Source organism: Chromobacterium sp. (assembly GCF_041912965.1).
GTDB lineage: Bacteria > Pseudomonadota > Gammaproteobacteria > Burkholderiales > Chromobacteriaceae > Chromobacterium > Chromobacterium aquaticum.
The window spans coordinates 55936-96846 of the sequence record NZ_JAYSGF010000016.1 but is presented as its reverse complement, the minus strand read 5'-3'; the positions used below and the strand labels follow the sequence as shown (position 1 = coordinate 96846).

39 protein-coding genes (1 of these 39 only partly in view) are annotated in these 40911 nt (G+C 63.2%); 18 read left to right on the top strand and 21 right to left on the bottom strand.

Translation table 11 applies throughout. The annotated features are described in order from the left end of the window. The 8 genes from ettA to gpmI all read right to left on the bottom strand — a co-directional run. Positions 1–1284: energy-dependent translational throttle protein EttA (gene ettA / locus ACE3QM_RS11050; RefSeq protein ID WP_374421832.1), on the bottom strand; the 1284-nt coding region annotated here is incomplete at its 3' end. An 88-nt stretch (positions 1285–1372) separates the two neighbouring features. Continuing rightward, on the bottom strand, positions 1373–1852 hold the full coding sequence (locus ACE3QM_RS11045) for a DUF456 domain-containing protein (protein WP_374421829.1): 480 nt from the start codon (positions 1850–1852) through the stop codon (positions 1373–1375). 49 nt (positions 1853–1901) lie between these two features. Beyond that, positions 1902–3959, bottom strand: a complete 2058-nt coding sequence (ppk1, locus tag ACE3QM_RS11040) for a polyphosphate kinase 1 (RefSeq protein ID WP_048409109.1) — start codon at positions 3957–3959, stop codon at positions 1902–1904. Between the two features lie 71 nt (positions 3960–4030). Next, complete coding sequence (locus ACE3QM_RS11035) at positions 4031–4303, bottom strand: oxidative damage protection protein (RefSeq protein WP_048409108.1); 273 nt, start codon at positions 4301–4303, stop codon at positions 4031–4033. An 87-nt stretch (positions 4304–4390) separates the two neighbouring features. Further along, the gene (argA, locus tag ACE3QM_RS11030; RefSeq protein ID WP_048409107.1) at positions 4391–5695 is read right to left on the bottom strand and encodes an amino-acid N-acetyltransferase; all 1305 of its coding nucleotides are present in this window, start codon (positions 5693–5695) and stop codon (positions 4391–4393) included. A 144-nt stretch (positions 5696–5839) separates the two neighbouring features. Beyond that, positions 5840–7267, bottom strand: coding sequence for a S41 family peptidase (locus ACE3QM_RS11025; protein WP_374421843.1), 1428 nt, complete (start codon positions 7265–7267; stop codon positions 5840–5842). Positions 7268–7309: 42 nt separating this feature from the next. Continuing rightward, positions 7310–8638 (bottom strand): murein hydrolase activator EnvC, encoded by a 1329-nt coding sequence (locus tag ACE3QM_RS11020; RefSeq protein WP_231463395.1) that lies wholly within the window; start codon positions 8636–8638, stop codon positions 7310–7312. A gap of 246 nt (positions 8639–8884) precedes the next feature. Beyond that, on the bottom strand, positions 8885–10408 hold the full coding sequence (gpmI, locus tag ACE3QM_RS11015; RefSeq protein ID WP_374421825.1) for a 2,3-bisphosphoglycerate-independent phosphoglycerate mutase: 1524 nt from the start codon (positions 10406–10408) through the stop codon (positions 8885–8887). A 103-nt stretch (positions 10409–10511) separates the two neighbouring features. On the opposite strand from gpmI, the gene ACE3QM_RS11010 reads away from it, so the two are divergent. Beyond that, positions 10512–10808, top strand: a complete 297-nt coding sequence (locus ACE3QM_RS11010) for a helix-turn-helix transcriptional regulator (protein ID WP_019100570.1) — start codon at positions 10512–10514, stop codon at positions 10806–10808. A 126-nt stretch (positions 10809–10934) separates the two neighbouring features. On the opposite strand, the gene ACE3QM_RS11005 is transcribed toward ACE3QM_RS11010, so the two are convergent. From ACE3QM_RS11005 to ACE3QM_RS10995, 3 genes are all read right to left on the bottom strand, one after another. Next, entirely contained in the window at positions 10935–11156 is a 222-nt protein-coding gene (locus tag ACE3QM_RS11005; protein WP_231463399.1) for a hypothetical protein, read from the bottom strand. Between the two features lie 155 nt (positions 11157–11311). Then, positions 11312–12145: a 4-hydroxybenzoate octaprenyltransferase gene (gene ubiA, locus ACE3QM_RS11000; RefSeq protein ID WP_374421840.1), complete on the bottom strand. Its 834-nt coding sequence runs from the start codon at positions 12143–12145 to the stop codon at positions 11312–11314. A gap of 38 nt (positions 12146–12183) precedes the next feature. Next, on the bottom strand, positions 12184–12708 hold the full coding sequence (locus ACE3QM_RS10995) for a chorismate lyase (RefSeq protein ID WP_231463401.1): 525 nt from the start codon (positions 12706–12708) through the stop codon (positions 12184–12186). Between the two features lie 131 nt (positions 12709–12839). Here ACE3QM_RS10995 and ACE3QM_RS10990 point away from each other — a divergent pair, with 131 nt between their 5' ends. The 3 genes from ACE3QM_RS10990 to ACE3QM_RS10980 all read left to right on the top strand — a co-directional run bounded on the left by ACE3QM_RS10990 (position 12840) and on the right by ACE3QM_RS10980 (position 14481). After that, a complete protein-coding gene (locus ACE3QM_RS10990) occupies positions 12840–13205 on the top strand; it encodes a CidA/LrgA family protein (protein ID WP_374421822.1) in 366 nt (121 codons plus the stop codon). Further along, entirely contained in the window at positions 13192–13908 is a 717-nt protein-coding gene (locus ACE3QM_RS10985) for an LrgB family protein (protein ID WP_231463406.1), read from the top strand. Before ACE3QM_RS10990 ends, ACE3QM_RS10985 begins: the two co-directional genes overlap by 14 nt. Positions 13909–14022: 114 nt before the next feature. Then, complete coding sequence (locus ACE3QM_RS10980; protein WP_048409099.1) at positions 14023–14481, top strand: histidine phosphatase family protein; 459 nt, start codon at positions 14023–14025, stop codon at positions 14479–14481. A gap of 59 nt (positions 14482–14540) precedes the next feature. On the opposite strand, the gene metE is transcribed toward ACE3QM_RS10980, so the two are convergent. Continuing rightward, entirely contained in the window at positions 14541–16832 is a 2292-nt protein-coding gene (metE, locus tag ACE3QM_RS10975; RefSeq protein WP_374421819.1) for a 5-methyltetrahydropteroyltriglutamate--homocysteine S-methyltransferase, read from the bottom strand. Positions 16833–16925: 93 nt separating this feature from the next. On the opposite strand from metE, the gene ACE3QM_RS10970 reads away from it, so the two are divergent. Next, the gene (locus ACE3QM_RS10970; protein ID WP_374421817.1) at positions 16926–17858 is read left to right on the top strand and encodes a LysR family transcriptional regulator; all 933 of its coding nucleotides are present in this window, start codon (positions 16926–16928) and stop codon (positions 17856–17858) included. A 1-nt stretch (position 17859) separates the two neighbouring features. Here ACE3QM_RS10970 and ACE3QM_RS10965 read toward each other — a convergent pair whose 3' ends face one another. From ACE3QM_RS10965 to glnA, 5 genes are all read right to left on the bottom strand, one after another. Continuing rightward, positions 17860–18600, bottom strand: coding sequence for a substrate-binding periplasmic protein (locus ACE3QM_RS10965; protein WP_374421815.1), 741 nt, complete (start codon positions 18598–18600; stop codon positions 17860–17862). Between the two features lie 30 nt (positions 18601–18630). Beyond that, positions 18631–20082: a nitrogen regulation protein NR(I) gene (ntrC, locus tag ACE3QM_RS10960; protein WP_374421812.1), complete on the bottom strand. Its 1452-nt coding sequence runs from the start codon at positions 20080–20082 to the stop codon at positions 18631–18633. A 69-nt stretch (positions 20083–20151) separates the two neighbouring features. Next, positions 20152–21204: a nitrogen regulation protein NR(II) gene (gene glnL / locus ACE3QM_RS10955; RefSeq protein ID WP_048409094.1), complete on the bottom strand. Its 1053-nt coding sequence runs from the start codon at positions 21202–21204 to the stop codon at positions 20152–20154. 124 nt (positions 21205–21328) lie between these two features. Beyond that, the gene (locus tag ACE3QM_RS10950) at positions 21329–21802 is read right to left on the bottom strand and encodes a DUF4124 domain-containing protein (RefSeq protein WP_374421809.1); all 474 of its coding nucleotides are present in this window, start codon (positions 21800–21802) and stop codon (positions 21329–21331) included. A gap of 123 nt (positions 21803–21925) precedes the next feature. After that, the gene (gene glnA, locus ACE3QM_RS10945; protein WP_048409093.1) at positions 21926–23344 is read right to left on the bottom strand and encodes a glutamate--ammonia ligase; all 1419 of its coding nucleotides are present in this window, start codon (positions 23342–23344) and stop codon (positions 21926–21928) included. Between the two features lie 268 nt (positions 23345–23612). Between glnA and ACE3QM_RS10940 the strand changes: the two genes are divergently transcribed. The 6 genes from ACE3QM_RS10940 to ACE3QM_RS10915 all read left to right on the top strand — a co-directional run bounded on the left by ACE3QM_RS10940 (position 23613) and on the right by ACE3QM_RS10915 (position 29109). Beyond that, a complete protein-coding gene (locus ACE3QM_RS10940) occupies positions 23613–24065 on the top strand; it encodes a rhodanese-like domain-containing protein (RefSeq protein WP_048409092.1) in 453 nt (150 codons plus the stop codon). 197 nt (positions 24066–24262) lie between these two features. Then, on the top strand, positions 24263–25084 hold the full coding sequence (gene aroE / locus ACE3QM_RS10935; RefSeq protein ID WP_048409091.1) for a shikimate dehydrogenase: 822 nt from the start codon (positions 24263–24265) through the stop codon (positions 25082–25084). A gap of 116 nt (positions 25085–25200) precedes the next feature. After that, positions 25201–25884, top strand: a complete 684-nt coding sequence (mtgA, locus tag ACE3QM_RS10930) for a monofunctional biosynthetic peptidoglycan transglycosylase (protein WP_048409116.1) — start codon at positions 25201–25203, stop codon at positions 25882–25884. Between the two features lie 197 nt (positions 25885–26081). After that, a complete protein-coding gene (gene mgtE / locus ACE3QM_RS10925) occupies positions 26082–27521 on the top strand; it encodes a magnesium transporter (RefSeq protein ID WP_374421806.1) in 1440 nt (479 codons plus the stop codon). Positions 27522–27529: 8 nt separating this feature from the next. After that, positions 27530–28348, top strand: coding sequence for a peptide chain release factor N(5)-glutamine methyltransferase (gene prmC, locus ACE3QM_RS10920; protein ID WP_374421837.1), 819 nt, complete (start codon positions 27530–27532; stop codon positions 28346–28348). Next, positions 28348–29109, top strand: coding sequence for a phosphatase PAP2 family protein (locus ACE3QM_RS10915; RefSeq protein ID WP_374421803.1), 762 nt, complete (start codon positions 28348–28350; stop codon positions 29107–29109). The genes prmC and ACE3QM_RS10915 overlap by 1 nt, the downstream gene beginning before the upstream one ends. 117 nt (positions 29110–29226) lie before the next feature. Here the strand turns inward: ACE3QM_RS10915 and ACE3QM_RS10910 are convergent, their stop codons facing one another. After that, positions 29227–29706, bottom strand: coding sequence for a peptidylprolyl isomerase (locus ACE3QM_RS10910; RefSeq protein ID WP_048409087.1), 480 nt, complete (start codon positions 29704–29706; stop codon positions 29227–29229). Positions 29707–29843: 137 nt separating this feature from the next. Here ACE3QM_RS10910 and ACE3QM_RS10905 point away from each other — a divergent pair, with 137 nt between their 5' ends. Further along, the gene (locus ACE3QM_RS10905; RefSeq protein WP_048409086.1) at positions 29844–30977 is read left to right on the top strand and encodes a cupin domain-containing protein; all 1134 of its coding nucleotides are present in this window, start codon (positions 29844–29846) and stop codon (positions 30975–30977) included. Positions 30978–31664: 687 nt separating this feature from the next. Here ACE3QM_RS10905 and bamC read toward each other — a convergent pair. Continuing rightward, positions 31665–32798, bottom strand: coding sequence for an outer membrane protein assembly factor BamC (bamC, locus tag ACE3QM_RS10900; RefSeq protein WP_048409085.1), 1134 nt, complete (start codon positions 32796–32798; stop codon positions 31665–31667). Positions 32799–32830: 32 nt separating this feature from the next. Beyond that, a complete protein-coding gene (gene dapA, locus ACE3QM_RS10895; protein WP_374421799.1) occupies positions 32831–33706 on the bottom strand; it encodes a 4-hydroxy-tetrahydrodipicolinate synthase in 876 nt (291 codons plus the stop codon). 175 nt (positions 33707–33881) lie between these two features. On the opposite strand from dapA, the gene ACE3QM_RS10890 reads away from it, so the two are divergent. Together ACE3QM_RS10890 and fabG are read left to right on the top strand one after the other, a co-directional pair. Then, a complete protein-coding gene (locus ACE3QM_RS10890) occupies positions 33882–35513 on the top strand; it encodes an ABC-F family ATPase (RefSeq protein WP_231463428.1) in 1632 nt (543 codons plus the stop codon). A 255-nt stretch (positions 35514–35768) separates the two neighbouring features. Beyond that, positions 35769–36509, top strand: a complete 741-nt coding sequence (gene fabG, locus ACE3QM_RS10885) for a 3-oxoacyl-ACP reductase FabG (protein WP_048409082.1) — start codon at positions 35769–35771, stop codon at positions 36507–36509. A 67-nt stretch (positions 36510–36576) separates the two neighbouring features. Here fabG and cysB read toward each other — a convergent pair whose 3' ends face one another. Then, positions 36577–37521, bottom strand: coding sequence for an HTH-type transcriptional regulator CysB (gene cysB, locus ACE3QM_RS10880; RefSeq protein WP_048409081.1), 945 nt, complete (start codon positions 37519–37521; stop codon positions 36577–36579). 111 nt (positions 37522–37632) lie between these two features. Between cysB and ACE3QM_RS10875 the strand changes: the two genes are divergently transcribed. From ACE3QM_RS10875 to ACE3QM_RS10860, 4 genes are all read left to right on the top strand, one after another. Next, positions 37633–38334, top strand: a complete 702-nt coding sequence (locus ACE3QM_RS10875; RefSeq protein ID WP_374421795.1) for a phosphoadenylyl-sulfate reductase — start codon at positions 37633–37635, stop codon at positions 38332–38334. Between the two features lie 18 nt (positions 38335–38352). Next, the gene (locus tag ACE3QM_RS10870) at positions 38353–40008 is read left to right on the top strand and encodes a nitrite/sulfite reductase (RefSeq protein ID WP_374421793.1); all 1656 of its coding nucleotides are present in this window, start codon (positions 38353–38355) and stop codon (positions 40006–40008) included. Next, positions 39992–40498, top strand: coding sequence for a DUF934 domain-containing protein (locus ACE3QM_RS10865; RefSeq protein ID WP_048409078.1), 507 nt, complete (start codon positions 39992–39994; stop codon positions 40496–40498). The genes ACE3QM_RS10870 and ACE3QM_RS10865 overlap by 17 nt, the downstream gene beginning before the upstream one ends. 244 nt (positions 40499–40742) lie before the next feature. Then, positions 40743–40911, top strand: the 5' portion of a protein-coding gene (locus tag ACE3QM_RS10860; RefSeq protein WP_048409077.1) for an OmpA family protein. The gene runs 509 nt beyond the window's last position; the window shows 169 of its 678 coding nt (coding positions 1–169); the start codon lies at positions 40743–40745; the stop codon falls past the right edge of the window.

Genomic DNA, 40911 nt, shown 5'->3' with positions numbered 1-40911 from the left:
GAGATAGGCGCGGCTGGACATCTCGAACTTGCCCACGGTGAGGATGTCGGCGCCGGCGGCCACGTCCTCGAACACGGTCTTGTCGCCGTCCAGGCCCTCGCGGGTCTGCTCGACAAAGGCCATCTGCACGGTCTGGCCAATCTTGACCTCGCCGCTGTCCGGCTGTTCCTTGCCGGCAATCATCTTGAACAGCGTCGATTTACCGGCGCCGTTGGGGCCGATGATGCCGACGATGGCGCCCGGCGGGGCCTTGAAGCTGAGATTGTCGATCAGCAGGCGGTCGCCGAAGCCCTTGGACACGCCGTTGAACTCGATCACCTCATTGCCCAGGCGCTCGGCCACCGGAATGAAGATTTCCTGGGTTTCGTTGCGCTTCTGGGTTTCGTAGCTGGACAGTTCCTCGAAGCGGGCCAGACGCGCCTTGGACTTGGCCTGGCGGCCTTTCGGGTTCTGGCGCACCCATTCCAGTTCCTGTTTCATCGCCTTCATGCGCGCGCCTTCGCTCTTGGCTTCCTGCGCCAGGCGGGCTTCCTTCTGTTCCAGCCAGCTGGAGTAATTGCCTTTCCACGGGATGCCTTCGCCGCGGTCCAGTTCCAGAATCCATTCGGCGGCGTTGTCCAGGAAGTAGCGGTCGTGGGTGACGGCCACCACGGTGCCGGGGAAGCGCACCAGGAATTGCTCCAGCCATTCCACCGATTCCGCGTCCAGGTGGTTGGTGGGTTCGTCCAGCAGCAGCATGTCGGGCTTGGACAGCAGCAGCTTGCACAGCGCCACGCGGCGCTTCTCGCCGCCGGACAGCGGGCCGATCTTGGCATCCCACGGCGGCAGGCGCAGCGCGTCGGCGGCGATTTCCAGCTGGTGTTCTACGTTGTCGTTGGCGCCGGCGGCGATGATGGCTTCCAGCTTGGCCTGTTCTTCGGCCAGCGCGTCGAAGTCGGCGTCCGGGTCGGCGTAGGCGGCGTACACCTCTTCCAGGCGCTTCTGCGCGCCCATCACGTCGCCCATGCCGCTTTCCACTTCCTCGCGCACGGTTTTTTCCGGGTCCAGCTGCGGTTCCTGCGGCAGGTAGCCGATCTTGACTCCGGCCAGGTGCTGCACCTCGCCTTCGTATTCCTTGTCCGCGCCGGCCATGATGCGCAGCACGGTGGATTTACCGGCGCCGTTCAGGCCCAGCAGGCCGATCTTGGCGCCGGGGAAGAAGGACAGGGAGATGTCCTTGATGATCTGGCGCTTGGGCGGAACGATCTTGCTCACGCGGAGCATGGACATTACATATTGTGCCATCGGTATTCACGCTGGATTGAAAGGGGATAAACCGGGATTCTACCAAATCCCCCGGTTTAGGCCAGCCACGCGGCCGCGTAGCCGGCCGCTAGAACAGTAGCGCCAGCGCCGCGGTCGCCAGCATGGCGAAGGCGCAGGCCACCTTGGCCACCGCGCCGACGATGAAGCCGATGAAGGTGCCGATGCCGACCTTGCCGGCCTGGAAGGCGTCCTTGCGGGCGATGAACTCGCCGATGACGGCGCCGACCAGCGGGCCGAGCAGCACGCCGGCCAGGCCGAAGAACATGCCGACGATGCCGCCGATGAAGGCGCCCCACAGCGCCTGGCTGCTGGCGCCGCTGGCCTTGGCGCCGAGCAGGCCGGCGAAGAAATCAATCACCAGACCCAGCGCGGTGAGCAGGGCCATGATGATCAGGCTGATGGCGCCCAGGTGGTTGAAGTTGTCCAGCCAGGCGGCCAGCAGCAGCCCGCCGAACATCAGCGGCAGGCCGGGAATGATGGGCAGCATGGTGCCGGCCAGGCCGGCGATGACGAGCAGGGCGGCGAGACTGTAGCCGGCGATTTCCATGGTTGTCCTTGCGGGGGAGGGCGCCCGCGGCGTGGCCGCGGGCCGGGTGTCAGCGGGTGTACTCTTCCAGCAGCTGCAATTGCGCGCAATGCGGCTTGCCGCGGGAGGTGCGGCGTTTGTAGCTGCCGTCCGGCAGCATGTCCCAGGCGTTGACGTTGTCGTCCAGGTACAGACGCAGCGCTTCCTTGATCACCCGACGCTTGAGCTTGGCGTCGACGATGGGCACGCAGGTTTCGATGCGGCGGAAGAAGTTGCGGCCCATCCAGTCGGCGCTGGCGATCAGCAGGTCTTCCTTGCGGTCGTTGTGGAAATAGAACACGCGCGGGTGTTCCAGGAAGCGGCCGACAATGGAGCGCACGCTGATGTTGTCGGACAAGCCCGGCACGCCGGGCCGCAGCGCGCACACGCCGCGCACGATCAACTGGATCTTGACCCCGGCCTGGCTGGCGCGGTACAGCGCGTGAATCACCTGGCTTTCCAGCAGGGCGTTCATCTTGGCGATGATCTGCGCCGGTTTGCCGGCCTGGGCGTGGGCGATTTCGCGGTCTATCGCCTCCATCACCATGCTGTGCAGCGTGAACGGGCTCTGGAACAGCAGCTTGAGCTGGCTGGCGCGGCCCAGGCCGGTCAGCTGCACGAAGATGTCGTTGACGTCGCTGGCGATCTGCTCATTGCAGGTCAGCAGGCCGAAGTCGGTGTAGAGGCGGGCGGTGCGCGGGTGGTAGTTGCCGGTGCCCAGATGCACGTAGCGGCGCAGGCCGTGTTCTTCGCGGCGCACCACCATCAGCATCTTGGCGTGCACCTTGTAGCCGATCACGCCGTAGACCACGTGGGCGCCGGCATCCTCCAGCCGGCTGGCCCAGCCGATATTGGCTTCTTCGTCGAAGCGCGCCATCAGCTCCACCACCACGGTCACCTGTTTGCCGGCGCGGGCGGCGGCGATCAGCGATTCCATCAGCACCGAGTCGGTGCCGGTGCGGTACACCGTCATCTTGATGGCCACCACGTGCGGATCGGAGGCGGCCAGCGTCAGCATGTCTATCACCGGCTGAAAGCTCTGGAACGGGTGGTGCAGCAGGATGTCGCCCTTGCGGATGGCGTCGAACAGCGGTGTCTTCTTGCGCAACATCTCCGGCAGCGTGGGGATGAAGGGGGTGAATTTCAGGTCGGGCCGATCCACCAGGTCCGGCACCTGCATCAGCCGCACCAGATTGACCGGGCCGTTGACGCGGTAGACGTCGCGCGGCTTGAGGTTGAACTGGGTCAGCAGGAATTCTTCCATGTGCGCCGGGCAGGTGTCGGCGATTTCCAGCCGCACCGCGTCGCCGAACTGGCGCTGGCGCAATTCCCCCTGCAGCGCGGTACGCAGGTTTTTCACATCCTCGTCTTCCACCGTCAGCTCGCTGTCGCGGGTGACGCGGAACTGGTAGCAGCCCTTGACCGCCATGCCGCTGAACAGCTCGTGCACGTGGGAGTGCAGGATGGAGGACAGGAACACGAAGGTGTGGCGATGGCCGTCGCTGACTTCGGCCGGCAGCTTGATCACGCGCGGCAGGATGCGCGGCGCTTGCACGATGGCGATGCCGGAGGCGCGGCCGAAGGCGTCGCGGCCCTCCAGTTCCACCGCGAAGTTAAGCGATTTGTTCAGCACCTTGGGGAAGGGATGGGACGGGTCCAGACCAATCGGGGTCAGGATGGGCATCAGCTCGCGGAAGAAAAAGTCCTGCACCCATTGCTGCTGCGCCTGGCTCCACTCGCTGCGGCGCAGGAAGATGATGTTTTCCTCGCGCAGCGCCGGGAACAGCACTTCGCTCATCACCGCGTACTGGTCGCGCACCAGCTGGTGCGCGGCGGTGGCCACCTTGGCCAGCGCCTGTTCCGGCGTGGAGCCGTCGGCCAGGATGCGCTCCGGCGTGGCCACGGCGGTTTCTTGCAGCCAGGCCACGCGCACTTCGAAGAACTCGTCCATGTTGGAGGACACGATGCACAGGAATTTCAGCCGTTCCAGCAGCGGCAGGTTGGCGTCTTCGGCCTGGGCCAGCACGCGGCGGTTGAATTCGAGCAGGCCCAGTTCGCGGTTGATCAGCAAGTCTTGCGTGTGTGACATACGGGGTTCAAGCCAACAGTGGAGAGTTCAGGGAAAAACAAAGCCCTCGCTTGGAGGGCTGGGCATGGAGATTAGTTCTGCGGCGGGGTATAGCCCGCCGGGGCGTCGGCGCCGTCGCCGAAGAAGTAGGCTTCCAGCTGCGCGGCCAGGTACTGGCGGGCGCGGGCGTCGGCCAGGCTCAGGCGGTTTTCGTTGATCAGCATGGTTTGATAGCGCAGCCAGCCTTGCCAGGCTTCCTTGGATACATTCTCAAACACACGCTTGCCCAGTTCGCCCGGCAGCGGCGGGAAGTCGAGGGCTTCGGCTTCGCGGCCCAGCTTGACGCAATTGACGGTTCTGCTCATGGCGCAATCCTTAAAATATCGGAAAAAGGTTAATTCAACATTGTGTCACAGAGATGAAACGCTTCCAACCACGGCGCGGCCCTAGTCTTACAAGACCTTGACGAAAACCTTGGAGCGGCGTTGATAGTTGTAGAACTGCTGCCGCGCCAGCGGCAGCGCGCTCTTGTCCGCCTCGGCGAAGCCGCGTTCGACGAACCAGTGCGCGGTCTGGGTAGTGAGCACGAACAGCGATTGCAGGCCCTGGGTGCGCGCCTGGTATTCCACGTGTTTGAGCAGCATCTCGCCGAAGCCGCCGTCGCGCTTGTCCTGCGCCACCGCTAGGCAGGCCAGTTCGGCGGTGCCGGCGTCGGTGAACGGGTGCATGGCCACGCAGCCGTAGATCTTGCCGTCGTGCTCCAGCACCGAGTACTCGCCGATTTCCACTTCCAGGTGTTCGCGGCTGCGCTTGACCAGCACGCCCTGTTCTTCCAGCGGTTGAATCAGGCCGATGATGTCGCCGATGTCTTCGATGCTGGCGTTGCGCACCCGCACCAGCGGATCGCGCGCGATCATGGTGCCATTGCCGCCGCGGGTGAAGTGTTCCACCAGCAAGGCGCCGTCCGCATGGCGGCTGATCAAGTGAGCGCGCGGAATGCCTTCGCGGGTGGCGCGGATGGCGTAAGGGAGATAGGCGCTGACGTCGTCCTGCAGCTGGCCGGAGGCCAGCAGGTCTTCGGCCTGCTGCGCGGTCAGCGTGCTGATCAGCTCCTCGTTCAGCATCACGCCGCGCTGCTCGATCACGAAGATCAGCTTTTCCGCCTTCAGGGTGATGGCGACGTGGGTGGCCAGCTCTTCCATGGTCAGGTTGAAGGCCTCGCCGGTCAGCGAGTAGCCGATGGGCGACAGCAGCACCAGCTCGCCATGGTCGAGGCGGGCGCGGATGGCGGCGCCGTCTGCGCGGCGTACCTGGCCGGTGTATTGCATGTCCACGCCGTCCAGCACCCCCAGCGGCTGGGCGGTGACGAAGTTGCCGCCGGCCACGCGTAGATGGGCGCCGTGCATCGGCGAATCGGGCATGCCCATGGACAGCAGCGCCTCGATATCGCAGCGGGTGGCGCCGGCCGCCTGCTTGACCACGTCCATGGTCGCGGCGTCGGTGACGCGGCGGTCGCGGTGGAACAGGCGGGCGATGCCGTGGCGTTTCAGCAGGCCTTCGATCTGCGGGCGGATGCCGTGCACCAGCACGATGCGCACGCCCAGGCTGACCAGGAGGTTGATGTCTTGCGCCAGGCTGGCGAATTCGCCGTCCTGCAGAGTTTCGCCGCTGACGGCCAGCACGAAGGTCTTGCCGCGGTAGGCGTTGATATAGGGGGCGGCTTCGCGAAAGGAAAGCACGAATTCGCGGGTAAGCATGAGGGCTGCGGCTCCGGCCGGGAAACTAGGGTTCAGCCGGACAGCGTAGCAGGAATGACGATGTTTTGCAGAAGGACGATGACGGACGCGCATGAAAAACGCCCCTGGAAAAACCAGGGGCGTGCGTGGGTGGCCGCGAGCGGCTCAGCTGCCTTTTTTCTGCAGGATCTGCTGGACCTTGAGAATGTTCAGCGCCTGCGACAGCTGGTTGTCGTTCTTCGGATTGGGATCGCGCGGGCCGAACTGGCTCTTCTCTTCCGGCTTAGCCTTGTCCTGGCCGTCGTCCGGCTTGACCGGCGCGGGGGCCGGCTTGGGCGCGGCCGCGGGCTTGGCGCTGCTCTTGGCCGGCGCCTTGTCCTCGCCGTTGGGATTGGCCAGGTGGTTTTCCAGGTCCACCTCGCGCAGGCGCAGCGCCTGTTCGGCCGCGGTCAGCGTGCCGTCTTCCACCACCACGTCGGGCACGATGCCCTTGGCTTGGATCGAGCGGCCGTTGGGCGTGAAGTAGCGCGCGGTGGTCAGCTTGATGCCGCCGGCGTTGCCCAGCGGCATGATGGATTGCACCGAGCCCTTGCCGAAGGTCTGGGTGCCCACCAGCACCGCGCGCTTGTGGTCCTGCAGCGCGCCGGCGACGATTTCCGACGCCGAGGCCGAACCGCCGTTGACCAGCACCACCAGCGGCACGTTGCGGGCATCCTGCGGCAGCTTGGACAGTGGGTCGCTGCCGTTGGGGCGCGCGTAGTTCTGCAGATTGGCGGTCAGCCGCATCTTGGCGTCAGGAGTACGGCCCTCGGTGTACACCACCAGCTGGTTCTTGGCCAGGAAGGCGGCGGAAACGCCGACCGCGCCGTTGAGCAGGCCGCCCGGGTCGTCGCGCAGGTCCAGCACCAGGCCCTTCAGGCCCTGCTTGTTCTCCTTGTACAGCGCCTGGATGCCGGCGGCCAGATCCTCGGAGGTGTGCTCCTGGAACTGGGTGATGCGCACATAGCCGTAATCCGGTTCCAGCAGCTTGTACTTGACGCTCTTGGTTTTGATCACCGCGCGCGCCAGCGTGAATACCAGCGGTTTGGTCTCGGTCTTGCGGGCGATGGTCAGCGTGACCTTGGTGCCCGGCTTGCCGCGCATCTTTTTCACCGCGTCGGTCAGGGACAGGCCGCGCACCGGGGTGTCGTCGATCTTGATGATCAGGTCGCCGCTCTTGATGCCGGCCTTTTGCGCCGGGGTGTCTTCGATAGGGGACACCACCTTGACCAGGCCGTCCTCGGCGCCGATTTCGATGCCGAGGCCGCCGAATTCGCCCTGGGTGCCTTCCTTCAGCTCCTTGAACGCATCCGGGTCCATGTAGTCGGAGTGCGGGTCCAGCCCGGTCAGCATGCCCTTGATCGCCGCGGTGATCAGCTTCTTGTCTTCCACCGGATCGACATAGTCCTGCTTGATGCGGCCAAACACTTCGGCGAAGGTGCGCAACTCGCTCAGCGGCAGCGGGGATTCACCCTTGTCGGCAAAGGCTTGCATGCTCAGCGTCAGCACGCCGCCGGCCATGGCGCCGGCCACTAGCCAGGCAATCTTCTTCATTCTTTGGCTGCTCATGTTTGTTATCTGTCTCCGTTGCCCGGTTCAGCGCGCCCAGGCTTGCGGGTTTAGGGGGCGTCCCATGTGTCGGATTTCAAAGTACAGGCCGGATTCGCCGCTGTCCAGTGTTCCGGTGTTGCCGATTGTGTCACCGGCCTTGACGCCGCTGCCCACGGATTTACCTATTACCGATAGTCCGGTATAGACCGTCATGTAGTTGCCGCCATGGTCGATCAGGATGGCGTTGCCGAAGCCGCGCAGTTGATCGGCGAACACCACGGTGCCGTCGGCCACGCTGCGCACCGGGGTGCCGTTGGCGGTCTGGATGAACAGGCCTTTCCAGCTGACGCCTTGCTGGCGCGGCTTGCCGAAGCGGCCGACCAATTGCCCGGCCACCGGCATCTTCATTTTGCCCTGCAGGCTGACGAAGGCGCGGCCGGCGGCGCTGTCGTCGGCCACGTCGGTGATCGCTTCCTCTTTCACCGTGACCGTCCGCTTGGCTTCCTCCGGCACCGGCTTGCCCTGTTTCTTGGCGTTTTCCGCCAGCTTGCGACGGCGCTCGTTCTCTTTGCGCGCGGCTTCGCGGGCGGCGGCCAGCTTGGCCTTGCGTTCCTCCGCCGCCTTGCGCGCGGCTTCGGCGCGGCGGCGCTGGATTTCCCGGTTGATCTGGGCGATCAGGCCGGTCAGGCGCTTTTCGTTTTCCTGCAGTTGGCTGAGTTTGCTTTGGCCGGACTTGATCTCGCCGGTGACCTTGCTCAGCTCCTGCTGCTGGCTGGCCTTGTCCTGCTGCAGCGAGCTCTTTTCCTGGCTCTTGCGGTCCGACAGCGAGTTGAGGCGGGCCAGTTCCTGCTCCAGCTGGAAGGACAGCGCTTCCAGTTCATGCTGGTGGGTGATCAACTGGGCGACCAACTGCTGTTGGGCGCGGGCGATATGCTGATAGTAGGCGAGGTCGCGCGCGCTCTGATTGGGATCGTTCGCGTTCATCATCAGCTTCATCGCATCGTGCTGGCCGTTCTTGTACTGGCGCGCCAGCATCTGGCCGACGCGCTGGCGCACCGCGGCCAGGTTGTTGCGGCTGGCGTTGATCTGGGCGCGCAGCGCTTCGAGCTGCTGCTCGGAGCTGCTTTGTTTCTTTTCCAGCTTTACCAGCGCCTGGTTGGTCTGGGCGATGGCCTGTTCCGATTCCTTGATCGCCGACTGGGCCTCTTTCTGCACCACCTGTTTCTGGGCGATGTCCTTTTTCAGCGTGTCGATTTCCTTGCGCACCGATTTGAGGTCTTGCTGATGCGGCGTGGTGGACAGCGCGGCGGAAGCCGGCGGCGCGGCGTGGCTGGCTGCGGCGAGCAGGGTCGCCATCAGGACATAGGATTTCATTGCCGGGAATGTGCTTTCTCTTGGGCCGCGAGCCGGACGCCCCGTCCTCGAGCGAGGGGTCCGGCTCCTTGACGCCGGCGGGGCCGGCGGCGGCGGGTCTTGGAGTCTGTTCTAAAGTCTCGCGAGCCAGAGCGAGACAAGGCGAAAACGCTTGAAGCAGCGGAATGCACAAAGCGGTACATGAGCATTCTGAACGCGTTTTTAACGCTGTTATGCTGAAGCGCAGCAGACTATTAGAACAGATTCTTATTGGAATTCGATCAACGATTGACCAGTCATCTCCGTTGGTTGTTCCAGGCCCATCATCGCCAGCAGCGACGGTGCGATGTCGCGCAGCGAACCGCCGGCGCGAATCCGGGCCGGACGGCCGACGTAGAGGAAGGGCACCGGGCTCAGCGTGTGCTGGGTGTGCGGCTGGTGATGCTCGGCATCGTACATCTGCTCGCAGTTGCCGTGGTCGGCGGTGATCAGCACTTCGCCGCCGGCGGCGCGCATCGCTTCCACGCAGCGGCCTATGCAGCCGTCCAGCGCTTCCACCGCCTTGACCGCGGCGTCGAAGATGCCGCTGTGGCCGACCATGTCGCCATTGGCGTAGTTGCAGATAATGGCCTGGTACTGGCCGGAGGCGATGGCGGCGACGATCTTGTCGGTGACTTCGCCGGCGTTCATTTCCGGCTGCAGATCATAGGTGGCCACCTTGGGCGATGGCACCAGGATGCGGTCCTCGCCGGGATAAACCTGCTCCTCGCCGCCGTTGAAGAAATAGGTGACGTGCGGGTATTTCTCGGTTTCGGCGATGCGCAGCTGTTTCAGGCCCAGGCTGGCCAGGTATTCGCCAAAGCCGTTGCTGATCTTTTGCGGCGGATAGGCGATGGACAGTTGGCTGTAGGCCTCGCCGTAGGAGGTCAGCGTGGCGAAGTCTGCGAACTTGGGCTGGCGCGCCTTGAAGCCGTCGAAGGCCGGATCGGTCAGCGCGCTGACCAGCTGGCGCGCGCGGTCGGCGCGGAAATTCATGAACACGACGACATCGCCGTCCCGCATGCCGGCCGTTTCGCCGATGGCCGTGGCCTTGACGAACTCGTCGTTCTCATCGCGGGCGTAGGCGGCTTCCAGCGCTTCCAGGCCGCTGCGGGCATGGTACAGGCCTTCGCCTTCCACCAGCAGGCGGTAAGCCGGTTCCACGCGTTCCCAGCGCTTGTCGCGGTCCATCGCCCAGTAGCGGCCGGTCACCGATGCCAGGCGCGCGGACGGGCATTCGGCCAGCACCGCGTCCAGCCGTTCCAGATAGGTCTTGGCACTGCGCGGCGGGGTGTCGCGGCCGTCCAGGAAGGCATGCACCAGGATGCGCGCGACGCCGGCGGCCTGGGCCGCGCGGATCAGCGAATGAATGTGGTTCTCATGACTGTGAACGCCGCCGTCGGACAGCAGGCCCATGATGTGCAGCGTCGAGTCCTTGGCCTTGGCGATCGCCGCGCCCAACACCGGGTTGGCGGCGAAACGGCCGTCCTCGATGTCGCAGTCGATGCGGCTGATGTCCTGCTGCACCACGCGGCCGGCGCCGATGTTCAGATGGCCGACTTCCGAGTTGCCGAACTGGCCGGAGGGCAGGCCGACGAAATTTTCCGAGGCATTGATGGTGCCGTAGGGGAAGGTCTGGCGCAGGCGGTTCCAGTTGGGCATCGAGGCATGCAGAATCGCGTTGTCATCGCCTTCGGTGCGATGGCCAAAACCGTCGAGAATCAACAACAACACCGGTTTGATGGATTTCATGGCATTCACATTCTGAATATTAGAAAATCTTGATGGTATTGGATTTAGTGTAGTATTGTACCGCAGTCAGACTAAATATAATGACTCTACAGGGAGAGAAGCCTTGCTGTTCAACGATGACCAGATCGAGCAGACCTCGAGGGCGATGAAGGCGATGTCGCACCCGCTGCGTCTGAAGATCATATCGGTGCTGGAAGACCAGGAAGTGAGCGTGCAGGACATAGTCGAGCAGGTCGGCACGTCGCAGAGCAATATTTCTCAGCATTTGGCCATTATGCGCGACAAGGGCGTGTTGCGCACGCGCAAGGACGCCAACCGCGTCTATTACCGCGTTGGCGATATCCGCACGCTGGAGGTGCTGAAGATGATGCGCGAAGTATTCTGTGGTTTCGGCGAGTAAATCGCCGCCAGTCGAGTCCGCGCTACCGGCATGAGCCGGTTTTGTCGCTGAAATTGGAATGTCAAAACGCCGCGCTTCTCAAGGAAGCGCGGCGTTTTTGCGTCAAGCTGAACCGCCGGGGCTCAATTACTTGGCGGCGGAAGCCGACTGGTGCTCGCCTTTCTTGTGAGCGTGCTTCTTGTGGGCATGCTTCTTGTGCTTGGCGGGCGCGGAAGCATGCTTCTTGCCGGCTTTCTTGTGTTCGGCCTTGTGCTCCATCTTCTTCTCGGCCGGAGCGGAAGCCGGGGTGGCGGCCAGGGCGGTGGTGGCGAAGGCAGCGGCGATCAGAGCGGAAATCAGTTTTTTCATGATTGTGACCTTTCTTGTGTAAAGCCGGCGGTGCATGCCGGCTGCAATCCCAAATGGGTGGGATATGCCCTGTCTGGGATTTGCGCCTGGCGGGAAAGTTCACACAAATTCATAAAAACTTGCCGTGGCGCAAATTCATGCCATCGGCTTGAAGCTCAGAACAACCAGTAACTGGCGGCGACGCCGGCGAAAATGACCGCGCCGACGCGGTTGTTGTCGAGAAAGGCCTTGAAGCAGGCGGCGCGGTCGCGTTCGCGGATGTCCAGGTACTGTTTGGCCATCAGGGCGATGGCACAGAGCAGGGACAGGTAATAAGGCCAGTTCAACGCCAGGTGCAGGCCGATGCCGGTCATCAGCGCGAGGAAGGCGGCGTGGAACAGCATCACGGCCAGCACGTCGTAATCGCCGAAGGTGAGCGCCGAAGTCTTGATACCGATCTTGATATCGTCAGGCTTGTCGCTGATGGCGTAGGCGGTGTCGTAAGCCAGCGTCCAGCAGGCATTGGCCAGCAACAGCAGCCAGGCCAGCGTCGGTACCTCGCCGGCCTGGGCGGCGAAGGCCATCGGGATGCCGAAGGAGAAGGCCAGGCCCAGATAGGCCTGCGGCACCGGGAAGAAACGCTTGGTGTACGGATAGGTGGCGGCGATGAACAGCGCCGGCAGGCTCAACAGCAGGGTCAGACGGTTAAGCGGCAGGATCAGCAGCAGCGACAGCAGGGCCAGGCCGGCGGCCAGCAGCAAGGCTTCTTTCTTGCTGACCGCGCCGCGGGCGAACGGGCGCAGCCGAGTGCGCGCCACATGGGCGTCGAAATCGCGGTCGGCGTAGTCGTTGACCACGCAGCCGGCGGAGCGCATCAAGAAAGTGCCAATGATGAAAATCAGCACGATGAGCGGATCGGGCCGGCCGTGGCCGGCGATCAACAGCGCCCACAGCGTCGGCCACAGCAGCAAAAAGGTGCCGATGGGCTTGTCCATGCGCATCAACTGCATGTACACGGAGAAGCGGTCCTTGAAAACGGCGGCGGTGATCACAGCAAAGTCTCCAGTTCCGGCAAAAACAGTTCGCAGATCAGCAAGGGCGCCTGGCGCAGCAGGAAGCGGCAGCGCCGCGCCGGATAGCTTTGATGCGGGCTCAGCGCCGCCGCGGGTTCAAACAGCGGATGGTCGGCGTCTATCAATTGGTAATGCAAGGGATCGCGGCGTAAATCCGGCAACTCGCTGAACAAGGTCAGGCCCAGGGAGCGGCTGCCGCGGTCTAGAATGGGCAGCCAGTCCGCGCAGTCCAGGCGCGCTACGCTGCGGGCGAACACCACCGGGGTGTCGTCCAGGGTCAAGGCCACTTCGCGCGCCAGCAGCGGCGCGCCGGCGGCCAGGCCCAGCAGCGCGGCCTCATCGTCCAGGCAAGGGCCGGTCTGCTGCTTCAGCACGCGCACGGCGAAGCGGCGGCCGGTGGCTTGCAGCCGTTCGGTCAGCGAGCCGGCTTCGGTGAGGCAGGATAGTACGGCGGCGGGCAGCGCGGGGGGCTGCGGCCGCCAGAGTGCGTGATGGGGCATGGCGCGCATTATGCCAAAGCCGGCGCGGCCTTGTCCCGTCCCATCTGCGGTCTGGGCGCGCGCATCTGTCTATCCCCAAGCGCGCGCCGGCACATTATCATGTTGGCATTGCTGTTTGGCTGGGGGCTGAGGTGATAGAGACCGCATTGTGTTTGCTGGGTTTTCAATTGGCGGGAGAAGTGCTGGCGCGAGGCTTGGGCCTGCCGCTGCCCGGCCCGGTGCTGGGCATGCTGTTGCTGTTTGTCGCGCTGAGCGTGCGCCGCGGCGTGCCGGCCACGCTGCAAATCCAGGTGCCGCGTTTTCTGGCGCACATGTCCTTGCTGTTCATTCCGGCCGGCGGCGCGGTGCTGGCCTACCAGGGCTTGCTGGCCGAGCACGGCGCGCGGCTGGCGGCGGTGCTGGCGCTGTCCACGCTGACCACGCTGCTGGTGCCGGGCCTGGCCCTGCACTGGATGCTGGCGCGGCGGCGTCGCAGGAGCGGACATGGCGGGCATTGAGGCATTGGGCGCCTTGCGCGCGTCGCCGTTGACCGGGGTGTTTGTCACATTGCTGGCTTATCGTCTGGCCTTGTGGCTGAATCGGCGCTGTCATGGCCACCCCTTGTCCAATCCGGTGCTGATCGGCGTGCTGTTGCTGTTGGGCTGGCTATTGCTGTCGGGCACCGATTATCGCCAGTACATGCAGGGCGCGCAGTTGATCCAGATGTTGCTGGGACCTGCGACGGTGGCGCTGGCGGTGCCCTTGTACGGCAATCTGAGCCGCCTGAAGCGCGCGGCGGGGCCGCTGGCGCTGAGCATTTTGCTGGGCGGGCTGGCCGGCATCGTCAGCGCGGTGGGTTTTGGCTGGCTGTTCGGCCTGCCGCACGAGGTCTTGCTGTCGCTGAGCACGCGCGCGGTGACCACGCCGATCGCGATGAGCGTGGCTCAGGGCATAGGCGGGGTGCCCGAGTTGTCGGCGATGTGCGTGATCCTGTCCGGAATTTTCGGCGCGGTGGTGGCGCGGCCGCTGTTCGCCGCGCTGGGTTTGCACGATGATATGGCGCTGGGCGTTGCCACCGGCATTTCCGCGCATGGGATAGGAACGGCGCGGGTGTTCCAGTTGTCGGAGACTGCGGGGGCGTTCGCGGGGCTGGCGATGGGCTTGAACGGCTTGCTCACCGCCTTGCTGGTGCCCTTGCTGCTGGCGTTGTTCCCGCTGTAGGCGGACCGGCGGTTTTCATTGCGCAGTCGCGCCAAGCCGCGCATCCCGTCATCAGCGGATGCCCGACTTGGCTCGCTTGCGGCGGAATTAAAAATATTTTTACGAGGGGTGTGTATGGATTTGATTTTGTGGCGCCATGCCGAGGCCGAGGAAGGTTCCGACGATCTGGCCCGCGCCTTGACGCGACGCGGCCAGCAGCAGGCCAGCCAGATGGCGTCCTGGCTGCGGGTGCGCCTGCCGCGCGATTATCTATTGCTGGCGTCCGAGGCCAAGCGCTCGCAGCAGACCGCGGCGCTGCTGGCCAAGAGCTTTCAGACCGTGCCGGCGCTGAACCCGACGGCATCGCCGCAAGAGGTGCTGGAGGCGATAGGCTGGCCGGAAGCGAACCGCACCGTGGTGCTGGTCGGCCATCAGCCTTATATCGGCTGGCTGACATCCGCTCTGTTGTCGGAGCAGCAACAGTTGTGGAGCGTGAAGAAGGGTTCGATCTGGTGGCTGAGCCACCGCGAGCGCCATGGCATTGAGCAGACGCGCTTGAAGGCGATGATGACGCCGGGCATGTTGCAGCCCTGAGCCGAAACCTAAAAAGGCCCCTCGATCGAGGGGCCTTTTTCTTGTCGGTCTCCAAGGTTTCAAACGACGGCGTCGGTCTCCTGCGCCAATCGTTGGCGCAGCGTCTTGCTGACCTTGACCATGCTGGCGAGCGCGGCCTCCACCTCCGGCCAGCCGCGGGTTTTCAGGCCGCAATCGGGATTGACCCACAGTTTTTCCGGCTCGATCACTTGCAGCGCCTTTTCCAGCAGTTGCTGAATTTCCGCCTCAGGCGGCACTCGCGGGCTGTGGATGTCGTAGACGCCGGGGCCGATGGCGTTGGGGTAGCGGAAGTGGCCGAAGTCCTGCAACAGCTCCATGTCCGAACGCGAGGTTTCTATGGTGATCACATCGGCGTCCAGCGCCGCGATGGCCGGCAGGATGTCGCCGAACTCCGAATAGCACATATGGGTGTGGATCTGGGTGGCGTCGGCCACGCCGTGGCAAGACAGGCGGAAGGCCTGGCCGGCCCAGTCCAGATAGGCGGCGCGGTCGGCGCGCTTCAGCGGCAGGCCTTCGCGGATCGCCGGTTCGTCGATCTGGATCACGCGGATGCCGGCGCTTTCCAGATCGCGCACTTCGTCGTTCAGCGCCAGGGCGATCTGGCGGCAGACTTCGCCGCGCGGCAGGTCGTCGCGGACAAAACTCCATTGCAGGATGGTGACCGGGCCGGTCAGCATGCCCTTGACTGGACGCGGGGTCAGGCTTTGCGCGTATTCGGCCCATTCCACGGTCATCGGCTGCGGCCGCGCCACGTCGCCGAACAGAATCGGCGGCTTGACGCAACGACTGCCGTAGCTTTGCACCCAGCCGCCGGCGGTGAACACGAAGCCGGACAATTGCTCGCCGAAGTACTCCACCATATCGTTGCGCTCGGCCTCGCCGTGCACCAGCACATCGATGTCCAGCGCCTCCTGGCGGCGGATCGCCAGCTCGATTTCCTGCTGCATTGCCTGGCGGTAGGCATCGGCGGACAATTCGCCGCGCTTGAAGCCGGCGCGAGCGCCGCGGATGGACGCGGTTTGCGGGAAGGAGCCTATGGTGGTGGTGGGCAGCAGCGGCAGCTTGAGCCAGGCTTGCTGCGCGGCGGCGCGGACCGGATAGGCGCTGTGGCGTTGATCGGCGTCGGCTGGCAGCGCGGCCAGCCGCTGTTGGACATCGGGACGGTGGATCAGCGGGCTGGCGGCGCGCTGTTGACGGGCGTAATCGCTGCCGGCCAATTCATTGGCGATGGCGTCGCGGCCTTGTTCCACGCCGCGCTTCAATACCTTCAGTTCGTTCAGCTTCTGCACCGCGAAGGCGAGCCAGGTCTTGACGTCGACATCGAGCTGGGTTTCCGCGGCCAGGTCGAAGGGGGTGTGCAGCAAGGAGCAACTGGGGGCAATCCACAAGCGCTCGCCCAATTCGGCGGCCAGCGGCAGCAGGCCGGCCAGCGCGCGGGACAGGTCGGCGCGCCAGATATTGCGGCCATCGATGACGCCGGCGGACAGCACCTTGTTCTGCGGCCAGCCGGCGGCGAAGGCTTCCAGCTGCAGCGGCGCGCGCACCAGGTCCAGGTGCAGGCCGGCCACCGGCAGGCGCTTGAGCCGTTCGGCGTGTTCGGCGACGCTGCCGAAGTAAGTGGCCAGCAATAGCTGCAAGGGGCTGTCTTGCAATTGTTGGTAGGCGGGCTCGAAGGCGGTCAGCCATTCTTGCGGCAGGTCCAGCGCCAGGATGGGCTCGTCGATCTGCACCCATTCCACCTTGGCCTCGGCCAGCGCGGCCAGCAGCTCGCGGTAGGCTTGCAGCAGACCGGGCAGCAGCGCGAGCTTGTCGAAGTCGGTGCCCTTGCTCTTGCCCAGCCACAGCAGGGACAAAGGCCCCAGCAGCACCGGCTTGGCGCGCAGGCCCAGCGCCTGGGCTTCGCGCACTTGCGCCAGCAGGCGCTGCGGCTGAGCCTGGAAAGCAGTGTCGGCATGCCATTCCGGCACCAGGTAGTGGTAATTGGTGTCGAACCATTTGGTCATTTCCAGCGCCGGCTGTTTGGCGTTGCCGCGCGCCAGCTGGAAGTATTGTTCCGTGCTCAGTTGCGCCGGGTCGAAACCGAAGCGCGGCGGCACCGCGCCCACCAGCAGCTGCGCGTCCAGCACATGATCATAGAGGGAGAAATCGCCAACCGGTGACAATTCCACGCCGGCGCCTTTTTGCAGCAGCCAGTGGCGCTGGCGCAGTTCGCGCGCGCCGCCGAGCAGCGCGGTCTCGTCGATTTCATTCTTCCAGTAATTCTCCAGCAGGGTTTTGAGTTCGCGTTTGGCGCCGATGCGGGGAAAGCCGAGCAAGTGCAGGGTGGTCATGGGTGGACTCCTTGGTTCGTGATGTCCCTAGCATTGCGCAAGCTGCTGTATGATACAAACTCATTATTTTGCCAGTTAACATGAAATGAATTCATGATGAGCATTCTGGAAGTCCGACATCTGCGCACCCTGCTGGCGCTGGCCGAAACCGGCAGCGTGTCCTTGGCCGCCAGCCGCCTGTTCCTGACCCAGTCTGCGCTGTCGCACCAGTTGAAACAATTGGAGCAGGGCTATGGCATGAGCTTGTTCGAGCGCAAGACCCAGCCATTGCGTTTTACCGCCGCCGGCGAGCGCTTGCTGACGCTGGCGCATGATCTGAACGCGCGAGTGGCGGCGGCGGAGCGCGACCTGGCGCGGCTGCGCCAGGGCGAGGCCGGCGAATTGCGCGTGGCGGTAGAGTGCCATACCTGCTTTGACTGGCTGATGCCGGCGATGGACGCGTTCCGCCAGCATTGGCCGGGCGTGGAGCTGGACATCGTGTCCGGTTTCCATACCGACCCGGTCAGTCTGCTACTGAGCCACCGCGCCGATCTGGCCATCGTGTCGGAGGCGGAAACCCAGGCCGGCGTCGATTTCCAGCCGCTGTTCGCTTATGAAATGGTGGGCATCGTCGCGCGCGATCATCCGCTGGCGCACAAGCGCTGCTGGCTGGCGGAGGATTTCGCCGACGAGACGCTGATTCATTACCCGGTGCCGGACGAAATGCTGGATCTGGTGCGCAAGGTGTTGCGGCCGGCGGGAATCAATCCGGCACGGCGCAGCAGCGAACTGACCATCGCCATCATCCAGCTGGTGGCCAGCCGCCGTGGCGTGGCGGCTCTGCCGTATTGGGCGGTCAAGCCCTATCTGGAGCGCGGTTACGTGGTGGCGCGGCCTATCGGCGAGCGCGGTTTGAGCAGCGAGCTGTACGCGGCGGTGCGCAGCGACGATGGCGGCCTGGCCTATATGCAGGACTTCCTGGCCACGGTGCGCGAGCAGAGCTTCGCCACCTTGCCGGGGCTGACGCCGCTGGGCGCGACCAACTGATTCAGGGCAGGGCCAGCCGCCGGCGCAGCGGCGGCAGTTGATTCCAGACGCAGCGCATGCGCTCCGGATGAGCCTGGCCGTAGGCCTGGCTGAACACCAGGTAGTTGCTTTCGGTCTTGAGCGGGGGCTGCAGCTTTTTCATGTGCAGCTGCGGCTGGCCGGCCAGATAGGCATCGCCGCCGGGTTCATGCATGGCGAAAGCGGCGATGCGCCCGGCCTGCAACTTGGCGAAGTTTTCCGCCATATTGCCGCCTTCTTCCGACGCGATGCGGCGGGCTTTCAATTCGCGAGTGATCGCCCAGCCGCGGTTGACGCCCACTTTCTCATCCTCGGGCAGGTCCAGCCGGAGGCCGTCCCAGCGCAGCGCCGATTGCTGCGGCACATAGAGCACATAGGACATGGCGGCCAATCGGTAGCGCGGATCGACCTGGCCGTCGCGCATCGGGTAGCGCATCTGCTTGGCTCGGTCAGTCTGGAAGGACAGCATGGCGGCGGCGTCGGCCTGGCTCAGCGCCAGGCTGCGCAGCACGCGCCGCGCCGGCAGCGGGCGGAATTGCGGGCTCAGGCCGCAGCGCTCCGCCGCGGTTTTGACCAGTTCGATGACGGGGCCGGACAGCCGGGGCGGGGAGTAGTCGACGAAGGGGGCCGGCTCGGCATTGCCGACGACGATGCGCAAGACGGGCGCGGCGTGCGTCCATCCGCCGGCCAGCAGGGCGAGCAGAGCCAGTACGGGCTTGGGCATGGGCGCGTCCTCGCGACAATGATCATGGTTTCATTTTATGAGCCCCGGCTCGGCTTTGTCATGCGCTTCGTCAGCATGGGCTTCCAAACCCAGTTCCTGGATCTTGCGGGTCAGGGTGTTGCGGCCCCAGCCCAGCAGATGGGCGGCTTCCACCTTGCGGCCGCCGGTGTGCGCCAGGCCGCTGCGGATGCAGCTGGCTTCGAAGCGGCGGGTCAATTCGTCGATGATGCCGGTTTCGCCGCCGCGCAGACGGCGGCTGACTTCCTCGGCCAGCAGCAGCGGCCAGTCGGCCTGGGCATCGCCGCTGGCGCTGTGCGCGCCGGCGGCGGGTTCGCGCAGTTCCTGCGGCAGGTCGGCCACTTCCACGGTCTGGCCGGGCGCCATCACGCTGATCCACTGACACAGGTTTTCCAGTTCGCGCACATTGCCGGAGAACGGACTGTGCTTGACCACGTCCATGGCGGCCTCGCTGAGGCGCTTGGTCTCCACGCCCAGTTGCACCGCGCTCTTGGACAGGAAGTGGCGCGCCAGCAGCGGGATATCCTCGCGTCGCTCCCGCAGCGGCGGCAGCCGCAGCCGGATCACGTTCAGACGATGGTAGAGGTCTTCGCGGAACTGGCCGTCGCGCACTCGCTGCTCCAAGTTCTGGTGGGTGGCGGCGATGACGCGGACATTGGCCTTGATCGGGGTGTGGCCGCCGACGCGGTAGAAGTGGCCGTCGGAGAGCACGCGCAGCAGCCGGGTCTGCAGTTCGGTGGGCATGTCGCCGATCTCGTCCAGGAACAGCGTGCCGCCTTCGGCTTCCTCGAATCGGCCGCGGCGGGTGGCGAGCGCGCCGGTGAACGCGCCTTTTTCATGGCCGAACAGCTCGGATTCCAGCAAGTCCTTGGGTATGGCGGCGGTATTGAGCGCGATGAAGGGGCGGCCGGCGCGCACCGAATGGCGGTGCAGCGCTTCGGCGACCCTTTCCTTGCCGGTGCCGGATTCGCCTGTGATCAGCACGGTGACGTTGGATTGCGACAACCGTCCGATGGCGCGGAACACGTCCTGCATCGCCGGCGCCTGGCCCAATAGCGCGGGCATCGCTTCCGTCGCGTCGTCCGCGGCGCTGGCCGGGCTGTTTTCCGCCAGCGCGCGCTCGATCAGCAAGACCGCCTGGTCGACGTCGAAGGGTTTGGGCAGGTATTCGAAGGCGCCGCCCTGGAAGGCCGCCACCGCCGAGTCCAGGTCCGAGTGCGCGGTCATGATGATGACCGGCAGCGCCGGATGCTCGCCCTTGACCTTGGCCAGGAATTTCAGCCCGTCTATGCCGGGCATGCGGATGTCGGAGATGATCACTTGCGGCGTGCGGTCGTAGAGCGCGTTCAGCGCGTCGTCGGCGCTGGCGAAGCTGTCGAAGCCGATGCCGGCGCGGCCCAGCGCTTTTTCCAGCACCCAGCGTATCGCCTTGTCGTCGTCAATAATCCATACCGCTTGTTTCATCACGGAATCCTCATGGTGGGGCTCGCCGGCCTTGGCCGGTCGCCGCAAGGTGTTTTTATCGTTCAATGCTTAGTCGGTGGCGAAAGGCAGCATCACCGTGAAACAGGTCTGTCCCGGCCGTGATTCGAACTCGATATTGCCGCCATGCTGATGGACGAAGGCCTGGGCCAGCGTCAGCCCCAGGCCGGTGCCTTCGGCGCGGCCGGTGACCAGCGGGTAGAAAATATGGTCCTTGATCTCGTCGGGAATGCCGGGGCCGTTGTCGACGATCTGCAATTTCAATGCCAGGGTGTGGCGCTTGCGCGCCAGCGTCGCCTGGCGCGCGACCCGGGTGCGCAGCACCAGCTCGCCCTTGCCCTTCATCGCCTGGGTCGCGTTCTTGACGATGTTGAGGACCACCTGGATCAGTTGTTCCTTGTCCGCCACCAGGAGCGGCAGGCTGGTGTCGTAATCGCGGCGGATCTGCAAGCCATGCGGGAATTCGGCCAGCGCGATGCTGCGCACGCGCTCCAGCACTTCATGGATATTGATTTCGGCGCGCACATGGCTGCGGTGCGGCGCCAGCAGGCGATCCACCAGCGACTGCAGGCGCAGCGCCTCTTCCTTGATCACCGCGGTGTATTCCTTCAGCTCGGGGCGGTCCAGCAACTCGTGCTCCAGCAATTGCGCCGCGCCGCGGATGCCGCCCAGAGGGTTCTTGATTTCGTGCGCCAGGTTGCGGATCAACTCGCGGTTGGCCTGGTGCTGCAGCAGCAAGCGCTCTTCATTGGCGATCTTCAACTGCTGATCCAGCGGTCGCAGCTCGATCAAGGCCAAGCCGCCGTCGGCGTCCACCGGGGTGATGGACAGCGCGATGTGCAGCGCCTGCTCGCTGTGCTGCGGGATCAGTTCCAGATCGTGTTCGATGAAGCTGGCGTTGTGGCGCAGCGCGGTGGCCAGCGCCTGGCGCAGCGCCGGGCAGGGCTGGAACAGTTCGAACAGGCTGTGGCGGCGCAGCTCGCGGCTGCCCAGCGCCAGCAGGTTCTCGCAGGCGGGATTGACGAAGTGGAGCGCGCCGTCGGCATCAGCGATCAGCACGGGGGTGTCCAGCAGTTCTAGTCCGGCAAAGCTGGTCGGCGGCATGGTGTGGGGTGTCCTGTGGGCTCGGTCGCGAAGGGCATGCGTTGGCGCAGCAAGATTCGGGCCATGCCCGTGGGATGGGGAATGGCCCGTTTAATGGCAGTATGCACCAAGATGGTGCGTCAAACTAGTTTTGCCCCAATTCGCGGCGCAGCGCTTCCACGTTCTTCTGGCGATCGGTGACTTCGTCCTGCAGCTTCTGCACCCGGTCCAGGTATTTCTGGTAATTGCGGGTTTCGTCGCCGTTGCGCGTGGCCTTGCCATCGGTCAGCGCCTTTTGCGCATCGGCCAGCGCTTTCTGCTCATTGGCCAGTTCCTGTTCCAGGATCTTGCGGCGGCCGCTATCGCGCTGTTTCTGCGTGCCGGGGTCGACGCTGGGGAAGCTGCTGGACGGTTTGGCTGGCGCCGCGCCGCCGCTGCTGTTGCCGCTGTTCTTGTGCTGGCTGGGATAGGAGGAGAGCGGGTTGAGCCGTATCGGCTGCGCGCCGCGGATGGGCACATTGGTGAAGGTGACGTTGCCGTCCTTGTCCACGTACTTGTAAACGGTGGCCTGCGCCGAGGCGCTGAGCAGCAGCAATAGACAGAGGGATAGCGTTTTCATGAGCGGCGGAGTCGGATTCTTGGTTTCGGCATTGCTAATGATATGCAAATCGGCGGGCCAAGTCATATATGAAAACGGCAGCCATGAGGCTGCCGTTTCGTTTGCGGGGATGATCCGCTTCGCTTACAGCGAGTAATACATCGCGAATTCAACCGGATGCGTGGTCATGCGGGTCAGGTTCACTTCCTGCATCTTCAATTCGATGTAGGCGTCGATCCAGTCATTGGAGAACACGCCGCCGCGGGTCAGGAACTCGCGGTCCTTGTCCAGAGCGGCCAGCGCCTCGTCCAGGCTGGCGCACACGGTCGGGATCAGCTTGTCCTCTTCCGGCGGCAAATCGTACAGGTTCTTGTCCGCGGCGTCGCCCGGGTGGATCTTGTTCTGAATGCCGTCCAGGCCGGCCATCAGCAGCGCGGAGAAGCACAGATAGGGGTTGGCCAGCGGATCCGGGAAGCGCGCTTCGATGCGGCGGCCCTTGGGGCTGGCCACGTGCGGAATGCGGATGGAAGCGGAGCGGTTCTTGGCGGAGTAGGCCAGCTTCACCGGCGCTTCGTAATGCGGCACCAGGCGCTTGTAGGAGTTGGTGCCCGGATTGGTGATCGCGTTCAGCGCCTTGGCGTGCTTGATGATGCCGCCGATGTAGTAGAGCGCGGTGTCGGACAGGCCGGCATAGCCGTCGCCGGCGAACAGGTTCTTGCCGTCCTTCCAGATCGACTGGTGCACGTGCATGCCGGAGCCGTTGTCGCCGACGATGGGCTTGGGCATGAAGGTGGCGGTCTTGCCGTAGCTGTGCGCCACATTGTGCACCACGTATTTCAGAATCTGGGTCCAGTCGGCGCGCTGGGTCAGGGTGCTGAACTTGGTGCCGATCTCGTTCTGGCCGGCGGTGGCCACTTCATGGTGATGCACTTCCACCGGGATGCCCAGTTCTTCCAGCAGCAGCACCATGGCGGAGCGGATGTCCTGGGAGGAGTCCACCGGCGGCACCGGGAAGTAGCCGCCCTTGACGCCCGGGCGGTGGCCCATATTGCCGCCTTCGAATTCCTCGGCGGACGCCCATGCGGCTTCCTCGGCCTTGATCTTGACGAAGCAGCCGGACATGTCGGTGCCCCAGGTCACGCTGTCGAAGACGAAGAATTCCGGCTCCGGGCCGAAGTAGGCGGTGTCGCCCAGGCCGGATGCCTTCAGATAGGCTTCGGCGCGCTTGGCGATGGAGCGCGGGTCGCGGTCATAGCCCTTGCCGTCGGCCGGGTCGATCACATCGCAGTGTAGGAAGACGGTGGGTTCGTCGTAGAAGGGGTCGATGCGAGCGGTGGCCGGGTCGGCCATCAGCAGCATGTCGGATGCCTGAATGCCTTTCCAGCCTGCGATCGAGGAGCCGTCGAAAGCATGGCCGTGCTCGAACCATGCTTCCGGATCGTCCAGCAGCACGTGGGCCGGGATGGTCACGTGTTGTTCTTTGCCGCGGGTATCGGTAAAGCGCAGGTCTACGAATTTGACATCGTTTTCGGTAATCAGCTTGACTACGTCTGCAACCGCCATGGTTTTCTCCTGAAAGGCTACATGCATCATGTGCGAATTAGTGTACGGCTAACGCTTAAGCATTAAGCGTGCCAGCTTAAAATCGCCGAGATTCCATTGTGTCATAGCCCAAAAACGGGCGCTAGCAGAGTTGAATGAACCAGCTTGGTGCCTGTACCGAAGTCGTGCACCAAAATGGGGCTGATCTTGCGTTGCAGCGGTGCGCTGGTATGGATAATCTGTGTATATAAAGGTATTGAGGGCGGTCTTGGCCGCGAGGAGAGCTTGCATGGATCAAATGACGCAGATATTGCAGCAGGCGCAGCGCCGGGCCGAAGAACAGGGTTTGCCCTATCGCGGCGCGCTGACGCCGCAGGAGGCGCACCAGTTGAAGCAGGCGCTGCCGGAGGCGACCTTGCTGGACGTGCGCAGCGCGGCGGAATGGCAGTTCGTCGGCGTGGTGCCCTATGCCCAGCGGCTGGAGTGGCGAAGCTTTCCCGGAATGCAGCCTAATCCGCGTTTCATCGAGCAATTGCAGGAGATGCTGCCCAAGGATGGGATACTGATGCTGATGTGCCGCTCCGGCGTGCGCTCGGACGAAGCCGCGCGCCTGGCCGCCGCCGCCGGTTATACCGAGGCCTACAACGTGCTGGAAGGTTTCGAGGGCGATAAGGACGCGGCGGGGCATCGCGGCGCGCTGGGCGGCTGGAAGGCGCGCGGCCTGCCCTGGCAGCAGGGCTGAGGTGGCGGCAAGCGGCGCGACGTGGTTGATGTTTGCCGTGTTCCACGGCAAAGTGTCGTTCTGGCGCCGCTCGCTTGCGAGCAAGACGGCGAGAGCCGCCAACAAAACCCAGCCGGAGTCCGCGTGTTTGCCTAGCGGCGAGGTTTTGTTAGCCGCTTTTATATACATAACATGCCGACATTTTGGAAAGCTGACTCATGACCGACCGTTACGCCGTTATCGGCAATCCCGTTTCCCATAGCCAGTCGCCCTTCATTCATAACGAATTCGCCAGCGCGACCGGGCAGGACATCAGCTACGACAAGCTGTTCGCCGAGCTGGGGCAGTTCAACGGGGTGGTGTCCGAATTCGTCGCCGCCGGCGGCAAGGGTTTGAACATCACGCTGCCGTTCAAGGGCGACGCTTACCGCTTCGCCAATGAAGTGACCGAGCGCGCGCGCGCCGCCGAAGCGGTCAACACCCTGAGCTTCCGCGACGGCAAGGCCTATGGCGACAATACCGACGGCGTCGGCCTGGTGCGCGACATCGTTGATAATCTGGACTACCCGATCGCCGGCGCCAAGGTGCTGATCCTGGGCGCGGGCGGCGCGGTGCGCGGCGTGCTGGAACCCATCCTGGCGCAAAAGCCGGCCGCCTTGACCATCGCCAACCGCACCCTGATCAAGGCCGAGGCGCTGGCGCATCACTTCGCGCCCTGGGGCAAGGTGGAGGCCATAGGCTACGAGCAGTTGAAGGGACGCAGCTTCGACATCGTGATCAATGCGACATCGACCAGCCTCAGCAATGAACTGCCGCCGATTCCCTACGGCCTGTTCACGGCTCGTACCCTGGCTTACGACATGGTGTACAGCAAGGGCCTGACCCCTTTCCTGCAGCGCGCGCAGGCGGAAAACGCCGGCATGCTGGCCGATGGCCTGGGCATGCTGGTGGAGCAGGCGGCGGAATCCTTCGCCATCTGGCGCGGCGTGGAGCCGGCCACTCGCAAAGTGACCAATATGCTGCGGGAAGTGCTGGCCTGACGCTCGCCGGGTCCGGCGGGTCCGGACCCATAGACACAAGGCGTCGCTTTTCCCTCCCGCGGTTTGAATCCCAATCCCCCTTGCCCTGCGAGGGGGCTCGCTTTGCGAGTCAGATGATGCGTCTTTTCCTGAAAGTGCTGGCGGCCCTGATGGCCGCCTTTCTGCTGTATAACCTGTGGATCTTCGGCCATATCGTCTATTGGCGCGGCCACAATCCGGCGGCCAGTTCTTTCATGAACGAACAGCTGGCCAAGCTGCAGCAGGATGACCCCGAGGCCGAGCTGCGCCACAAATGGGTGAGTTATGAGCAGATCTCGCCCAATCTCAAGCGCGCGCTGATCGCATCCGAGGACGCCAAGTTCGTCGACCACGAAGGTTTTGACTGGGACGGCATCGAGGCCGCGTTCGAGAAGAACCTGAAGAAGGGCAAGATCGTCGCCGGCGGCTCCACCATCAGCCAGCAGTTGGCCAAGAATCTGTTCCTGTCCAGCAGCAAGACGCCATGGCGCAAGCTGGAGGAAGCCTTGATCACGGTGATGCTGGAAACGGTGCTGGACAAGCGACGCATCTTCGAGATCTACCTGAACGTGATCGAATGGGGCAACGGCGTGTTTGGCGCCGAGGCGGCGTCGCGCCATTACTATCGTTCGAGCGCGGCGCGGCTGTCGTCGGCGCAGGCGGCCAAACTGGCCGCGATGGTGCCCAATCCGCGTTATTACGACAGCCATCGTGGCGCGCCCGGCCTGGCGCGCAAGACCCGCATCATCCAGCGGCGCATGGCTTACGTGGAGCTGCCCTGATCCCTGGGGCGCAATTGGAGCCGCGGGCGGGCGCATGTTACAATCGCGACTTTCTTCAAGTGCGCCGTGCGCTAGGCATGGCGGCTACACATGGACTTACCCAGTTACCCCGTAATCCAATCCCGATTTACCGTTAGAGAATAAAGCCCGCCTCCGACCGCCCGCGCCGCGCGCCATCGAGGCGGAAGGAGACGTGCATGACGGTTGCCTTCAAGCAACAATCCGCCGATCGTCTGCAAGAAAGCCTGGCCCTGGTGCAGCGCCTGATCGAGCGCCAGCGGCAGTTGGAAGATCTGGTATCCCGTCCGGAGGCGAGCGACGCGCCGACGGATCCGTTGGCCCCGCATTACAATCTGGAAGCGCTGCGCCTGAAGCTGGAGCAACTGCATCCGGCCGATGTCGCGCATATCCTGGAAGCCTTGCCGCTGGAAGAACGCCTGCTGGTCTGGGATCAGGTGGACGGCGCGCGCGACGGCGCCATCCTGCTGGAGGTGTCGGACGCGGTCAGGGAATCGCTGATCGAAGTGATGGAGCACGGCGAGCTGGTCAACGCCGCCGAGCAGCTGGACGCCGACGAACTGGCCGAGCTGGCGCCGGACATGCCGCGCCAGGTGGTGTACGAAGTGATGGGCGGCCTGGACGAGGAAGAGCGCGCCCAGCTGCAGTCGGCCTTGTCCTACGATGAAGACAAGGTTGGCGCGCTGATGGATTTCGACCTGGTCAAGATCCGCGCCGACGTCAGTTGCGAGGTGGTGCTGCGCTATCTGCGCCGCTTCGATGAACTGCCGGCCCACACCGACAAGATTTTCGTCATCGACGAGCAAGGCTTGTTGATGGGCGTGTTGTCCATCCGCAAGCTGCTGGTGTCCGATCCCGACGCGCTGGTGTCCGAGGTGATGGCCACCGAACTGGTCAGCTTCAATCCGGACGAAGACGCCGCCGACGCGGCGCTGGCCTTCGAGCGTTACGACTTGATCACCGCGCCGGTGGTGGACGAGGCCGGCAAGCTGATCGGCCGGCTGACCGTGGACGAGATGGTGGACGTGATCCGCGAGGAATCCGACAGCGAAGTGCTGAATCTGGCTGGTCTGAAAGAGGAAGAAGACCTGTTCGCGCCGGTGATCGACTCGGTGAAGAACCGCTGGGCCTGGCTGGCGATCAATCTGTGCACCGCCTTCATCGCCTCGCGCGTGATCGGCGTGTTCGAACACTCCATTTCCCAATTGGTGGCGCTGGCGGCGCTGATGCCCATCGTCGCCGGCATTGGCGGCAACTCCGGTAATCAGACCATCACCATGATCGTGCGCGCGCTGGCGATGGGACAGATGCAGCTGAACCAGGCCTGGCGGCTGTGGCGCAAGGAGTTGCGGGTCAGCATGATCAACGGGGTGTTGTGGGGCGGAGTGATAGGCAGCGTGGCCTGGCTGCTGTACGGCAGCTTTTCGCTGGGTCTGGTGATGCTGGGTGCGATGCTGCTCAACCTGATGCTGGCCGCCACCATGGGCGTGCTGATTCCCTGCCTGATGCAGCGTTCCGGTCGCGATCCGGCGCTGGGCTCCAGCGTGCTGATCACCGCCTGCACTGATTCCGGCGGCTTCTTCATCTTCCTGGGTCTGGCCACCCTGTTCCTGTTGTGACGACCATGTTGACGATAGCCGAGGCGCTGCGCCTCTACCCCTTGCCCCGTCTGGAAGCGCGCATGCTGTTGCAGCAGGCGGCGCCGGCGCTGACTCACGCTCGCATCGTGGCCTATCCCGAACAGGCGTTGAGCGCCGAAGAAGAGGCGAATTTTCGCGTGCTGGCCGCCAGGCGCGCCGCCGGCGAGCCGGTGGCCTATCTGATCGGCCGGCGCGAATTTTACGGTCGCGACTTCACCGTGGGGCCGCAGGTATTGATTCCGCGTCCGGAAACCGAGCACTTGATCGAAGCGGCGCTGCAGCGGTTTGGCGGCCGCGCCGCCTGCGTTGTCGACCTGGGCACCGGCAGCGGCGCCATCGCGACGACGCTGGCGCTGGAAGCGCCGGAGTGGCGAGTCCGCGCAGTGGATTTGTCGCCGGAGGCGCTGACCATCGCGCGCGGCAACGCCGAACGCCTGGGGGCGCAAGTCGAGTTTCATCAGGGCAGCTGGTACCAAGCGCTGCCCGCGGACGCGGTCTTCGATCTCATCGTGTCCAATCCGCCCTATATCCGCTCGGATGACGAACATCTGGGGCAGGGGGATGTGCGCTTCGAGCCGCGAATGGCGCTGACCGACGAGGCCGACGGGCTGGCCTGCCTGCGCGAGATCGCCGCCGGCGCACCTAGGCGCTTGCTGCCGGGCGGCTGGTTGATGGTCGAACACGGCTACGACCAGGGGCCGGCGGTACGTGGCCTGTTCGCCGCCGCCGGCTTGCAGCAGGTGGAAACCATTGTCGATCTGGCGGGTCTGGATCGAATCACCCTTGCAATGATGAAAGCTGACTGATGTGGTTTAAGTTGTCCTGTCTGCGCCGGCTGTGGCCGGCGTTGTTGTTATCGCCGCTGGCGTTTCTGCTGGCGATATCGCCGGATTGCAATCGCGAGTTGTTCCTGATCTTGCACGAGGCCGGCCGCGTCGCGCCCGGTGCGTTCTGGCGCCTGTTGAGCGTATTGGGAGACTGGCCCACGGTGCTGGCCCTGCTGCTGGCCTTGAGCTGGCGGCGGCCGGACAAGCTGCCGGCCTTGCTGGCCGGCTGTGGCATGGGCGTGTTTCTGGCCATCGTGCTCAAGGCTGGCTTTGCCGAGCCGCGGCCGCCGCTGGTGCTGCCGCCGGGCTCGGTGCACTTGCTGGATGATCTACCTGGCAATGGTTCCTTCCCGTCCGGCCACGCGATGGCGTCGGCGACGCTGGCGAGCTTTCTTTACTATTCCGGCATGCTGCGCCGGGGCGTGGTGCTGACGACGGTGGTGATCTTGGTGATGCTGTCGCGCTTGGCGATAGGCGTGCATTGGCCATTGGATGTGACGGTGGGCGCGTTGCTGGGCTGGGCCGCGATGTACGCCGCCTGCGTTTGGGCCTGGCCACGGGGCTGGCCGGAGGGGTTGAGCGCGCGCGTGCAGATGGCGCTGTTGGCGCCGCTGGCCGGGCAGTTGCTATGGCTGTTGTACAAGTCCGGCAGTCATGAGGAATATGCGCTGAGGTTGGCGCTTTGTGCGCTGGTGCTGGCGGCGGGGTGCTGGCGCTGGCGGCGTTTGCGTCAGGTCTGAGGCGAGCGCGGGGGGGTATCAAGACAAAGGCGGCCATGGGCCGCCTTTGTCGAAATCGGGCCGGCGCGCCGGCAAAAGCATTACAATGACGCCATGCCGGCTATGCCTGCGGCCTGATCAATGATGGTGGCCGTGTTCGCCGTGGGCGTGGCCATGGCTGACTTCGTCGGCGCTGGCGGCGCGGACTTCCACCACCTTGGCGGCGAAGCGAATGCTCTGGCCGGCCAGCGGGTGGTTGGCGTCGACCACGGCTTTGCCGTCGGCGATATCGGTGACGCGGAACAGCAGCACATCGCCGGTTTCCGGATCATCGGCTTCGAACATCATGCCGACTTCGACGTCTGCCGGGAATACGTCCAGATCTTCCACGCGGATCAGTTCTTCTTCCGGGTCGCCGAAAGCATCGTCAGGCGTCATCTTGACATCGATGGAGTCGCCAACGGCCTTGCCTTCCAACGCTTCTTCCACCAGCGGGAAGATGCCGTCGTAGCCACCGTGCAGATAGCTGATCGGCTCTTCGGTCTTGTCGAGGAGGTTGTTGTCAGCGTCGAACATCTCGTAGTGGAGGGTAACGACGGTGTTTTTGGAGATTTGCATGAGTGCGGATCCGTGAAGGAAGGTAAATAAAGCGGATGGCGGCGCGGGGCAGCCATCTAAAGCGTTTCAGCTGCGCCGCTATCGCGCGCATCCCATATTGTAAACCATTGCCGGGCGTTTCAGCCCGTGAAACTGCCATGAACACAACAACATTGCTGGGCGGCATGTCGCCCGAACAATTCCTTGCCGAGTACTGGCACAAGAAGCCGCTGCTGATACGTGGCGCGCTGACCGATGTCGGTCCGCTGGCGGACTTTTCCGTGTTGTCGCAACTGGCGACCCGCGAAGACGCCGAGTCGCGCCTGATCGAATACCGCAACGGCCGCTGGAGCCTGGAGCGTGGCCCGTTCCGTCCGGCGCGTTTCCGCCGTCTGCCGGAAACGGATTGGACCCTGCTGGTGCAGGGTGTCAATCAGCACTTGCCGCATATCGACGAGATCCTGTGGCGCTTCAACTTCATTCCTTATGCGCGGCTGGATGATTTGATGATCAGCTACGCGCCGCCGGGCGGTACCGTCGGCCCGCACTTCGATGCCTACGATGTGTTCCTGCTGCAGGTGGGCGGTCGCAAGCGCTGGCAGATATCCACCCAGCACGACGATGATTTCATCGAAGACGCGCCGATCCGGGTGCTGAAGGACTTCCGCTGCGAGCAGGAGTTCGTGCTGGAACACGGCGACATGCTCTACTTGCCGCCCAAGTGCGCTCATCACGGCGTGGCGCTGGATCCGGGCATGACCTATTCGATCGGTTTCCGCGCGCCGCCGGCGCAAGAGCTGGCGACGCAATTCCTAGTGCATCTGCAGGACCGGCTTTGCGTGGACGGCGTGTACGCCGATCCTGGCCTGCGACTGCAGCAGGATCCTGCCCGCATCGGCGATGACATGATCGATCAGGTCAGCCGTCTGCTGGAACAGGTGCGCTGGGACCGCGCGACGGTGGGTGATTTCCTTGGGCATTACCTGACCGAACCCAAGGCGCATGTTTTTTACGATGCTCCCGAAGACGAACTGGACGAAGACGAATTCGAGCAGGCGGCGGTGGAGCAGGGTTTGGTGCTGGACCGCAAGAGCCAGATTCTGTTCTGCGGCGAAGATTTCTATTGCAATGGCGAGAAACTCGACACGGTGGCAGCGGATGCGGCGGCCTGGCGCGGGTTTGCCAATGCCAGAAGCATCGATGGAGTCGCGCTTAGCGTCGGCATGCGGGAATGTTTATACGAGGGATACCTGGCAGGCTATTGGCATCTCGCGATGAATGTAGCAAAATAGCCACAGAAATTGTTCGGATGCGCAAGTGATATCGACAAATTCTGGCCTCAAGGACGGGGGTAAACGCCCGTTTTTGTGGCTATGCTGCTTTGCGGAAGAGGATTATGGGCAAAGGTGTTTTTTTGGAATTTTGCCCCCTATACAGCCTTTTTATTCGTGATACAATTTGCGCACTGATGGATTTTCAGTCGCCCGGCTTATTTCGAAGACCGTGCGATAACTGACGTCTTGTTCAACTTATCCTCAAAGGTAATGAAAAAATGAAACAGTCGCTCCTCGTTGCTGCCCTGCTGGCTGTAGCCCTGTCCGCTTGCGGTAAGAAAGCGGAAGCTCCGGCTGAAGCTTCCGCTCCTGCTGTTGAAGCATCCGCTCCGGCTGCTGCTCCGGCATCCGCTCCGGCTGCTGAAGCTTCCGCTCCGGCTGCTGCTTCCGCTCCGGCTGCTGAGGCTTCCGCTGCCAAGTAGTTCTTGGCCAGCGACAAAAAAACCGGCTATGGCCGGTTTTTTTGTGTCTGTAGCAAATAGAAAATAGTGTGTTGCAACATGAAAACAACACTATTGTCTGTTTGCTACAAAGCGTTACATTTTGCTTGACGATGGGCTGCTTGTTCCCGTCGGCGTTTAAGTAAATAGAAGGCGCAAAAAAAGCCCGCAATAGCGGGCTTTTTTATCGCGCGCTAATCCGCGCTTATTGCAACTCGGTTTGCAGTTTGGACAGCGCTGCCTTGCTGAACGCATCCGACAGCGGCTTACCTTGCTTGTCCTGGATGGACACCGTGGTGGAGCCGGGCGCGTTTTCCTTGATCTGCACACGGTATTCCTGTTCGGTGGGCTTGGCGGACTTGCCGTCGTCGCTCTTCCAGAAGGCGAGGCTGGACCAGAAGCCGCCGGACTCGTTCTTGTCGGTTTCGCTCTTGGCCGGCTTGACGAAGTAGACACCCTGGGAGCGATCGCGGTCGCTGACCACCAGGCCGACGCGATCCAGCGCCAGGCCGACGCGGCGCCAAGCGCGGTCGAACTCGTCGCTGAGCACCAGCTGGCCGTCGACGATGGGGGTTTGCGGCTTGGCCGGAGCGCTCAGCGTCTGTTTGACTTGTTCGCGTGCTTTATCTTCCGCCATGCCCAGATTCATCATGAAGCGGCCCAGCAACTCGGCCTCCAGGCCCGGGTCGGTGGCGCGTGGTTGCCAGATGGTGTTGGTCTTGGTGGAGTCGGCATAGACTTCTTCCATGCCGCGGTGGGAGAAGTAGACTTCGGTGCCATTGGCGGTCTTTTCCAGGCGGATGCGGAACTTGTCGCGCTCGCCGGTGGAGTAGACGCTGCCGAGGCCGACGGTTTCCAGCAGCTTGCGCAGGCCGTCGTTAGGCAGCTTGGCGCGGTTTTCCGCCCAATCGGTTTCCATCACGCCCACTGCCGGGTCTTCGCTCTTGATCACGAAGCCGTTGTCCTGCCAGAAGGCTTTCAGCGCCGGCCACAGTTGTTCCGGGCTCTTGCCCGACACCACCAGCCAACGCTGGGTGCCGGCGCGCTCCATCTTGATGTTGTCCAGCTTGTTCAGCGCGACCGAACTGCCGGCCGCTGGTTGTTGCGCCTGGGTGCCGGCATTGGTGTCCTGCGCCGCGGCGGCGGCGCTGGCCGCGCCGGGGATGGTGTACTTGTTCTGGACTTGCGGCGCGGTCAGGTCCGGCGGCACTTCCAGGGTGTTGACGGTCTTGGGCTTGTCGGACTGGTAGTCCAGCTTCTTGGTCAGCGGCTGTTGCGAGCTGCAGCCGGCGAGGATGCCGGTTGCCAGCAGAATCGCGGCGGGCGCGGTTCGTTTCATGCGGTCTCCCATCATTTCAGCAGGGGATGGTTTCAAAGGACTTCAGCTTGTTTCATGGCCGCTTCCACTGCGGCTTGCGCGCCAGCGGACAGCGGGGTCAGCGGCAGGCGGATGCCGGCGGGGATCCGCTTCATCCGCATCAGCGCCCACTTCGCCGGAATCGGGTTGGGTTCAATAAACAGGTGCTTGTGCAGGCCTTGTAGTTTGTCGTTGATCTCGCGCGCCAGCTTGGCGTTGCCGCTGGTGGCGGCCTTGCAAAGCTCGCTCATCAGCTTGGGGGCGATATTGGCGGTGACCGAGATCACGCCGTGGCCGCCGCAGAGCATGAAAGCCATGCCGGTGGCGTCGTCGCCGGAATAGAGGGTGAAGCCCGCGGGCGCGCGCATGAACAGATCGCAGGCGCGGCCAATGTCGCCGGTGGCGTCTTTCAGGCCCACGATGTTCGGGTGCTCGGCCAGGCGCAGCGTGGTGTCATTGCTCATGTCGGCCACGGTGCGGCCGGGCACATTATAAAGGATGACCGGCAGCTTGCTGGCGTCGGCGATGGCCTTGAAATGCTGGTACAGGCCTTCCTGGGTCGGCTTGTTGTAATAAGGCACGACCGACAGCACGTAGTCGGCGCCGACCTCCTGGGAGAGATGGCTCAGTTCGATCGCTTCGGCGGTGGAGTTGCCGCCGGCGCCGGCGACGACCTTGACCCGGCCCGCCGCATAATCGACGACGGCCTTGACCACGGCGATGTGCTCGCTCACGCCCAGGGTGGCGGATTCGCCGGTGGTGCCAACCGCGACAATGCCGTCGGTGCCATTGTCAATATGGAAATCGACGAGTCGTCGCAGTGCCTCGTAGTCGACCGTGCCGTCTTCCGACATCGGGGTGACTAGGGCGACCAAGCTACCGGTAAGCATAGTTCAGCCTATCTCAGGGAATAGAAAACAAGATTCACGATTGTAGCGGAATTCGAGAAGCTGGCAAAAGGTGCTCGGCGATTCCTTGACGGATGGCTCGGGAAAATGGCCGTACTGTGCTAGAATCCCACGTTTTTCCGATACTTACGGCTATCTGGCTGAAGGATCCCTAAGCGTGATTACCACAAGCAACATTACCATGCAGTTTGGCGTCAAACCTTTGTTCGAAAAGGTTTCCGTCAAATTTGGCGAAGGCAACCGTTATGGCCTGATCGGCGCCAACGGTTCCGGCAAATCCACTTTTATGAAAATTCTGGGTGGCGACCTGGAGCAGACCAGCGGCGAGGTGGCCATCGAGAACGGTCTGCGCCTGGGTAAGCTGCGTCAGGATCAGTTCGCCTATGAAGATCAGCGCGTCATCGACGTGGTGATGATGGGCCACACCGAGATGTGGGCTGCGATGAGCGAACGCGACGCCATCTACGCCAACCCGGAGGCCAGCGAAGACGACTATATGCACGCGGCCGAACTGGAAGCCAAGTTCGCCGAGTACGACGGCTACACCGCGGAAGCGCGCGCGGGCGAACTGCTGATGGGCGTGGGCATTCCGGTGGAACAGCACGCCGGCCCGATGAGCGAAGTGGCGCCGGGCTGGAAGCTGCGCGTGCTGCTGGCGCAGGCGCTGTTCTCCAATCCGGACATCCTGTTGCTGGACGAACCGACCAACAACCTGGACATCAACACCATCCGCTGGCTGGAACACGTGCTCAACGAGCGCAACGCCACCATGATCATCATTTCGCACGACCGTCACTTCCTGAACTCGGTGTGCACCCATATGGCGGACTTGGACTACAACACCATCCGCATCTACCCGGGCAACTACGACGACTACATGATCGCGTCGGCTCAGGCAAGGGAGCGTCAGCTGTCGTCCAACAGCAAGGCCAAGGAGCGCATCCAGGAACTGCAGGAGTTCGTGGCCCGCTTCTCCGCCAACAAGTCCAAGGCGCGCCAGGCGACCAGCCGACTGAAGCAGGTGGACAAGCTGAAGTCCGAAATGGTGGAAGTGAAGCCGTCCAGCCGTCAGAACCCGTTCATCCGCTTTGAAATGGACGACAAGTTCAAGCTGCACCGTCAGGCGGTGGAGGTGGATCACCTCAACAAGGCTTACGACAGCAAGGTGCTGTTCAAGGACCTGAGCCTGATTCTGGAAGCCGGCGCCCGCCTGGCCGTCATCGGCCCCAACGGCGCGGGCAAGACCTCGCTGGTCAAGCTGCTGGCCGGCGCATTCAGCGCGCCGTTCGCCGAAGGCCTGAGCGCGGACCGCGGTTCGATCAAGTGGGCGGAGAAAGCTCAAGTCGGCTATTTCGCCCAGGACCACGAAGCGGATTTCGACAGCGATATGACGCTGACCGAATGGATGCGCGAATGGGGTCAGGAAGGCGACGACGAACAGGTGATCCGCGGCACGCTGGGCCGTCTGCTGTTTGGCGGCGACGAGGTGGGCAAGCCGGTGCGGGTGCTGTCCGGCGGCGAGAAGGGCCGCATGCTGTACGGCAAGCTGATCCTGCAAAAGCCGAATGTGATGATCATGGACGAGCCGACCAACCATATGGACATGGAGTCGATCGAATCCCTGAACATGGCCTTGGAAAAGTACAAGGGCACCTTGATCTTCGTCTCCCATGACCGGCAGTTCGTCAGCTCGCTGGCGACCCATGTGCTGGAACTGGACGGCAAGGGCGGTTACGACTACTACACCGGCAACTACGAAGACTATCTGGCCAGCAAGGGCCTGGAATAAGCCTACGCGCCAGGGCAGTTACAAGTGGTAACTGACCTGTAGAGCAGTTGCTTTACCGGCGGGAGTGAGTGCGCTATATTGCAGTGCGTCTTGTGCGCTGCAATGGCTGCGGCGCACAAACTCCCGCTTTTATTTTTCAATAAGAAAAATATTCAATAAAAACAGGTGTTTGGCCGTAGATGGTCGATGGTGGAGTTGTTGGATCCGGCCTCTGGGCGGATTGCCTGTTATCTACAAAGTCAGTAAGGAAAATCCATGCGCTTGAAAGGTAAAGTCTCCATCATCACCGGCGCCGCCAGCGGCATCGGCAAGGCGACCGCCGAGAAATTCGTGAAGGAAGGCGCGGTCGTCGCCGTTTGCGACCTCAATCTGGATGCCGTCAACGCGGTGGTCGATGAACTGCAGCAAGCCGGCGGCGAGGCCATCGGCTACAAGGTGGACGTGACCAATAAGGGCCAGATCGCCGAAATGGTGGCCGACCTGAAAAACCGCCGCGGCCGCATCGACGTGCTGGTCAACAATGCCGGCATCGTCATGGATGCGCAGCTGATGAAGATGACCGAGGACCAGTTCGACAAGGTGATCGACATCAATCTGAAAGGCGTCTACAACTGTGCCCGCGCGGTGATCGACACCATGGTGGAGCAGGGCGGCGGCGTGATCCTGAACGCGTCCTCGGTGGTGGGCGTCTACGGCAACTTCGGCCAGACCAACTACGCCGCATCCAAGTTCGGCGTGATCGGTTTCGTCAAGACCTGGGCCAAGGAACTGGGCAAGAAGGGCATCCGCGCCAATGCGGTGTGCCCGGGCTTCGTCGCCACTCCCATCCTGCAGTCGATGCCGGAAAAGGTGATCCAGGCGATGGAAGACAAGGTGCCGATGCGACGCATGGCCGACCCGACCGAGATCGCCAATGTCTACGCCTTCCTGGCATCCGACGAGGCCAGCTACATCAATGGCGCCGCCATTGAAGTAACCGGCGGGCTGACGCTCTGATCCGACGCTGTCGCATACAAAAACGCCCCGCTAGCGGGGCGTTTTGTTTTGCTTGACTGGTCCAGCCTCAATCCTCGCTGTCCGGATCTCGCGCCAGCAGCGCGGCCTCGACTTCGCGTCGGTGCAGATGCGGCGCGAACAACTCGATGAAGGTGTAGGCGAAACCGCGTAGATAGGCGTCCTTGCGGATGCCTATCTTGGTGGTGGACGGCTCGAACAGCTGGCCGGCGTCCAGCAACTGCAGATTGAGATCGCGCTCCGGCTCGTAAGCCATGCTGGCGATGATGCCTATGCCCAGGCCCAGGCTGACATAGGTCTTGATCACGTCGGTGTCGATCGCGGTCAGCACCACATTGGGCGCCAGGCCTTGGTCGGCGAAGGCCTTGTTGATCTTGGAGCGGCCGGCGAAGGCGAAGTCGTAAGTGACGATGGGGTAGCGGGCGATGTCCGCCAGTGTCAGAGGGTGATCCAGCTTTGTCAGCTCGTGTCCTTCCGGCACCACGATGGAACGGTTCCATTCATAGCAGGGCAGCATCGCCAATTCCTTGTACAAGGCGATGCCTTCGGTGGCGATGGCGAGGTCGGCTTCGCCGGACACCACCATTTCGCAGATCTGAGTGGGACTGCCCTGCTTGATCGACAGCCTCACCTTGGGGTAACGTCGAACGAACTCGGCGATGGCTGGCGGCAGCGCATAGCGCGCCTGGGTGTGGGTGGTGGCGATGGTCAGCGCGCCTTCCGCCTCCTTGGAGAATTCGTCGCCCACCCGCTTCAGGTTCTGCGCCTCGCGCAGAATGCGCTCGGAAATGCGCAAGACCTCCTTGCCCGGCTCGGACACCGAAACCACCCGCTTGCCGTTGCGGATGAAGACCTGAATGCCCAGTTCGTCCTCCAGCAGGCGGATCTGCTTGGAAATGCCCGGCTGCGAGGTGTGCAGTTTTTCCGCGGCCTCCGATACGTTCAGCCCTTGCTTGGCCACTTCGACCAAGTAACGCAGTTGTTGCAGCTTCATGCGACGCCATCCTCTTAAAACCTGTAGTAATTAAATACTAACACAATATTCTTTTAGGTTTATAAGCGGCTTGGGTAGGATTGTCGTGAAATTTCCTGCCTGGAGCTTTTGATGAGCCTGGAAGCAAAACTCGACGCGGCCGCCGCCTGTCTGCGCGCGATCGCCGCCGAGCACCCGGACGTGGTGCTGGCCAATAGCTATGGCGCCGAAGACATGGTGCTGACGGATCTGATCGCGCGGCTGGGCCTGCCTATCGCCGCCTTCAGCCTGGATACCGGCCGCCTGCCGGCGGAAACCTACGACTTGATGCAGCGGGTGGAAGAGCGCTATCCCAGCCACCCGGTGACGGTGTATTTCCCGCAGGCCGCCGCGGTCGAGCACTACGTCAAGCTGCATGGCATCAACGGTTTCTATCAAAGCGTCGATCAGCGCAAGTCCTGTTGCCAGGTGCGCAAGCTGGAGCCGCTGAGGCGCGCGCTGGCCGGGCGCTCGGCATGGATCACCGGCCTGCGGCGCGAGCAATCACCGACGCGTCAGGACCTGCAGGTCAGCGCCTACGACGCCGACAATGGCCTGCAGAAGTTCAGCCCGCTGCTGGACTGGAGCGAGCGCGATGTCTGGGACTACCTGCGCGCGCAAGAGGTGCCTTACAACGCTCTGCACGACCGTCACTATCCCTCCATTGGCTGCGCGCCCTGTACTCGGGCGATCTCGGTGGGCGAGGATGTCCGCGCCGGGCGCTGGTGGTGGGAAAACCCTGAATCCAAAGAGTGCGGCCTGCACCAGGCCAGCCCCTTGAAACGCCCGGCATAGCGCCGTCTGGAAGAGCCCATGTATCAATATGATGAAGTCGACCACCGCATCGTGCGCGAGCGCGTGGCCCAATTCCGTGATCAGACCCGGCGCTACCTGGCCGGCGAATTGAGCGAGGACGAGTTTCGCCCGTTGCGGCTGATGAACGGCCTCTATGTGCAGCGACATGCGCCGATGCTGCGCGTCGCCATTCCCTACGGCCATCTGCGCAGCGGCCAGTTGCGCAAGCTCGCAGACATCGCCCGCCGCTACGACAAAGGCTACGGTCATTTCACCACCCGTCAGAACATCCAGTTCAACTGGCCGGAACTGGCCAGGGTGCCGGATATCCTGGAAGAACTGTCCACGGTGGAAATGCATGCGATCCAGACCTCGGGCAACTGCGTGCGCAATACCACCACCGACGCCTTCGCCGGCGTGGCCGGCGACGAGCTGTTGGATCCGCGGCCCTGGTGCGAAATCATCCGTCAATGGAGCACGCTGCATCCGGAATTCGCCTTCCTGCCGCGCAAATTCAAGATCGCGGTATCCGGCAGCGTGGAAGACCGCGCGGCCACCCGGGTGCACGATATCGGTCTGCATGTGGTGCGCAGCGAAGCCGGCGAAGTCGGCTTCAGGGTGATGGTGGGCGGCGGTCTTGGGCGCACCCCCATCGTTGGCGACGTGGTCAAGGAATTCCTGCCCACTCCGCATCTGCTGACCTATCTGGACGCGGTGCTGCGGGTGTATAACCGCTTTGGCCGCCGCGACAACAAATACAAGGCGCGCATCAAAATCCTGGTCAAGGCGATGACGGTGGAAGGCTTCGCCGCCAAGGTCGAGGACGAATGGCTGCATATCAAGGGCGGTCCGGCCACCTTGCGCGACGAGGATGTCGCCCATTACGCCAGCTTCTTCACCGATCCGCCCTATCAGGCGCTAAGCGCGTCTTCCGAATTCGCTGCCTTGCTGGCGCAGGACAAAGCCTTCTCCCGCTGGGCGGAGCGCAATACCCGCGCGCACAAGCGGCAGGGCTATCGCTCGGTGGTGTTGTCGCTGAAACGCACCGGGGTGCCGCCGGGCGACATCAGCGCGGAGCAGATGGACGCTGCGGCCGAGTTGGCGGACCGCTTCGGCTTTGGCGAACTGCGCGTTGCTCACGAGCAGAACCTTGTGTTGCCGGACGTGCCGGAGCGGGATTTGCACGCGGTGTGGCAGTTGGCGCGGCAGCACGGCTTCGCCACGCCCAATATCGGCTTGTTGACCGATATCATCTGCTGCCCCGGCGGCGATTTCTGCTCCTTGGCCAATGCGCGTTCGATTCCGGTGGCGGAAGCGATTCAACGCACTTTCGAGGATATGGACTACCTGTACGACCTGGGCGATATCGACTGCAACTTCTCCGGCTGCATGAACGCCTGTGGCCATCACCACATCGGCAATATCGGCATTCTCGGCGTCGACAAGAATGGCGAGGAGTGGTATCAGATCACCCTCGGCGGCAGCCAGGGCTCGGCCACCAGCATAGGCAAGGTGATAGGCCCGTCCTTTGCCCAGGCCGATGTGCCCAAGGCCTTCACCACCATCATGGGTGTTTACCTAGAACAGCGCGGAGCGGGCGAGCGTTTTATCGAAACCGTGCGCCGCATCGGCCTTGACCCCTTCAAGGAGCGGGTGTATGCCAAGCATCATTAAACAAGGGCAGTTGCGCCCGGATGACTGGAATTTGCTGCGCCAGGATGAAAATGGCCAGTTGCCAGAAACCGCCGCGGGCGGCAATGTGATCGTGCCGCTGGCGGACTGGCTGGAGCGCCGCGCGTTCTGGCGCAGCCATGCGGCGCGGGTTGGCGTTTGGCTGAGTCCGGACGATGATCCGGCGCGGCTACTGGCCGATTTGCCAGAGCTGGAGCTGATCGCCGTCGATTTTCCGGCCTTCACCGACGGCCGCGGCTACAGTCATGCCCGGCTGCTGCGTGAACGTTACGCTTATCGCGGGGAACTGCGGGCGATCGGAGATGTCTGGCAAGACCTGCTGCATTCCATGGCGCAAGTCGGATTTGATGCTTTTGCCATCAAGGAAGGCAAGACGCTGGAATCTTCGTTGGATGGTTTTAATACTTTTAGCGAAAACTATCAGGCCACCGTGCTGAATCCGCTGCCACTGTTTCGTAGGCGCGTCACATAGGCGTAATGTGTCGCTTATGCGAGACAAAGGCCGTGCAGAAACGCTTTTTTTGATGTTTTTTTGCAACGGATTGCTCGCAATCTGTGGCGCCTCAAGTTGACATGGGGTTGCAGCGTTTCTATAGTGCGGGTTAACTGCATAAACACAGTTTGCAGATCACCCTGTTGTTTGCAGTAAAATTGTTCGTGTGGTCTTTGCGTCAGCCCGCATTGCTACCCATTTTATAGATTAAAGAGGGAATAACATGACTAAACAGCTGAAACTGAGCGCCCTGGTTGCTGCTCTGTTGGTTTCCGCTAGCGCTTTTGCTGCTAAACCTGGCTATGCCGTTGACCAGTCCACCGAATCCGTGACTCGCAACAACTACGGCGAGTGCTGGAGAACCAACTTCTTCGACAAGGCCAAGGACGGCC

Coding starts and splice junctions, on each gene's coding strand:
- ACE3QM_RS10950 (WP_374421809.1), bottom strand. CDS start 21,802: ATGAAAACGCTATCCCTCTGTCTATTGCTGCTGCTCAGCGCCTCGGCG.
- aroE (WP_048409091.1), top strand. CDS start 24,263: ATGACCGACCGTTACGCCGTTATCGGCAATCCCGTTTCCCATAGCCAG.
- glnL (WP_048409094.1), bottom strand. CDS start 21,204: ATGCCGCCGACCAGCTTTGCCGGACTAGAACTGCTGGACACCCCCGTG.
- bamC (WP_048409085.1), bottom strand. CDS start 32,798: ATGAAACGAACCGCGCCCGCCGCGATTCTGCTGGCAACCGGCATCCTC.
- ACE3QM_RS10980 (WP_048409099.1), top strand. CDS start 14,023: ATGGATTTGATTTTGTGGCGCCATGCCGAGGCCGAGGAAGGTTCCGAC.
- ACE3QM_RS10940 (WP_048409092.1), top strand. CDS start 23,613: ATGGATCAAATGACGCAGATATTGCAGCAGGCGCAGCGCCGGGCCGAA.
- mgtE (WP_374421806.1), top strand. CDS start 26,082: ATGACGGTTGCCTTCAAGCAACAATCCGCCGATCGTCTGCAAGAAAGC.
- ACE3QM_RS10985 (WP_231463406.1), top strand. CDS start 13,192: ATGGCGGGCATTGAGGCATTGGGCGCCTTGCGCGCGTCGCCGTTGACC.
- ACE3QM_RS11035 (WP_048409108.1), bottom strand. CDS start 4,303: ATGAGCAGAACCGTCAATTGCGTCAAGCTGGGCCGCGAAGCCGAAGCC.
- ACE3QM_RS10995 (WP_231463401.1), bottom strand. CDS start 12,708: ATGCCCCATCACGCACTCTGGCGGCCGCAGCCCCCCGCGCTGCCCGCC.
- ACE3QM_RS10910 (WP_048409087.1), bottom strand. CDS start 29,706: ATGCAAATCTCCAAAAACACCGTCGTTACCCTCCACTACGAGATGTTC.
- ACE3QM_RS11025 (WP_374421843.1), bottom strand. CDS start 7,267: ATGAAGAAGATTGCCTGGCTAGTGGCCGGCGCCATGGCCGGCGGCGTG.
- glnA (WP_048409093.1), bottom strand. CDS start 23,344: ATGGCGGTTGCAGACGTAGTCAAGCTGATTACCGAAAACGATGTCAAA.
- argA (WP_048409107.1), bottom strand. CDS start 5,695: ATGCTTACCCGCGAATTCGTGCTTTCCTTTCGCGAAGCCGCCCCCTAT.
- ACE3QM_RS10865 (WP_048409078.1), top strand. CDS start 39,992: ATGCCAAGCATCATTAAACAAGGGCAGTTGCGCCCGGATGACTGGAAT.
- ACE3QM_RS10965 (WP_374421815.1), bottom strand. CDS start 18,600: ATGCCCAAGCCCGTACTGGCTCTGCTCGCCCTGCTGGCCGGCGGATGG.
- ACE3QM_RS11005 (WP_231463399.1), bottom strand. CDS start 11,156: ATGAAAAAACTGATTTCCGCTCTGATCGCCGCTGCCTTCGCCACCACC.
- ACE3QM_RS11045 (WP_374421829.1), bottom strand. CDS start 1,852: ATGGAAATCGCCGGCTACAGTCTCGCCGCCCTGCTCGTCATCGCCGGC.
- ppk1 (WP_048409109.1), bottom strand. CDS start 3,959: ATGTCACACACGCAAGACTTGCTGATCAACCGCGAACTGGGCCTGCTC.
- fabG (WP_048409082.1), top strand. CDS start 35,769: ATGCGCTTGAAAGGTAAAGTCTCCATCATCACCGGCGCCGCCAGCGGC.
- ACE3QM_RS10875 (WP_374421795.1), top strand. CDS start 37,633: ATGAGCCTGGAAGCAAAACTCGACGCGGCCGCCGCCTGTCTGCGCGCG.
- ntrC (WP_374421812.1), bottom strand. CDS start 20,082: ATGAAACAAGCGGTATGGATTATTGACGACGACAAGGCGATACGCTGG.
- ACE3QM_RS10905 (WP_048409086.1), top strand. CDS start 29,844: ATGAACACAACAACATTGCTGGGCGGCATGTCGCCCGAACAATTCCTT.
- gpmI (WP_374421825.1), bottom strand. CDS start 10,408: ATGAAATCCATCAAACCGGTGTTGTTGTTGATTCTCGACGGTTTTGGC.
- ACE3QM_RS11020 (WP_231463395.1), bottom strand. CDS start 8,638: ATGAAATCCTATGTCCTGATGGCGACCCTGCTCGCCGCAGCCAGCCAC.
- ACE3QM_RS10870 (WP_374421793.1), top strand. CDS start 38,353: ATGTATCAATATGATGAAGTCGACCACCGCATCGTGCGCGAGCGCGTG.
- ACE3QM_RS10970 (WP_374421817.1), top strand. CDS start 16,926: ATGATGAGCATTCTGGAAGTCCGACATCTGCGCACCCTGCTGGCGCTG.
- mtgA (WP_048409116.1), top strand. CDS start 25,201: ATGCGTCTTTTCCTGAAAGTGCTGGCGGCCCTGATGGCCGCCTTTCTG.
- cysB (WP_048409081.1), bottom strand. CDS start 37,521: ATGAAGCTGCAACAACTGCGTTACTTGGTCGAAGTGGCCAAGCAAGGG.
- metE (WP_374421819.1), bottom strand. CDS start 16,832: ATGACCACCCTGCACTTGCTCGGCTTTCCCCGCATCGGCGCCAAACGC.
- ACE3QM_RS10915 (WP_374421803.1), top strand. CDS start 28,348: ATGTGGTTTAAGTTGTCCTGTCTGCGCCGGCTGTGGCCGGCGTTGTTG.
- dapA (WP_374421799.1), bottom strand. CDS start 33,706: ATGCTTACCGGTAGCTTGGTCGCCCTAGTCACCCCGATGTCGGAAGAC.
- ubiA (WP_374421840.1), bottom strand. CDS start 12,145: ATGCAGTTGATGCGCATGGACAAGCCCATCGGCACCTTTTTGCTGCTG.